Raw genomic sequence first — 57,072 nt, 5'->3', positions numbered from 1 at the left:
CTACCGCCGTGCCCTTCAGAACATGCCGACGGAGTTGCGGGTAACGACGAAGAGGATCACGACGCCGATCAGCAGGATCACGAGGACGCTGACGATCGCCATGAACAGCACTCGGATCACGCTGGTTCCGGCTCCCGTGGGACTGCCCACGGCCCTGATTGTGGCGCCGGTGGTGAGATTGAGCAGCCCGGCCACCTCGATCCGGCCGTTTCGATCCAGCCGATCCGGGACCTGGATCTGATCACCTTCCCGCACGGTTCCGTCGATGGACAGGCCACGCACCACGACCTCGACCCAGGACTCGTCGGGCCGACGGATCCGGAAGGTGAGTGTCGTCGTCCCCGGCCACTCGGTCGAGCCGCCGGCCCCGGCCTGACCCGGCAGACTCACGACAGTGACCGCCTCCGCGCGTCCGATCAGGACGCCGGCGGGCACGGCCGGGCCGGGCGCCGGCAGCTTGTCCCGATAGGGCGGAAACTCGTTCGGCTCGGTCATGTCGTCCTCCTTGCCGTCGGACTCTAACGCCGATTCGGGCCCGAAGTCCGGCGACGAGGCCGTCCCAGCGCCCCCCAGACCCCGAGTTGTCAGACTCTCACCACGTCATAGCGTGGTGAGAGTCTGACAAGTCGGGGTTGGGGGCTCGGCTGGGTTCACGGTTGGAGGCGTTGCACCTGATAGCCGGCCGCGGTCCGGCGGTAATGGAGGCGGCGGTGGAACCGGTTGACGCTGCCGTGCCAGAACTCCACCTCATCCAGCGACAGGATCCAGGCGGCCCAGTCGGCCGGCCGTGGGATCGGCTGCGTCGAGTTCGCGAGTTGATCAACATTGTGGTGCAGGGTGGCCGGGTCGGGCATCGGTTGCGACTGCAGCGAGGTGGCGGCAACGGCCTGGGCGTCGCGGGTTCGGTCGGCGAACAGCCGGTCCGACACCTCATCGGCGGCCCGGCTGATCTTGCCGGCGATCGTGATCTGCTGCAGTCGCTCCCGCCAGTAGAGGTTGACGGCGCCGTGCGGATTCTGGGCGAGGTCACGGCCCTTGCGGCTGGTCGCGACGAATCCCATCAGCACACCGGCTGGACCGATGTCCTTGATCAACAGGGTTCGAGCCGAAACCCGCCCCTCGGCATCCGCGGTCGCCAGTGTCGCCGCGCGCGGCTCGCGTACCCCCGCGGCTTCAGCCGCCGCGACCCATGCCTGCAGCAACCCGACGGGCTCGGCCGGCGGTTGATCGAACTCCGGCAACGCGAGCGAGGAATCCCCGGACAAGGTGACTGCCATGGCAACGATTCTCTCAGGGCGGGCCAGTCTGCGGCTGGCGGCTGTAGGTTGACCGGATGGACGCGGTTGATCATGTGCTCTATGCGGTCCGGGATCTGGAGGCCGCCGGCGAGGACTTCCGCCAACGGTACGGGTTCGGGGTGCTGCCCGGCGGGGTGCCCGCGCCGGGAGTGCTGAATGCAGTGATCCCGCTGGAACCGCCGCGCTACCTGGAGTTGATCACGGTCACCGACCCCGCCGCAGGTCCGCAGGCTCGACGACTGGCGGACCGGCTCGACCTGTACGAGGGGCCGTACACCTTCGTGATCGATCCCGATGATCTTGACGCGGCAGCGGCCAGAGTCGGCGTTGAGCCGTGGAGTACGCCGGGAGCGCCCTGGCGCCTGCTCGGCGAGGTCGAGCCCGAGCGTCCGTTCTTCATCGAGTACGACCATGATCGCGAGCGGCGCGCCGAAGGCTGGCGCGGCAGCTTCGACCGGGCCGGGCACGATCACCGGGTCGGCGGGTTCACGTTCCTCGAGCTGGCCGGCGATCGGGAGGCGCTGACCCGCTGGATCGGGGAGGTCGACGTGCCGATCCGCTGGTGCGCTGGAGAGCCCGGCCTGCACCGATTCGGCATCTCGCACGGCGACGGGGAACTGATCATCTCCCGCCCGGCATGATCAGCGATCCGGACGAGCGGCTGCCCGGTTCCGACCTCCTCGCCGCCGAGGTGGCCCGAGCCTTCGGGCTGCCGGCGTCGTCGGCGTGGAGTGATCTTGGTGGCAGTTGGACTTCCAACCTCCGCTTGGACTTCCCGGGCCGGGACTCGCTGGTCGTCCGGATCCATCGCGGCTCCACCACCGCCGCCAGGCTCGCCGCGGTCCAGGCGGCCCGCGACGTCGTCGCCGCGGCCGGTGTGCCGACCGTGCGTCCCCTGACCACACCGGACGGAGAGCCGTTCGTCGCGCTGCGCAGCGGACGACTGATCGAGGTGGAGCCCTGGGTTCGCTGGAACGAGCGGATGAACACCCCGATCCTGCTCGAGCGAGGGTTCGCCGTCCTGGGCCGGGTCCACGATGCGCTGCGGACCGCTTCGATGCCGGCCGCCGCTGCGACCGTGGACCACGCGAACCACCTCCACTCGGAGGAGGCCGCCGCCGCAACCCGCCGCGGTGCCGAGCGCCTGCGAGATTGGCACGATGTCATCCTGACCCCGTTGGCCGATCGGGTCGTCCGCCACGTCGACGCCGTCACCGCGGCTGAGGAACCACTGCGTGATCAACAGGTCCGGCAACTCGTGCACGGCGACTTCTGGGACAACAACGTGCTGTTCAGGGACGGGGAGCTTGCCGCGGTGATCGACTTCGACTTCATGGCGAACCGGCCGCGGATCGACGATCTGGCCCTCACCCTCTACTTCTACCTGCTGGAGCCGGGTCGTGATCTCCCGACGGCTGCCGATCGTCGCCAGATCCGGCGATTCGTCGATGCCTACGACGCCGGGACGAGCCTGCCGCTGTCCCCGGGCGAACGCGCGGCGTTGCCGCTGGCCATCGCCCGGCAGCCGGCCTGGTCGATCGGGCGGTGGGTCAACCAGCTTGACGAGGCCGATGCCCGGGAGCACGCCGCCCACGTCGTCGCGGAGCTTCCGGTGGCCCAGGCCATGCTGGCCGAATTGCCCCAATGGCAGGACGCCCTCTGCTGAGGCCGAGTTCGATCACCGGCGCATCCGGTAGTCGTGCTCCGTGTCGCCCACCCGCCGGAAGCCGAGGCGACGGTAGAGCCGTTCGGCATTGGGGTTGACCTTGCTGACCTCCAGCTCGACGGGTCGGCCGGCCTCGCGCACGATCGTGGTGATGACCTCGGTGCCGATGCCACGGTTCTGCCAGGTCGGATGGATCTGGATGCCGGCGATCTCCACCAGTTCCGGGGTACGGACCACGCGAAGCCGTCCGACCGCTGTGCCGTCGGCCCGGATCACCGAGGTGATGCTGTTCGCCACCTCGCCCCGCACCTGCTCCAGCGCGTCTTGTCGATAGCCGTCGGCGTACTGCTGTTCGCCGGTCCCGCAGCACACCCAGACGAGATGATCGACATCCTCGACGGTCGCCGGTTGAATCGTGATCTCCATCAGGCCATCAGAGCACCGGTGGCCGAGCCGAGCAACGGAAATTCGTTGTACGAGGCGGCACTTGATCAACTACCGTGAGCGGCGATGACACCATTGTCGGTTGATCAATTGCGCCAGCTGCTCGGCCAATACGGCCTGCCCGCGGGGACCACCACCCGGGTGCTGAGCGACGGTAACAACCTGGTCTATGCCGTCGGGCGCGACCCGGCGCGGGTGCTGCGGGTCCACCGGCCCGGATTCAGGAGCATGGCCCATACGCGGTCCGAGTTGATCTTCCTACGACACCTGGCCGATCAGCTCCCCGACATCGGGTTCCCCCGTCCGATTCCGGCCCGCTCGGGAGCGTTGGTGGTGACGAGCGAAGACGGCCGCTGGCACGCCGATCTTCAGACCTGGGTGGACGGGCAGCGCGCCTCCGCCGACGGTCTCGACGAGGGCGCGGCCGGCCTCCTGGGCCAGACGCTGGCCCGGTTGCACGAGGCGGCGACCCGGTTCCGGCCGCCGGCCGACTTCGACCTGCCGCACTGGGACGCGGACGGCCTGTTTCGCGCCGAGTCCTCGCCCTTTCGGCCGCTGCTGGGTCGGGCGGAGATCCTTTCCGAACCTGATCTTCGCGACTTCGCCGAGATCGAGCGGCGTGCCCGTGCCGCCTTCGCCGAACTCGGACGGCAGCCGAGCACGTACGGAATCATCCACGCGGACTACATTCTGGGCAATGTGCAGCTGACCCGCCGCGGCGTCGGCTGGCACAGCACGGTGATCGACTTCGATGATTGCGGTCACGGCTACTACCTGTACGACCTCGGCCCGGTGCTCGGGAATCTGATCGATCATCCCGCCGCTCGGCGTGCGTTGATCAACGGCTACCACCGGATCCGCCCGCTCCCGCCGGACTGGGAACGCCACCTTCCCCTGATGATGGCCGTCCGTCACGCGTCGGTGTGCTACTGGACCGCGGGCCTCGGCGTCTCACCGACGCCGCGGGAGGACGCCGCCTGGCGGATGGACCTCGCCCGCGCCGCGCTCGCCGCCGGGGACCCCGATCGGTGATCTTGAAGACCGACTGGGCAGGATGGCCGCGATGACTACCACCGATGACTGGACCTACGTGGTCACCGATATCGAGACCGACGGACCGTGGCCCGGCCCGAACTCGATGCGCTCCTTCGCCTCCGTCGCGGTCACCGCGGCCGGTGATCAACTGGGAGTCTTCGAAGCCGTGCTGGAGCCGTTGCCCGGTGCCGCGCCCAATCCGGACACGCTCGCCTGGTTCCAGGCCCAGCCGGAGGCCTGGACCGCCGCAACCACCGATCCGCGACCGGTCCCGGAGGTGCTGACCGGCTTCGCCGCCTGGGTCTCCGACCTCCCCGGCCGCCGGATGTTCGCCGCCTGCCCGATCGCCTTCGACGGCACCTGGATCGACTACTACCTGCGTCGCTACACCCCGTACGGCCTGGTCCAGGGCCCGTACGAGACGAACCGGATCTTCCACGGTCCCGGCCTGTGCCTGCGCAGCTACGCCGCCGCGGTCACGGGCCTCCCGGTCGCCGACGCCGGCCCCGAGACCCTGCCGCCGGAATGGTTCGGCAACGTCCCGCACACCCACCGTGCCATCGACGACGCCCTCGGCTACGCCAATCTGCTCGCCGAACTGTTCCGCCGATCCGGCACCGTCGGACTCTGATGATCTTCAGCGACGGTGAGCATCCGACCGCGGTGCTAGTGATCGATTGACCAGTGATCACCGCGGGTCGATGTGACCCGACTGTCGATCACGCAGGGTGAAGGGCATGCCTCTTGCCCATCGAGTTCGGTTGTCGATCATGGCGCTGTCGGCCTGTTTCGCGGTGCTGGTGCCCGCGGGAGCGGCGGTGGCCGCCCCGGATCCGGAGGAGTTGCGCTGGCGGGACTGCGCGGTCGGCGCGGAAGCCGGGATCCGGTGCGCCGACCTTCCGGTGCCGGCCGACTGGCGCGACCCCGATGGTGAGCAGATCACCATCGGCACGGCCAAGCTCCCGGCCAAGGATCCGGCGCAGCGCCAGGGAAGTCTGCTGGTCAACCTCGGCGGACCCGGGCCGTCGATCGGTCGGCTGCCGGGAGTCGCGAAGCAGTTGGACGAACTGACCGCCTGGTACGACGTCATCCTGGTCGACCCACGCGGGATCGGCGCCAGCAGCGAAGTGACGTGCCAGCCGGCGCCGAGCTTCGCCAACCTGTTGTATTCGGTGGATCGGAAGACCTGGCGCGACTTCAGCGCCGCGCACCGGGACTGGGCCGAGCAATGTCTGAAGGCCGCCGGATCGCTGGCCGGCCGCCTGGACGCGTGGCAGGTCGCGCACGATCTTGAAGCGATCCGGGCGGCGCTGGGGACGGATGGGCTGAACTACTACGGCAATTCCTACGGGACCGTGTACGGCCAGCGCTATGCCGATCTGTTCCCGACCAGGGTCCGGCGGATGTTCCTGGACAGCGTCGCCGACCACACCGATCCCTCGGTGCTGCGGCGAACGATCCCGATGGCGGAGATCGCCGAGCGGAGGTTCGACCGGTTCGGTGAGTGGTGCGCCGCTGCCGCCGAGTGCGCGGTGCGGCCGCGGGATCCTCGGCAGGTCTTCGACGCGTTGATGATCAAGGCCGACCAGGAGCCGCTGCCGGCACCGTCCGCCGGCCAGGACCGGGTCGTCACGACGGACATGCTGCGGCTGAAGGCGCTCGATGCGGTCGATTCCGAAGCCGGTTGGCCCGATTTCGCGGCGGCCCTGGCGGCGGCCGATCAGGGTGATGCCGGCGGGTTGTGGGTGCCGTCACCGGGCCAGTCACCCGGCTGGGTGGCGAGCCTGGCCTTCTGCTCCGACTTCCCGTTCGGTCAGGGCTGGCCGGCGATGAACAAGATCGAAAAGGCCTTGCGCGAGATCGCACCCCGGACGGGCTGGCTGACGGCCCGCGCCTGGTACGGCCGCTGTGCCGGTCTGCCCCGCCAGGCCAGCAACCCGCCCCGGCCGATCACAGCGGAGGGGGTGCCGCCGATCCTGCTGTCGAACGGCGCCGAGGACGACACCACGCCGCCACCCGGCGGTCGCAACGTCGCCCGCCAGCTGCCGGGCTCGGTCTGGTTCACCGCCGACGCCGGCCATCGCGCCTACCTGGCGGGCAACCGTTGCGTCCGCGACGTCGCCCACCGCTACCTGGTCTCCGGGAAGCTCCCACCGGCCGGCTACTCCTGCCCTGCGGGTCAGTGAGGACATCCCCGCTCACAGACCCGACCCCTACGGACCGAGCGTCGGCAGCCCGAAGACCGGGGCCACGAACTGGCTGTAGACGTAGTAGCCGACGAGCAGCAGGCCGATCACAGCCCACACGCCCCAGCCGCCCTTGCGCAGCCGGCGGCCGGTCGTGCCGACCGTGTTGGTCGCGGTCCGCGGCGGCCCGTCGCCGCTCCGGTCGAAGACCGGCCCCCGATCGGCGACGTCGATGGCGGCCGGATCGTGTTCCAGCAGGGCGCGGTCGTCGCTGTAGCGCTCGGTCCGCCGCACCGTCCGGGCGACGACAGTCGTGACGAGTTCCTGCAGCCAGTCGTAGGTCCGCGGATCGAGCAGATCGAAGCGGCTGCCGTAGACGAACATCGTGTCGTCGATGATCTCCACGTCGAAGGCGCCAAGCCGATCGATGAACAGGGCCATCAGGTCGGGCGCGAAGATGTAGAAGGCGTCGCGACCGTAGCCACTCGGCGCATACAGCGTGAACTTGCCGTCGAACTCGCCGCCCAGCGACAACTTCTGATCTCGGGCCAGATCGAGCGGCAGGTTCGACGTCCGGATGCCGAAGGTGCTGCGGTTGTTGTTGTCCAACGCATCGAGCAGTAGATGCGGCAGCCGCCGGTCGAGCGTGATCGCCACATAGCCCCAGCCGAACACCGAGGTGCTCTGCTCATGGCGGATCGTGTAGCGGTAGTTGCCGATCTCCAGCCCGCGGCCGGTCGTCGTGGTCAGCCGCTGTTCGGCGATCCGGTCGCCGCCGGCGGTGAAGATGATGCCCGGATGGGTGACCGCTTCGTCGTGGCCGTAGCGCAGTCCGTTGGCCTCGGCGAACCGAATGATCCGGTACGTCGACTCCCACCACCACCGGGGCGTGATCATGGAACGGATCATCCGCACCAGGCCCCACAGGGCCACCAGCACTCCGAGCAAGATCAACGCGACGACCCCGATGATCACGAGGTTCAGCGGGAACGGCGCGTCCCGGGTGAACTCCCAGACGGCCTCGACCAGGCCGGGCCCGCCGGTGAACAGGACGAAGGTCAGGCCGGCCAGCGGAATGACGATGGGGATCAGTTGCCCGACCAGCTGGTTCCACTCGACTCGGGGCAGGCCGGTCGTCATCCGGCGCCACGGCTTGTCGGTCGCCTTCGAGTCGGCGATGAACGCGTCGAGCGCCGGCCGGGCGACCGGCTCGGTCAGCGCTGCGGCGTCGAGTCGGCTGTTCGGCAGCGACAGGGGGCTCGGAGCACTCACGTCGACCTCCAGGCGGGCGCGGCACTGCGGGGCAGTGGCGATGATCGCAGCGTACCGGCGGCGGGACCGGGCCGGGTCCGATCCACCTCGATCGCCCGGGCTACCGAGCTCGGACCGCGACCAGGCGCAAGATCAGCGGGACCCGATCAGGACGGTCGCCGGGTGGCCGTTGATCAGGATCTCCAGGCTGCGGTCGGCGGCCAGGGGGCCCAGCGCGGCGGCCCACTGGTCGGCCCGGCGGCGCGAGCTGAGCAGCACCAGCCGGCCGTGCCGGGCCTGCAGCACCCGGTCGAACTCGGCGGCCACCTCGGCCACGAAGGTCTCGTACGGACCGTCGACGTCGGCGTGCTCACCCCAGGGCGGATCGGTGACGATCACATCCACGTCATGATCGTCGATCATGGTCAGCCGGCGCGCGTCACCGGCACTCAACCGGACGTTGTCCCGCTTGCGGAGCAACGAATCCGGCAGGTTGGGCCGCAGCTCGGCCAGCTGCTCGTCGACGTAGTCGAGCCGGCGGAAGGGCTGAGCGAGCCGGGCCGCCAGCAGCGCCCCGGAGCCGGCGAAGGGGTCGAGGAAGCGATCCCGGCGGTCGGGTCGGGAGGCGGCGATCAGCATCGATGAAAGCTCCGGCGCCAGGGCGCCGGCGGCCACCTTGCGGCTGCGCTGTTTGGGCAGCCGATGACCGAGCAGGAACTCGTTCAGATCGGTCCGGCCGATCAGCCAGTATTCGGCGCCGCCGCCGCGGCTGGTCACCCGCGCGCGCACCTTCGCCGCCAGGGCCTGCTCCAGGGTCGCCCGGGCCGACCGGTCGATCGAGGTGAGTTGACCGTCGATCTGCGCCATCACCCGGAAGCCCTGCCGCCCGGCCGGAGCAAGATCAGCACCGGGCAGCTGCGCCACCAACCGGCGGATCGCGGCCGGCACCTTGCTCCGTGGTGCCCGCGCGATCACCCGGAACGCGTTGTTGGCGAACGGCAGCGGATCGGCCGACGTCAGCTCCCGTCGGCTCGTCACCAGCATCGCGCTGTCGTCGGCGAACAGCTCCCGCCCGTCCGGCAGCGCCTGCCGCAACGCCTCGGCGGCCAGCGGGCCGGTGCCGGCCGCGTATTGAATCAGATAGTCCGCGATCGCAACCATTCCTCGTCCTCGGTGATCACGCGACCCTACTATCAGCGAGCCGAGGAGGTGAGGTGGTCCTCAATCCGGCAGCGGGATCCGGCGCAGGTCGGTGAACGTGCTGTGCTGGTCCGGACGCACCACGGCCCAGAGGTCGCGGCCGACCACGGCGACGTGATGGCCGCCCTCGGTCAGCAGCTCCTTGGTGCGCCGCTCCGGGTCGGCCAGCCAGGTGGCGCCGTCGATGTCGATCACCAGCGACGATCCGTACCGGTGGATAGCGGCGCGCGCGGATGCACCGGTGCCGAGGTCGAGGACGTGGTCGGCCGCCAGGGTGGCCGGGTCGAGTCGCCACAGTCCGTGGTCGGCGATCAACCACAATCCGTCCCCGTCGCCGGCGATCGCCGCGGCGGTACGAGCTCCGCCCGGCACCGGGCTCTCGGCGAGCACGGCCAGGGTGTCCGGGTCGACGCGCAGCAACCGGCCGGATCCGAGCCGGCGCGGCGCGCCGGTGCCCGACTCGGGACTGGTGCCGACGATCAACGCCGATCCGTCCCACCAGATCGCGTGTACGGTCTCGTCGGTCATCGCCGCGACCCGGAACTCGCCGGAGTCGAGATCGACCCGGGTCAGCGCGCCGTCCCGCAACCCGTACCCCGGTGTCGTGCCGAGATAGGCGACCCGCCCGACCGACGTGATCGCGATCGGTCGCGACTGATGGTGTGATTCGTGCAGCCGGACCAGGACCCGCGGCCGGGTCACGTCGGCCGGCTCGACCTCGACCAGCGCCGCCTGCGGATAGGTGCCGGCGATCAGGGTGCCGTCGGCCGTCCAGGCCCACGACTCGACCTGCCCGATCTGGCTGGTCGGACCAAGCTCACCACCGGCCGGCGACCAGCGCGCGATGTCGCCCTGCTGCCCCGCCGACAGGAACAGGTCGCCGCTGTCCGGCACCCCGATCAGGTGACCCATGTGCGACGGGGTCGCGGCCAGGTCGGCCGGGACCGCCGTGATCTCGCCACCGGATCCCACCCGGACCAGGGAGGCCCGCTGCTGGCCGACCAGGATGATCAAGCCGTCCCGATCGATCTCCGCGGCGATCATCGGCTCCGACACCGGCAGCTGTCCGATCTTGTCCAACCGGCGCTCGGCCAGGTCGAGGCGGAGCAACGCCCCGCCGGCGCCGGTGAGATAGGCGAAGCCGTCGTGCTCGGGCGACAGGTAGCCACAGGCCCCGAGTGCCGCGGCCTCGGCGACCGGCTCGGCCGTGAGTCCGTCCGGGTCGATGCTCCACAGCTCGCTCTCGGAGACGAACCAGATCCGGCCACCGAGCATGATCAACTGGCGCGGCACGAGCTGGGTCGGGATGCCGGTGACGACCGTCAGCTCGGCCTCCGGATCGTCCAGCGGGAAGCCGACCAGCTGGCACGGGCTCACCCCGAGGCCGCACCAGACCATCCGCCGATCATGATCGAAAGCCAGCGCGCGGGCGTACAGCTGGCCCTCGTTGCCGAGCCGGCGCACGGTGCGAAATCCCTGCTCCGGGTCGTAGCGCACCACGGCGGCGTCGGGATAGGTCGCGACCAGCACCCCGCCGTCCGGCAGGGCGACGGCGTCCCACAGATAGGTCGCCTCCGGCGTCGGGCGGCCCACCGTCGTCACCGCACTGCCGTCCCAGTGGAACAGCAGACCTTGGTAATAGCTGCCGAGCCAGCAGCCGCCGTCGGCCGCGCTGGTGACGGCCCAGGCTCCGCTGGCGCCCGGCAGCGGCACCTCGGCGATCCGGGTCCCGGTGGCGTCGAGCACGCTGAGCGGCGCGTTCGTGCCCTGGCTCACGGTGTGGATCACCAGGTCGCCGGCCGGGGTCCGTCCCATCGCGGCTCGATGCGCCAGCACGGTCCGCATCGGAGTTGTCTGTTGCAAGATCACCCGGACTCCAGCCGACTTGTCAGAACTGAGGCTTGCTCTAGCCAGCGTCAATTCTGACAAGCCGGCCTCCGGGAGAGGGGTTGGGGTCAGCCCTTGACGGCTCCGAGGACGATGCCCTTGACGAAGTAGCGCTGCAGGAACGGGTAGGCGAGCAAGATCGGGATGGTGGAGAAGATGATCGTCGCCGCCCGGATGTTGTCGGCCGACACCACGATCTTCTGCAGGTCGTTGTTGGGGGTGTTGGAGCTGCCCATGCCGAGCATGCTCTGATCGATGATGATCGACCGCAGCACGACCTGCAGCGGGAAGTTCGCGCTGTCGGTGAGGAAGAACAGCCCGGTGAAGAAGTCGTTCCAGTGGGCGACGCCGTAGAACAGCCCGATCGTCGCCAGCACCGGCTTGGACAGCGGCAGCACGATGTGCCAGAGCACCCGCAGATCGCCGGCGCCGTCGATCCGGGCCGACTCCTCCAGCTCCCGCGGCAGACTCCAGAAGAAGTTGCGCATCAAGATCAGATTGAACGGCGAGACCAGGCCGGAGATGACCAGCACCCAGATGTTGTCGATCAGGCCCAGGCTGCGCAGCAGCAGATAGGTCGGGATCAGCCCGGCCCCGAACAACATCGGCACGATCACGATCCACATCAGCAGCCGATAGCCGGGCAGCGTGACCTTGGACAGGCCGTACGCGGCGGTGGTGGTGAGCAGCAGGTTGCAGAACGTGCCGACCACGGTCGCGAAGACGGTGACGCCGAGGGAACGCATCAGCACCGGGGTGTCGAAGATATACGCATACGCCTCGACGGTCGGGTCCTGCGGCAGCAGCATCAACGGATTCGCCGCGATCGCGGCACTGCCGCTGAGCGACTTGGCCAGGATGTTGATCATCGGCAGCAGGGTGAGCAACCCGAGCAGCACGAGCACCGCGTAGATGATCACGTTGGCCCAGGCCGGATTCCGATCCAGCGACGGCGGCCGGCGACGGGCCCGGTCGGCCGCGACCCCGGCGCCGGGCGGCAGGTTCTGGGCGGGATCGGCCTGCGGTCCGACGGTGGTCACCATATCGATCGTTGTCCCATCTTCTTCAGCACCTGGTTCGCCGCGACGATCATGATCAAGCCGATCACTCCCTTGAACAGCCCGACCGCGGTGGCCAGCTCGAACTGCGCGTCCAGCAGCCCGACCCGGTAGACGTAGGTGTCGATGATGTCGCCGACCTCGAGCACGGCCCCGTTGTAGAGCTGGAACACCTGGTCGAAGCCGGCGTCGAGCAGATTGCCGAGCGAGAGCACGAGCAGCACCGCCATCACCGGCCGCAGCCCGGGCAGCGTGACGTGCCAGATCTGCCGCAGCTTCCGGGCCCCGTCGACCCGGGCGGCCTCGTACAGCTGCGGATCGATGCCGGACAGCGCCGCCAGATAGATGATCGCGCCCCAGCCGAACTCCTTCAGGATCCCGGTCGCCACCAGCACCGAGACGAAGGTGTCGGGATTGGTGAGGAAGTTGACCCGCTCGCCGCCGGACTGCACCACCAGGGTGTTGAGGATCCCGGTCGGCCCCATCAGGTTGACCACGATGCCGGCGAAGACCACCCAGGACAGGAAATGCGGGAAGTACGTGATCGTCTGCACGCCGCGCTTGAACCAGACCCGGCGCACCTCGTTCAACAGCAGGGCGAAGATGATCGGCACCGGGAAGCCGAAGACGATCCGGTACAGGCTGATCACCAACGTGTTCCGGATCAGCTGCGGAAACTTCTCCGAGCTGAACAAGGTCTCGAAGTGCTCGAAGCCGGCCCACGGGCTGGCCCACATGCCGGCGAAGACCTTGAAGTCCTTGAACGCGATCTGCAGACCGACCATCGGCAGGTAGGCGAAGATCACGAAGTAGGCGATCGTCGGCAAGATCAACAGATAGATCCAGCGGTGCTGCCAGATCCGCTGGCCCAGCCCGCGGCCGGTCGACCCGCTGGTCGCGACCGTCATGAGTTGGTGTAGTTCGGCCGGGACTTGTCGGTCTGCAGTTGATTCACCTCGTCGATGATCTTGGCCCCGCCGGCCGCCTTCCACTTCTCCACCGCCGCGGCCCAGTCGGCCCGGGTGAGATCGTGATTGATGATGCAGCTCTCGGTGACCTTCTGCAGATAGTCCTGGGTGAGCCGGGTGCCGTCGGCGGCCTCGGTGGGGGAGAGCACGGTCGGGTTGCGGAAGTCCGGATACTCGGTGCGCATGTAGCTGTCGAACTTGCCGCGGATGAAGTCGAACTTGTCGCTCAGCTTGGCCGCCGCGTAGCTGAGCTGGAGCTGATCCCAATCCAGCTTCTCCGAGAACGGGCCGATGAAGCTGAGCGGTTCGAGCTGCGGCTGCTGGTAGGCCTTGTCCCGTTCGGTGTCCGGGATCGGCGCCTTCTTTCCGTCGGTGATCGTGAACGTCTTGCCCTCGATCCCGTACCGGCGGAAGTCCGAACCCTCGGTCAGCGACCACTCCAGGAAGTCGAAGAATCCGTCCGGGTTCGCCATCTTGGACGAGACGTAGAAACCGCGGTCGACCGGAAAGACCGGCCGGCTGCCGCCGCGCTGCTCCAGCGGATCGAGCACGCCGACCTCGCCCTTGGCGGCCGACTTCTTCAGGTTGGCCACAAGATCAGGGAAGACAGCCCAGTTCTCCACCGCGAACACGGCCTTGTCCGACTTGAACTTGTTGGTGGAGAGGTTGGGCTCCTTGTTCACGCCGTAGTCGGGATCGAGCAGTCCCTGCCGGTGCAGGTCCTGCAGCCAGAAGTAGAGCTCGATCTCCTGATCTTTGACGAACCACGGATCGAGCACGTTGGGATCGTTCGGGCTCGGCTCCCAACCACTCTTGGACACCCCGAACGACGTGGCCAGCTCCTTCGTGTGCCACTCGTAGCCGATGGTGAACGGGATGTGATCGGGATAGGCGCGCTTGACCTCGGCCAGGGTGGAGGTGAACTGCTCCAGGGTGGTCGGCGCGTCGATGCCGGCCGACTCGAGCAGGTCGGAGCGATAGAACATGAAGAACGGAACCTGGGGCCAGATCAGGGCCGGAACGAAGTAGCTGGCGCCCTCGGTGTCCTTCAGTCCCTCCCAGATCGATGCCGGCACGGCGTCGCGGACCGCCGGATGCTTCTCCAGCTGTTCGTCGATCGGCAGGAAGGCGCCCTCGTTCTGCGCCTCGGCCCAGACCCCGGAGCTCGGGCCGGGAGCCCACATCACGTCGGGCAGATCACCCGAGGCGAGAATGGTGTTGATCTTGGTGTTGTAGTCGATCACCGGGATGATCTGGACCTCGACCGACACATTGGCCAGTCGTTCCAGCTCGGTCTCGTACGGTCCGTCCTTGGTGTACGTCGCCGGCCCCCAGGTCGGCCGCAGATAGGTGAACTCGAGCGGTCCGGACGGGCCGGGCTGCTCGCCGCCGTCGGTGCTGCAACCGCCCACCGCCACCGTGGCCAGGACGGCACCCGTGGCACCGGCCAGAAGTCGTCGCCGGGGAAATGTTCGCATGTGCCCTCCTAGGCTTCGGGCACACGGGCAGCATGGGATCGGGCCACTCCGTCGTGCCTCCGGGACTCGCTGAACTGACCTCGAATCTAGGAATTAACGTGTTAATGTGTCAAGACTTCGCTCGAATCGTGGCCAACCTGAAAGGGTTAATGCGATGAATGCATCGCGGGGTAGGACCGGATCCGGCGATGAACGGGCCCTTCCGGCGTACGAGCGGGTCAAGATCGCCCTGCGGGAGGCCATCGCGAAGGGCGACCACTCACCGGACACCCCGTTCGTCACCGAGCGTGAGGTACGGGAGCGGTTCGGCGTCAGTGCCACCACCGCCGTCCGCGCGCTGAACGATCTGGTCGCCGAGGGCATCGTCGTCCGCAAGCAGGGCAAGGGGACGTTCGTCGCCGAATCCCGGCCCGAGCAGAGCCGGACACCCGGCCGGCCCGGGGATCGCACCGTGTCCTGCATCCTGCAGCAGGGCGTCGGCCCGCACGCGGCGCAACTGCTGGACGGGATCGAAACCACCCTGTCCGCGCTCGGCTACCGGCTCTATCTGACCTACTGCAACGACGACCCCGACCGGGAACGCGCCGCACTGCTCGACGCGCTGTCCCTCCGGCCCAGCGGCATCGTGATCTATCCGGGCGACAGCGACGCCAATCTCTCGGTCTACGAGCAGGCCCGGGCCAGCGGCATCCCGCTGGTCCTGGTCGACCGCTACCACCCGTCCGTCGCCACCGACGCCGTGCTCGCCGACGACGTTGCGATCGGCTATCAGGTGACCACCGCCCTGATCGAGCGCGGCCACAAGCGGATCGCCACCCTGTGGTCGGAAACCGGCTGCACCAGCGTCCGGGAGCGGCTCAGCGGACACCTGCAAGCCCTACGTGAGCACGGGATCCCGGTCCGACCGGAGCTGACCGTGCTGCGCCGCTACACCGGTACGGACGCGCTGGAGCGACTCCTCGGTGGAGCCGAGCCGCCGACCGTGCTGATGTGTGGCAACGGCTACGTCCTCGCCAGGGTGGTGGAGGATCTGGTCACCCTCGGCATCGACGCCCCGGACCGCGTCGACCTCGCCGGCATGGACTCCTCCGGCCCCTTCGACATCCTCCCGATCACCGCCGTCGCCGCCATCCTCCCGTCCCGACAGATCGGGGTCGACGCCGCCAACTTGTTGCATCGCCGGATCGATGAAGCCAAGCCTGATGCCGAGGTCGAGCACTGCATCATCCCTGTCACCATTCGGACTCGGGATGGGGCACCCGGGCACCTTCGGGTTGTTGCTCGAGGCTGAGCCCGCCAAGCTCACTCGCCCCGGAGCCCGGAGCCCGGAGCCCGGAGCCCGGATCGCGGTTCGTTCCCTGAGCCTGTCGAAGGGCAGACCGGGTGCCCCCTCTTCGGTTCGCCATTCGGCCGGGAAAGACGCACCAAGGAGCGGGCGGGTGACGGCGGGGAGGTGTCGCCGGCCGGGTGCCGGTCTCGGCCGGGTCCGGTTCAGGGATCGGGTGGGTCGGGTCGGTTCGTGATCGTGCCGTCAGGGTTGGCTGAGGTCGGCGCACTCGTCGAGTGGACTGCTTTGCCGCCGGTTTCTGCCGTGGGGGGTTGGCCCACCAGTCCACTCGGAGCCCGCCGGCGTCCCCACCAGCTCGACGGCGCTGCCGCCGGCTGACCTCGTGCAGCTCCCAGCGGCAGCGTCGGCCCCTCAGCAACCTCCGACGCCGACTTCGCGCCCTTTTGTGGGGCTTCGCCCCACCTGTAACGGTCGCGAGCACGAGTAAAGGGCGCGGAGCCGTACTCGCGTCGGCGGATCCCGGAAACGGCCGATAGGCAGCAATCCAGGGAGGGGCATTTCCTGGCTTGCCCCCTCGACAGGCTCAGGACGGCGCTTCGACAGGCTCAGGGAACGAAGACGGGCTAGGAAGGCCGAAGCACCTTGGCCACCTCGGGCAGGACCTCCTCGACCGGTCCGCTGAGCCGGCATTCCATGGCCAGCCACGCGTCATAGCCGATGTCGGCCAACGCGCCCAGGGTGTCGGGCCAGTCGTAGTGGCCGGCGCCCGGTTCGAGTCGATTGCTGTCGCCGAGCTGTACGTGCTTGATCAAGGATCCGGCGGCTCGGATGGAGGCGCCGACATCGGCCTCCTCGATCGACATGTGATACGTGTCGGCGATCACGGCCACGCCGGGGGAGTCGACCTCCTCCACCACGGACACGGCGTCGGCCAAAGTGTTGATCATGAAATCCTCGTACCGGTTCAGCGGTTCGAGATACAAGGTCGCGCCGACGCCGGCGGCATGATCACCGAGTTCGGTCAGGGCCTCGATCAGCAGCTTCCTCGATTCCTCGTCCGAGCGCGGCGGGGTGAAGGGCGGGAGGCGGCGGGAGAAGAGGCCGTAGGCGTGGGGGGAGACGATGCCGGAGCCGCCGGCGATCACGATGGTGGACAGGAGCTGTTTCACCTGGTCGATCGCGTCCCGGCGCCGGTCATGATCGAAGTCGCCGATGAAGTGGTCCATGTGCACGACCGCGGTGGGCATGATCACGCCGGCGTCGCGGGCCCGGGCGAGCTCGTCGGCCCGGCCGGCGAAGATCCCGTCGCCCTGGCCGGACAGCTCGATCCCGTCGAAGCCGACCGAGCGGACGAAGGCGTACTTCTCTTCCAGGGTGTCGCCGGGCAGGGTGCCTTCGGCGGCGGCGAGCTTGATGCTCATCAGTGCTCCTTCGCGTCGTCGACTTCGAGGATGACCTGCAGTGCTTGCTCGGGATGTTCGTCCAGCAGCCGGAAGGCCTCGCCGGCCCGGTCGAAGGCCCAGGTGTGGGTGATCAACTCGGTCAGTCTCAGCCGGCCGGAGACGCCGAGCTCGATCGCGGTCCGGGACAGCCGGTCGAAGTCCCAGCGTCCCTGCAGCGACGGGGCGACGCCGGAGATCTGGGAGCAGATCAGGGACACTCGGTTGTGGTGGAACTCCTCACCCAGCCGCAGCCCGGCCCCCTCGCCCTGCATGAAGCCGGCGACGCAGACCCGCGCGTTGTAGGCCACGGTCCGGATCGCCTCGTGCAGCGCGGCGTAGTGACCGCTCACCTCGAGGCACACGTCGGCGCCGCGGCCGTCGGTGAGCTCCCGCACCCGCTCGGCCACCGGGCCGACCTCGGGGTCCAGCGCGATCTCCGCGCCCAGCTCCAGAGCCCGGGCCCGCCGATCCGCGATCTTGTCGACGATGATCACCCGGCCACCGTTCAGCCGGGCCAGCTGGGCGGCGATCTGACCGGGCACGCCGGCGCCGAAGATCACCACGGTCTCGCCGATGTGGATGTCGGCGTCGAGCACCAGGTTGAGGCCGATCGCGCCGATCTGGGAGAAGATCCCCAGCCGCGGATCGGCTCCGGCCGGGAGAAGCTTGCGGCGCACCTTGTCGGCCGGCTGCACGGTGTGGGTCCGGTGACCCCAGGTGCCGTAGCTGATGTCACCCACCGCGACCCCATCGGTCCCGTCACCGGTCTCGACGACGACGCCGACCTCCTCGTACCCCCAGCCGTTGACCGGGAACGAGAGGCTGGTGTTGCCGTTGCGGAACAACCTGCTCTCGGAATCCCAATAGCGGTTGAGATACGGGTTGGTGCCGCGATAGGCGGTGAGCTCGGTGCCGGCGGAGATGCCGGTGTAGAGGGTACGCAGCCGGACCTCGCCGGGGCCGACCGGACGTTGCTCCTCGTCGACCACCTCGGCGACGCGAGGCTCGACGAAACTGACCATGGATGCCACAGGGATTGCTCCTTCAGGGGGTTGCAGAAGTACGAGTGATCAACCCTTGATCGCTCCGGACAGGAAGCCCTGGGTCACCTGGCGTTGCAGGGCCAGGAAGACGATCAAGACGGGCAGAATGGTGATCAAGGTCCCGGCCGCGAGCGGGCCGATGTCCAGCGACCGGCCGCCGGTGAACAGATACAGGCCGGTGGTCAGCGGGCGATAGCGGCCGCTGGGCAGATAGAGCAAGGGCACCAGGAAGTTGTTCCAGTTGGCCAGAAAGGTGAACACGGTCAGCGCCCCGAGCCCCGGCCGGACCAGCGGCAGCAGCACCCGGACGAAGATCTGCAACTCGGAGCAGCCGTCCACCCGGGCCGACTGTTCCAGCTCGTCGGGCAGGTCGGTGAAGAACGCGCGCATGAAGAAGGTGCCGAAGGCGATCCCGGTCATCGTCAGCACCAGGATCGCGCCGATCAAGGTGTCCAGCAACCCCATCGAGCGGAGCTGGAAATACAACGGGATCATGTACGTGAAGAACGGCACCAACAACCCGAGCACCACGGCATAGAACATGATCGTCCGGCCCGGGAAGGGCAGCCGGGCGAAGGCATAGCCGGCCATAGTCGAGATGATCACCACCAGGGCGGTGCTCGGCACGGTGAGCAGGATGCTGTCCACCAGATAGCGGCTGAACTCGCCCTGGGTCCAGGCCGTGATCAGGTTCTCCGGCGAGAACGAGGTGAAGAGCTCGAACGGCCGGCTCCGGACGTCCGCCTCGGTCTTGAACGTGGTGGAGACGACCATGATCACCGGAAACAACGTGAACAGCGCCAGCACCACCAGGATCAGGTGCCGGACGGCGAATCCGGCCGTGGTCCGGGCACTCCGCCGGCGCAAGCTGCGGGGCTGCTCGGTGGTCGGCGGAGCGGTGTCGGTGAGGACCGTCTGAGTCATCATGCCCCCGTCCCTTGCAGCGAGAGTCGTCGTTGCAGCCGGTTCAGCCCGACCGCGAACGGGATCGACAGCACGGTGATCAACAAGGCCAGGGCGGTGCCGTAGCCGATCCGGTTGAGCTGGAACGCGCTGCGGTACGAATAGGTCCCGAGCACGTTGGTGGCATCGGCGGGCCCGCCGCCGGTCATGATGAAGATGATGTCGAAGACGCTGAAGCCGCCGACCAGGATCAGGGTCAGCACCATCAGCAGCACCGGCATGATCTGCGGCAGGATCACGTGCAGCAACCGAGCGAACGGCCCGGCGCCGTCGATCCGGGACGCGTCGACGAGCTCGGTGTCGACGTTGCGCAACGCGGACAGCACGATCATGATCACGAAACCACAGGTGGCCCAGATCGCGGTCGCCAGCACCGCATAGAGGGCCGTGTTCGGATCGCCCAGCCAGCCGCGCTGCAGCCCGCCGAGCCCGACCAGCTCCAGCGCCCGGTTGAGCCAGCCGCTGACCGGGTCGTAGATCCAGCCCCAGACGATCCCGATCGCCACCCCCGGCAGCACGTACGGCAGGAAGAAGATCAACTTGTACGCCACGCTGGCCGACCGGACCGACCAGACCAGCAGTGCGACCACCAGCCCGATCACCATCGGTGCGACGGTGCCGATCACGATCCAGATGGCGTTCCGGCCGAGGGCGCGCCAGACTTCCGGATCGCCGAACATCTCGGTGAAGTTGGCCGCGCCGACGAAGGGCGGCGTCGGGTCCAGCCCGTCGAAGTCGACCACCGAGAAGTAGCCGGCGCTGATCATGGGGAACAGGAAGAAGATGATCACCAGCGCCATCACCGGCAGCACCAGCAGCAGGCCGAGCCGGGCCTGGGCCCGACGGGTGACCCGGGGGAGGTGGCTGAGGACGGCCATCGGCTCAGTTCCCGTCCTTGGCGGCCGCGGCCTGCATCCGCCCGGCCACCTCGGCCGCGGTCGACTGTCCGCTCAGGATCCCCTGGATCCCTTTCCACATGGCGTTGTTGAACTGATCACCGGTCAGCACGTCGATGTTGTAGCCGAAGTCGCCCGAGCCCTCGGCGATCTTGGCCGCATCGTCGAGGATCTGCGTGAACAGCGGGCTGGCCTTGATGCCGGCGGTGTCCACCGGATAGGCCGGAATGTCCTGCAGATTCTCCACCGCCCAGCGGCCATGCTCCGGGGTCTGCAGGTAGTCGAGCAGCGCGATCGCCGCGTCCGCCTTGGTGGTGCCGGCCGAGATGAAGGTGCCGGAGCCGAGGCCGCCACTGAAGATCCCCGGCCCGCTCGGCGCCGGGAACGGGATGAAGCCGACCTCGAACTTGGAGTTGCGTTCGATGTCGAGGGCGAGCCAGCTGCCGGTCGGGTTGATCGCGGCCTTGCCGGAGTAGAACAGTGCGTTGGCGTTGTCGTAGGTCACCGCGGCCGGCGACGGCGTCAGCAGTCCGTCCTGGCCGAAACGCTCCCAGACCGCGAGGGACTCGACCACCTCGGGCGAATCCCACGGCCGCTCGCCGGCGAGCAGCGCGTCCATGCCGGCCGAGCCGACCTGGCTGGACAGGGTGATGCTCAGCAGGTGCCCGCCCTGCCAGCCTTCCTTGTCGCTGACCGCGAGCGGAATGATCTTGTTGTCGGCCAGCGTGTGGGCGGCCGCCTCGAGCTCGGCCAGGCTCCCCGGCGCGGCGAGACCGTACTTCGTGAACAAGTCCTTGTTGTAGAACAGGCCGACCTGCTCGATCTGGCTCGGCACGCCCACGACCTTGCCCTCGAAGGTGACCCGCTGCTTGGCGAACTCGTAGATCGGCCATTTCCGGTCCGCGAACGCGGCGGTCAGGTCGTAGAGCAGTCCGGCCTCGGCCAGCGCGCCGGCGAACCCGGGCCCGGTGTCGTAGCCGAACACGTCCGGGCCCTGGCCGGACCGGAGCTGCGTCTGGAGCACCGTGCGCACCGTGTCGGACGGGATGACGTCCAGCTTCACCGTGATCCCGGGATTGGCGGCCTCGAACTTCTTCAGGTCCTGCCTCGTCAGCTCGAGGTCGGCCGGGTCCTCCGGTTGGCCGACCATGTAGCGGAGCTCCTGCTGTGCCGAGGTGTTCTGCGGCGCCGGACCGCCGGTGCCCGGCGCCGGGCCGGTGCAACCCGCGGCGACCGCGAGCGTGGTCAGTCCGGCCGCAGAAAGCAGGGTCCGGCGGCGCAGCGCGCCGGCCGGTGCCGGGATCGGGAACTTCGGCTTCATCGTGACTCCTGTGTCCTGGTGCCGAAACTTCTAGCGTTAGAATCTAACGTTAGAATCAGGCCGAGACCCTAGGATGTCAAGACCCGAACCGCCGATTCTCCCGAGGAGGCGCATGTCAGCCATCGATCGGCCCGCCATCGATCGCGATCCGGACCGGATCAAGCCGGCCCGGATCAAGGACGTCGCCGCCCGGGCCGGGGTGTCCCTGAAGACCGTGACCAACGTGGTCCATCAGCGGTCCAATGTCCGCGACAGCACCCGGGCCCGGGTGCTGGCCGCGATCGAGGAACTGGACTACCGGCCGTCACTGGCCGGCCGGCAACTGCAGAGCGGCCGCAGCACCATGATCACGTTGGCCCTGCCGCGGATCGACGAGCCCTACCTGGGCGCGCTGGCCCACGCCATGATCGCGGCGGCCTCACCGCGCGGCTACACCGTGGTGATGGACGAGACCGGCGGCGTGCCGGAGCGGGAGGAGCAGGCCGCGGCGGGCTATCCCGGGCACGGGATCGACGGAGTGATCTTCAGCCCGTTCGCGCTCGATCCGGAGGCGATGGCCGCGATGAGCCGGCGCACGCCGATGGTGTTGCTGGCCGCGCCGCTGCCGGACAGCCACGCCGACTACGTCGCGATCGACAATCCGCGCTCGGCCGGTGAGGTCGTCGATCATCTGTACGCGACCGGGCGGCGCCGCTTCGGCTTCATCGGGCGCAATCCGCACCAGCCCAACGGGGTGGGGGAGATCCGCCTGGCCGGAGTCAGGGACCGGTTGGCCGGGCATGGTCTGGCCCTGGCCGAGCGGCAGTCGATCCCGACCGGCCGCTACACCCGGGAGGCCGGCGAGCGGGCGATCGCCGAGGCGGACGAGCTGCACGGCTGCGACGCCATCGTCTGCTGCAGCGATCTGCTGGCGATCGGGGCGATCCGCGGGCTGAAGCGGGCCGGGCTCCGGGTGCCGGAGGACATCGCCGTGGTCGGCTGGGACAACATCGTCGACACCGAGTACGTGACGCCGACGCTGACCTCGGTCGCCCCCGACCTGGAAGCACTCGCCGAGCAGACGATCGAGGCGCTGCTGGACCGGATCGACGGCAACCGCGAACCGGCCCGGACCTTCGTGGTGCCGCACACGCTGATGACCCGGGAATCGACCGGTTCCGGCACTCGATGAGAAGAGTCTCATCGCCGCGATAGGCCTGGATTCGCGCGGGTTTGCCAAGATGGGCGGGTGGATTCCGCAGCGACCGACCGGCCGGCCCGGCGGCCGCGTACCTGGTCGGTCCGGTTCCGGATCCTGACCGCGGTGCTGATGACCACTGCCTTGGGCATGACCGCCGCCGGTTTGACCTCGTACGCGATCAGTCGGCAGGACGTGTACAAAGGAGTGCGGGACGCGCTCCATCAGGAGGTGAACGAGTTCCGGGTGGCCAGCGAGGAGGCGATGAAGGGGCCCAACCGGGCCAACATCGTCACCGTCGCCGACCTGCTCCGAGCCACGATCAAGGCCACCTACCCCGACGACAACGAGGCCGTCATAGGGCTGGTCAACGGCCAGCTCGAATTACATCCCAACCGGCAGTCGGAACTGCAGACGGCGGTGCAGGGCGACCAGGAGGTGATCGCCGAAGCAGCCAAGGTGAGGCCCGGCGGAGACATCCTGATCAAGACGATCAGCAACGAACGCAACCGCAACCTTGCCTTCGTCTCGGTCACGGCCCAGATCGAGGGCCAACCGGACCTCGGCCACTATGTCGCCGCGGTCGACATCGACACCGCCTTCGTCCCGCTGAACAACACCTACCGCACGTATGCGCTGGTCTGCGTCGCCGCGCTGATCTTGGTCGGCCTGGTCGGGTTCGTCGTCTCCGGCCGGCTGCTCGCCCCGCTGCGGACGCTGCGCGAGACGGCCCACGAGATCGGCGAGGGCAACCTGTCCGGCCGGATCCCGGAAGATCAACTGACCAGCGGCGACGAGATCGCCGACCTCGGTCACACCATGAACGCCATGCTGGATCGCCTGTCCAGCTCGTTCGACGAACAGCGCAACCTGCTCGACGACGCCGGGCACGAGCTGCGGACGCCGATCACCATCCTGCAGGGTCACCTGGAGCTGCTCGACCAGCGCAACCCGACCGAGGTGGCCGAGACGGTCGAGCTGTCGCTGGACGAGCTGGCCCGGATGCGCCGGATCGTCGAGGACCTGATGATCCTGGCCAAGTCCCGGCGGCCCGACTTCGTCCGGCCGACGCCGGTCGACGTGGACGACCTGCTGACCTCGGTGCTGGACAAGGTGCGGCCGCTGGCCGACCGGCAGTGGCGGATCGAGCGGACCGTGCACGCGGTGATCGAACTCGATCCGCAGCGGATCACCCAGGCCCTGGTCCAGCTGGTCTCCAACGCCGTCCGGCATTCCCCCGAGGGCTCGGTGATCGCGCTGAGTGCCTCGGTGATCTCGGTCGTCGCCGCGGATCCGGCGCTGCCGCCGGCCGGCGAACGGCTGCGGCTCAGCGTCCGGGACGAGGGCAGTGGCATCCCTCCGGATGATCACCAGCGGATCTTCGAACGGTTCGCCCGGTCCGGGCCGGCGCAGCCCGGCCATGATCATCCCGAGCCGATGGTCCGTGATCATGCTCCGGGCCAGGTGGACGGCTCCGGCCTTGGTCTGGCCATCGTCGACGCGATCGCCAAGGCGCATCGAGGCCAGGTGTTGCTGGACAGCGCCCTCGGCCACGGCTCGACCTTCACCCTGGAGATCCCGATCGTGACCGAGCGCGACCACAATCTCACCGAGGACGAGCTCTTCGGCGGCCCGGCCGACGAAGATCATCACCAGCACCGCACCGAACAGGAGAGTCGATGGCTGCGATCTTGATCGCCGAGGACGAGTCCCGGATCGCTTCCTTCGTGGAGAAGGGATTGCGGGCCGCCGGCCACACCACGGCCGTGGCGGCGACCGGCAACGACGCCCTGGAGATGGCGCTCAGCGACGACTTCGAGCTGCTGGTGCTCGACATCGGCCTGCCCGGCCTGAACGGCTTCGAGGTGCTGGAGCAGTTGCGCGGCCAGGGCTTCACCCTGCCGGTGATCATCTTGACCGCGCGCGACTCGGTGACCGACACGGTGGCCGGCCTGGACAGCGGCGCCGACGACTACATGGCGAAGCCGTTCCGGATCGAGGAGTTGCTGGCCCGGATCCGGATCAGGCTGCGGCAGATCGGATCGGCCGAGCCCGCGGCGCTCAGCCACGGCGACCTCAGCCTCGACCTGCACACCCGCCTGGCCACCGTCGGCGGCCGGTCCATCGAGCTCTCGGCCCGGGAGTTCTCGCTGCTGGAGACCCTGCTCCGCAACCCCGGCCAGGTGATGACCCGAGAGCAACTGCTCTCCCGCGTCTGGGGCTACGACTTCGACCCCGGCTCGAACGTCGTCGACGTCTACATCCGCTATCTCCGCAACAAGATCGGCGCAGACCGCATCCTCACCGTCCGCGGCGCCGGCTACCGCCTAGTCACCTAACCCCCGCCGACTTGTCAGAACTGAGTTGTGCCATAGGGCTCCTCAGTTCTGACAACTCGGCGAATGGCTGTGGATAAGGGAGGTCGGGCTTCGGGTCCCGAGTCGAGACCAGAGGGTGCCCGGACCCGAGCTGCGGAGCTTGAGCGAGGGCCGAGGGTGAGTCTGGACCCGCGTTCGCGCGCCGCGCGAACCCCTCCCGCCAACTTGTCAGAACTGAGTAGCCCTATGGCACAACTCAGTTCTGACAAGTCGGCGGAAGGGGTGGGGCTGCTGGTTCGCCCCTGTTGCTCGTGCTTCGCTCCGGCTGTAGGTGGGGCGAAGCTGCCGTAGGTGGGGCGAACGCGACGGGGCGGGCCGGGGTGGGGACGCGAAGACGCGCCCTGAGCCGGCGCGGGGGGCGCTGGGGGTGGAGCTGGGCTCAGGGCGCGTCGGCGTACCGCTGGGTCAGTCGGCGGAGGCCGGGGACTTCGGGGACTTCGGCGAGGCGGCGGTCCTGGCCGACACCGGGGTCTTCGGCGACACGGCCGACTTCGGGGTGACCGCCGACTTCGGTGAGATCGGCGAGTTCGCGGTCGGCGGGGTGTTGCTGGTGTTGGCGCTCTGCGCGCTCGGGCTGCTGACCGCGCTGCCCGGGGTCTGGGTGGTGATCGGCGTGGCGGCCGGCTTCTTGCTCGGCGACTCGGTCGGATCCGCGGCAGGCCGGGTGTCGGCGGCGTGCGCCACGTACCCGGTCCCGCCGAGCGGGTTGTCCGACAGTGCCGGCACGGTGAAGGCGGCGACGGGCGCGAGTACGAAGGCTGCTGCACCGCCGGTGATGATCCACTTGGTCCTGTTCTGCATGGTTCTACCAAACTAGCTACCCATGAGAGGGCGAGGAAGCGATGATGAGAGGTCTTTCATCAAGGCGTCGGCGGCCGTGACGCCGGTCACGATCGTGCCGGGCGCGGCCTCGTCGCCGGTGGTGATCCACGTCCCACACGCCGCGACGGAGATCCCGGAGGCGGTCCGGCGTGATCTGCTGCTGGATGACGAGGAGCTGGCCGCGGAGCTGGCGGCGATGACCGACGAAGGGACGGAGCAGATCGGCCGGCTCGCGGCCGGGCTGGCCGGGACCCGGCCGTGGCTGGCGATCAACCGGTTCTCCCGGCTGGTCGTCGACCCGGAACGGTTCCCGGACGAGCGGGAGGAGATGGCCCGCGTCGGCATGGCAGCGGTCTACACCCGCACGTCCGCCCGCCGACCGCTCCGCGACGAGCGCGGCCAGGACTTCACCGAGCTGCTGGAGACCTACTACCGGCCGTACGGCGACGCGCTCGCCGACCTGGTCGATGCCCGGCTGATCGCCGCCGGCCGGGCGATCGTGATCGATCTGCACTCCTACCCGCGGCTGCCGCTGCGGTACGAGCTCCATCCGGACCGGCGCCGGCCGATGACCTGCATCGGCACCGACTCCTTCCACACGCCGGAGCAGCTGCGTGAGACCCTCCGGGACGCGTTCGCCCCGCTCGGCTCGGTGGCGTACGACGAGCCGTTCGCCGGCTGCTACATCCCGCTCCGGCAGTATCGCAAGACGCTCCGGGTCACCGGGGTGATGATCGAGCTGCGGCGCGACGGCTGCGGCACGGCGGCCGCGGTCCGGCGCCGAGCCGAAACCCTGGCCGCCGTTGTCGACACCCTCACGCCGGCGATGCGGCGTTGAGCAGGGTGATCGCGGCCGCCTTGGCCTGCCCGGCGGGGTCGGCGGTGCCGAGGATCGCGGCCGCGGTCTGGGCGCCCTCGGCCAGCAGCACCAGCTGCGGCGCCAGCTCCGCCGGGAGTCCGGCGGTGCCGACCAGCTCGGCGACGTAGTCGGCGAAGGCCTGCTTCTGCTGCCGGACCGCGGCAGCGGCGTTGGGTGAACTGGGGCCCAGCTCGCCGTACACGTTGATGAAGGCGCAGCCACGGAAGTCGGGTTCGCGGAACCAGCCGTCGAGGAAATCGAAGATCGCCAGGATCCGGCCGCGCGGGTCGGCCGCCCCGGCCGCGGTCGCGGCGATGCCGGCGTTCCAGACCTCCGTCCGGTGCCGCAGCACGGCCGTGATCAGGTCGTCCTTCGACGGAAACAGGGCGTAGATCCGCTTCAGCGACACCCCGGCCTCGGATCGGACGGTGTCCATCCCCACGGCCTGCACGCCGCTCGCGTAGAACAGCCGATCGGCCGCCCCGATCAGCTGCTGCCGAGCCGTCGTGTCGTCGATCACGACCATCACCCCTTGCGTTGAGAACGATCGTTCTCTACTCTAGCAAACAGGACGGAGAACGAGCGTTCTCCAGGACTCGGAAGGGACACTCTCATGGCCACCATCACCGTCGGGACGCAGAACAGCACTCCGGTCGAGCTCTACTACGAGGATCAGGGCGCCGGGCAGCCGATCGTGCTGATCCACGGCTATCCGCTCGACGGCCACAGCTGGGAGCGGCAGACCCGCGAACTGCTCGCGGCCGGCTACCGGGTGATCACCTATGACCGGCGCGGCTTCGGTCAGTCGAGCAAGGTCAACGACGGGTACGACTACGACACCTTCGCGGCCGACCTGAACACGCTGCTGGAGACCTTGGAGCTGACCGACGTGATCTTGGTCGGCTTCTCGATGGGCACCGGCGAGTTGGCCCGCTACGTCAAGAACCATGGGCATGGCCGGGTGGCCAAGCTCGCGTTCCTGGCGTCGCTGGAGCCGTTCCTGGTGGCTCGCGACGACAACCCCGAAGGCGTGCCGCAGTCGGTCTTCGACGACATCGTCGCCACCGCCAAGGCCGACCGTTACGCCTGGTTCACGGCGTTCTACCAGAACCTCTACAACCTGGCCGACACCCTCGGCAGCCGGATCAGCCAGGAGGTCGTGACGGCCAACTGGAACACGGCGACCCGGTCCGCTCCGGTCGCGGCCTACGCCGTGGTGCCGAGCTGGATCGAGGACTTCCGCGACGACGTGACCGCGGTCCGGGAGAGCGGCAAGCCGGTGTTGATCTTGCACGGCACCGCCGATCAGATCCTGCCGATCGACGCCACCGGTCGCCGCTTCCACCAGGCCGTCCCGGACGCGACCTACGTCGAGGTCGAGGGCGCGCCGCACGGCCTGCTCTGGACCCATGCGGACGAGGTGAACGAGGCGCTGCTGTCCTTCGTCGGGGCCTGACGTCGACTAAGCGGTCGGGCGATACTGCGAGTCGCAGAGCACGGTATCGCCCGGTTGCCAGGTGCACAGCCGGACCGCGTTGCCGTCGGGATCGGCCAGCAGCCAGGTGGCGGGCGCGCTCTCGTCGCTGATCATGGTGCCGCCGGCCGCGAGGGCGGCGTCGATCCGCGGTTGCACCTGGGCCGGGTCGACCCAGAGGTCCGGATGCCAACGCTGCTTGGGCTCCTGGGCCCTGGAGCGTTGGAAGTAGATCATCGGCAGGCCTTGGTTCGGGTCGCCGACGTCGCCCCATTCCTCGTCACCGACGACATGTTCGGAGCTCAGGACGGCCGTCCAGAACGGCGCGATCTTGTCGTAGTCGGGGGTGTCAAGCCCGAGCTCGATCCGCGCCACTCCGGCCGCGTCGAAGCTGAGTCCTTCGGCGGCGGCCAGGTCGGAGACCCGGCGGGCGAGCCGCACATCCAGCTCGGTCACTCCGCCGCCGTCCCGGCTGGTCAACCGGACGTCGACCCGGGACGGCCGGAGGTCGAGCTCGGCGAGATGATCAAGTTCCGTGGCCGCCTCGCCGATCATGGTGGCGATCCGCAGCCCGGTGGCAAAGGTCTCGGTGTGGATCCGGGTCTGCAGCCCGCCTTGGCCGTAGTGGAGGAGGAGGGCCCAGCCCTCGAGTCCGGCGTCGGCGATCTGTCGCCCGGTCAGTGCTTGTGTGGTCATGAAGTCACTCTTGCGGTCCAATACGACACCTGATGACATATTGGCCATGCGCGCAGAACGACTGCTGCGGATCGTCATGGTCCTGCAGTCCCGGGGACGGGTGACGGCGGCCGAGTTCGCCCGGGAGCTCGAGGTGTCGCCGCGCACCATCCAGCGGGACATGGATTCGCTGAGTGCGATGGGCATCCCGGTGTACGCCACCCGCGGCACCGACGGCGGCTGGCGGCTGATCGAGCACTACCGGACCAGCCTGACCGCGCTCACCACCAGCGACGCGCTGGCCATGGTGATCGCCCAGTCCCGCGGCATCCTCGATGACCTCGGTCTCGAGGACCCCGGGCAGGCTCCGATCCTGAAGCTGCTGGCGGCCATCGCGCCGGGGGCGCGGGATCGGGTCGAGCACGCCCGGCAGCGGATCCACATCGCCCAGGGGAGCTGGGGGCCGGAGCCGCCACGGTCGACGCTGCACGTCCTCCAGGCGGCGATCTGGGCGGACCGGCTGATCAACCTCCGCTACCGGACGTCGTCGGCGGAGGAACTCGAGCTGGCCCCGCTCGGGCTGGTCCGCGACAACATGACCTGGTATCTGGTCGCCCGCCGCGAGGACCGGCTGCGCACCTTCCGGGTCGATCGGATCCGCGCCGTGGCCCTGCTGGCGGAACCCTTCGAGCGGCCACCGGGCTTCGACCTCGCGACACACTGGCAGGCCGCGTCCGCCGATTTCGTCCAGAGTCTCGGCAGTTACGTCATCCGGCTACGGCTGCGCGGTGACGCGATCCAACGGGCCGACTGGGTGTACGTACGGTCGCGGACCCTGTCCGATCCCGATGCCGACGGTTGGGTCGAGGCCACCTTCGAGGTCGGCGACGAGGACAACGCCCATATCATCCTGCACGACCTGGGGATGGGTGGTGAGGTGATCGTCGTCGAGCCCGAGGCACTGCGCCGCTCGGCGGTCACCGCCGCACACGCCTTCGTCATGATCAACGACCCTTGATCAATCCGGCCTGCCCCTCGACGGGCTCAGCCCGAATCCACTGATGCTCTTGGAGCCGTGGCGGTGTCCGGCCGGCCGCCGGTTACCCACCGGGCTTCGATTGCACTCCTCGAGTGGACGCTTTGGCCGCGGATCTCCGCCTGGAAGCTGGCCAACCAGTCCACTCGGCGCCCGCCGGCGGGTGATCTCGGTGATTCGATCCCTGAACGCTGCCAAACTCCCGGGAGAGGCGCACCCGCCTGGCCTGCCCTTCGGCAGGCTCAGGGAACGAACGTCGGTGTCAGCCGGCGAGGACGGCGAGGCGCTGCCGCCGGGCACCGCCGCAGCGGCAGTCGTCCTCGGGGCAGAGCAGGGCGGCCGGATCGCCCATGATCAGCTCGGTGGCTGCGGCCAGCACCGCGCGGGCCGGGATCCGGCGGGCCCGGCAGTTCCCGATCATGGTCTCGATGGTGGCCGGGGCCAGGGCCGGCTCGATCCCGTCGAACCGGTGGCTCTCGCCGGACACGTTCGGCACCTCGACCCACAGACCGGGCTCCAGCACCGCGTAGCGGTAGAACAGTGATCGACCCAATCGTTGCTCGGCCAGGTGGATCGTGGTGTTCGAGTAGTGCCCGACGCCGAGCAGCAGGACATCGCCGCCGAGCCGCTCCAGCTCCTCCACCGGCCCCAGCATCCGGTCCGGCCGCTGGGCCGCCATCAGCTCCTCGGCCCGGGCACCGACGGCCTGGAACGAGTGCAGCGGATGATCACCGCGGACCACGTCCGGCTGCCGGGCGAACTCGGCGGCCACCGCGCCGAGCCAGCTGTCGATCGGCAGTTTCGCCGAGGGCGGGGTCGCGGCCCGGACGGCGGCGTCGAAGTCGGCCCAGGAGTCCGCGTGGAAGTAGCTGTTGTTCGGCCGGACGAGGCCCGGCGGCGCCGGGATCCCGCTCAGCTCGGAGCAACTGCCGAACATCATCACGGTGCCGCAGACCCGGCGCAGCGCGGTGATCACGGTCCCGGCGCCGCCCTCGACCCGGCCGAACGACCGCAGCGAGGCATGCAGGAACACCACCGAGTCACGGTTCAGGCCGAGCCGGTCCAGGCCGGCGGCGACGTCGTCGAGGCCGAGGTCTCGTTCGGTCATCTTCAGTTGATCTCAGCTCAGGATGTCGGCGTCAGTTGATCATGGTCAGTTGATCGTGACCAGGGTGCCGCTGCCGTCCACGTACTCAACGAAGCCGAGGTACGGCGTGTTCGAGTCGAGCCGGCGCCAGCGGACCGTGACCTCGATCGGTTCCTGGATCTTGGCGGTCGGCTTGGTCGGGTTGACCGTGAACGGGCCGTCGTCGGATTCCGGTGTGACCAGCGCCGACCGGAAGGTGTACGGGGTCGTCTCGGTCTCCGGGGCGTTGGCGAAGCCCTCCACGATCGCGACGTACTCACCGGCCTCCGGGGCCAGCAACTGTACGGTCTCGTCGGCGGTCGGCCCGGCGGACTGAGCGACCAGGACCGGGCCGGTGGCGCCGACCTTGTACAGGTACAGATCGAGGTCGGCTTGATCATTCTCCGACCGCACCGTGAGCTGCGAGGCCTTCGTCCCGTCGGTGATCGTCACCGGATACTGCTTCTGCTCCTCCGGCTTGAGCGAGCCGTCCTCGCCCGTGCCGGACGCCAGGCCGAACTTCTTGATCGGGAAGGCTCCGTCGATGCCGGGCACGACCTCGTAGTCGAGCGACCCGGACCGGCCGCTGCCGGACACCTGCTCCGGCGCGCTGAGCTGCACCGGGGTGACCGCGACCGGCAGCCGCACGGTCGTCTTGGCCCCGGTCCAGGTGAGGAAGCCGGCGGCAGTCTGGTCGAACGGCGCGGAGCCCTTCTTGAACTTGATCTTGAAGGTCTTGGTCTCGCCGGCCTCGTCGAAGTTGAGGATCGACGGCGTGACCTTGGCCTCGATGCCGGGAATGTTGATCTTGGCCCGGTAGAGACCCGGCTTCAGCGCGGTCACCTTCCGGGTCACGGTCTGGTGATCCAGCAGCTCGCCGATGCCGATCGACGGGTTGTTGTAGTCGCTCGCGTCGATCGCCTCGGCTCCCGTGCCGGTGTCCACTCCGAGACCCTCGAGGTAGGACAGCCAGTCGTCGTCGGCGGCGTCGAAGACCAGCGCCGGATCGAACATCTTGGCCGGCTGCACCACCCCGGCGCCCTGGGCGTACGGATCGGTGAAGGCCTTGCCGGCGGCGTCCTTGAGGTTGCCGGCGGTGGTCATCAGCGCCGACTTGATCCGCATCGGCGCCCACTTCGGATGCTCGGTCAGATAGAGCGCGGCCAGCCCGGCGACGTGCGGGGCCGCCATCGAGGTGCCGGAGAGGAAGTCGAAGTCGCGACCCTCGTTGCTCGGCGGGGCCACGGCGGCCAGGATGCCGACGCCCGGGGCGGACAGGTCGGGCTTGACCAGGTCGCCGCCGCTCGCCGGCGACGGGCCGCGGGAGGAGAAGTCGGCGATCTGCGGGTACGCCGGCTTGTCCTCGGTCTGGTTGCCGTCCAGCAGGGTGGCGGTCGCGCCCGCCGTCTCGGCGTACGCCTTCACGTCCGGGCCGCCGGGCGGATCGAGATGCACGGTCGGCACCGTGTGCCGGTCGGCGTCGAGGGAGCCGGCGGCGAGGTTGGCCAGCACCATGCCCACCCCTCCGGCGCGCTTCACCTCGGCCGACTTCGCGACCCGGTCGTAGACGCCGCGGTCGCAGACGATGATCTTGCCCGACACCAAGGCCGGGTCGAGGCTGTCAGGCCCGCACAACGCGGCGTCCTCGGGCGTCGCCGAGCCGGTCTTCACGGCCGCGCCGGTGACCAGCGGCGCCGGCCCGACCGGCTCCCTGACGGTGGTGCTGGCACCGGCGAACTTCCGTCCGTCACCGAGCTCGACCGTGCCCTCGTACGGCTGGATCGTGTTCGCGGCGACCGTGGTCACCCACGGCGCGGTGTTGTCCATCGTGGCCGCGGCCGGGCCGGAGTTGCCGGCGGAGGCGGCGACGAAGACGCCGGCCGAGGCGGCCGAGAGGAAGGCCAGCGGGATCGGGTCGGTGTGCGGCGAATCGGAGCCGCCGCCGACCGAGTAGTTGATCACGTCGACCCCGTCCTCGACGGCGGCGTCGATGGCCGCGACGATGTCGGAGGTGTAGCCGTTGGCCTGGGCCGAGGTCGAGTTCCGCCACAGCACCTTGTAGGCGGCGATCTTGGCCGCCGGGGCGACGCCGGAGATCTTGCCGAAGGGGATGCCGTCGACGCTGGCCGAGACGTCGTGGTTGCCGGCCGCGGTCGAGGCGGTGTGCGACCCGTGGCCGTCGCCGTCCCGGGCCGAGACGAAGTCGCGCCGGTTGGCCGGCGGCACCGCTGCCGTCCAGCCGTCGGCGAAGTAGCGGGCGCCGATCAGCTTGCTGTTGCACTCGTCGGCGGTCCATTCCTCGCCGGTCTCGCAACTGCCGCGGAAGGTGCTGCCGTCGGACTTCTCCATCACGATCTCATCGCCGTCGAGGTACGGCTGGTACTGCGCATCACCCTCCGGCTCGCCCTCCTCGAGCGGCTTGCCGGCGAAGGACGGGCTCTCCGGCCAGATCCCGGTGTCCAGCACGCCGATCACGGTGCCCTCGCCGGACTTCTTCACTCCGCCGAGGGACTCCCAGACGCCCGACTCACCGCTCAGCCGGAGGTAGTCGGTCGACCGGCGGTCGTCGGTCGCGGTGTGCAGCGAGTCCTTGACCACCGAGACGACGCCCTTGGTCCGCTGCAGCCGCTGCGCCTGGAGTGGCGTGAGCTCGGCGGCGAACCCGTTCAGGGTGACCGAGTAGCGCTGCCGCACCTTCGCACCGACCAGGCCGGCGACCTGGTCCTGCAGCCGGGTCAGGAAGCCGCGGTACGTCTTCGCCGCGTCGGTGTCGGTGCGGACCTTGCGGCCGTCCTTCGGCCGGGTCGCCGCCATACCGTTGGTCGACCCGTCGTAGCTGGCGATCGGCTGATCGGTCAGGGTCACGATGTAGGTGCCGGGAGCCGGCTGGGGCAGTGCCGCCGGCGGCAGCGGGTCGGCACCGGCGGATTGGAGCGCGGCGGCAACCAGCGCGACCGTGACCACCATCGCCGTGAGCGCGGCAGCCAGCCGTGACCGTTTCCTGACGTTCATCGCCGATCCTCTCCACACGAGACCTCAGACACGCCGAGGTCGCTGGCGGTGGATAGCGAAGAATCCCGCCACATGGACCCCCCGGTAGGGTTGACGCTAGCAGTCGGGGACAGGCGCGTCGAGGAGCTACGTGAGGGATGGCCATCCGGGCGAGAAGCCGCAGGATCGGAGTCTGCTGGGCGCTGGTCGGCCTGGGCCTGATGGCGCTGTGCTCCGGATGCGTACCGCAGCCGCCCGGCACCTCCGCCTCACCCGCTCCATCGAGCCAGGGACCGACCATGACCGATCCGACTCCGCAACCGTCGAACAGCAGCCCACCGAGCGCCGTGCCGTCGCCCGGTGACCAACTGACCATCCGGTACGACAACGGCCGCGGCTCGGTCGAGACCTGGACGCTGACCTGCGATCCGGTCGGCGGTGATCACCCCGATCCGAAGGCGGCCTGCCAGGCCCTGATCGCCCACGACGCGGCCCTGCAACCCGTGCCGCCGGACCGGGCCTGCACCGAGCAGTACGGCGGCCCGGACACGGCCGCGATCACCGGCACCTGGCGCGGCCGCCCGGTGAACGCGCTGCTCAGCCGGACCAACGGCTGCGAGATGTCCCGCTGGGACGAGTTGGCCGGCCTGCTGCCCCGCGCCGGAGCCTGACGCCCGAACCGTACGGGTCCGGGCTCAGCCCCGACGCAGGGTGAGGACGGCGGAGTCGACCGGTGGCGGCGGCGTGAACGCGTGCCGCGGCATGGTCATCCCGCGCGCGGCCAGATAGCGCCGCGGCGGCCGGGTCAGATACCGGTTGACGACGCCGCGCCGGAGCAGCAGGTCGGCCCGGATCAGCCGGCTGGACCGCTGGGTGATCAGGGACACCAGTGACGCCGTGATCCCGTACGGGGGATTGCTCACCACCCGGAAGGGACGCCCCGGCAACCACAGCTCCCGGGCGTCGAGCTCCAGCACCCGCAATCGATCGGTGCCGAATCGCCGGCGGAGCCGCTCGGCGCGACCCGGGTGGAGCTCCACGGCGATCACCTCGGCGCCGGCATCCAGCAGCGGCGCCGTCAGCGCGCCGGTCCCCGCACCCAGATCGACGACCAGCTGACCCGGCCGTACCTCGGCTCGATCGACCAGTCGACCGGCCCAATCAGGCGCAAGTCGATGCCAACCCCAGAGCGGCCGCGCAGCGGCTCGCGTCCCCGGCCCGGACCTGGATGCCCGGTCGAACCGCCCTGCCCCGGCCACGGAGCACCATCACGCACATACCCATGGCCCAGACGGTAGGGAAGGGCCTCGGTGGCGGCAACCGAATAACTCACCCTTGACCGCTGACCGGATCGGAGAACATGCTGGTCAGAGCGGTTTTGGGGGCGGTCGAGGCGGACCTGGTGACGGCACCGGAGGAGTCCTCTTTAGGACATTTCCAGTACCGGACACCCGAAAATGATGACTTCGCTTCCCAGGTCGAATAAGTTTCTTATCAACGTCAGGGGTGACTGCCGAAGCAACTGGGATGTCTCGGCCGGCACCAACAGGAAGGAATAGTTGAATGTCTCACAAGGGAGTTAGTGCAGGTCGGACGCGTTCGACCAAGCGCATCGTGGTTCGAGTAGTAGCCGCGGCCGTGCTGGCAATCGGCACGCTTGCTGCGGCAGCCACAGCCGCAAGTGCAGTGAACAGTTTGAAGGCCGAGAACGGATGGGGATCCGAAGTCAACAGCCTTCAGTTCGAGAGTGGTGTCAACAGCCTCTAGGGGCTGGACGCAAGGAGTCGCCGAGTCTCCTACCTCACCGTCAGGGTGAGGGCTCGGCGATGACAACAAAAGAGACTTCCGCAAGGAAGCCGGGATTACCTGACGTTCCCGGAATGGCAGACCGGTGATGTGAGCACCGAATCTGTCGCTGATGTCCTCAACAGCCATCCCCCGAGGCTGATGAGGATCTCCTCCCCCTGGGCGACGCCCGCGGTCCTTTCCCAGAGGACCGCGGGCGTGGCTTTCTTTCTGGGGAGATCGTAACGGTCCCGGGGACGGTTGGGAAGGACCCCGACCCGAGGGTCTCAGCCGCGTTGCCGGTCGGGGATCTGATTGAGAGTGTCGGCTCGGACCAGAGCCGCGCCCAACTGCAGCCGGGTGGTCACCCCGAGCTCATCCATCAAGTCGGAGATCCAGCGCCGGACCGAGCGCACCGTGACTCCCAACTGACCGGCGATCGCGTTGTCCGTCGAACCGGTCATCAGCAGCGAGATCAACATCTGTCGCCGCGGATCCGTGCGGCCGTAGTGGGTGATGATCGGCACCGACGATTCCCACACCGCCTCGAACAACCACTGCAGCATCTCGATGATCGCCGGATGCCGGGTGACCGACACCCGCAGTTCATGGCCCGGCCCGTACGAACGCATCGACGGGATCAGCGCCACCTGGCCATCGACCAGGACCAGCTTCATCGGCACCGGCGCGGTCCGGGACTGCTCGCCCTTCTTGGCGAACAGCGACAGCTCGGACAGTCGTTCGGAGTCGAAGCCGGGATGGTAGACCGCGCGGATGCCGACGCCGCGATCCAGGGCCCGCCACTCCGGCGCCTCGCGGAGCAGGCTCTCCGGCGTCGCGCCGGGTCGGGCCTTGACGTAGGGCGGCTTGTCGAAGGCGCAGGCCTCGCGCTTCGCGGAGTCGAAGATCTCCCGGTGGGCCGCGACGATCGCGTCGGTGCCGACCAGCACCTTGATCGCGTCCGTGGTCGACTCCGAGGCGGCCAACAGGTGGCTGGCCAGGGATTCCGCGGCGATGATCGCCGTCTCGACCTCCGACAGCCGCTGAGCCCGCAGCCCGCCGACCACGTCGAGCAGCGGCAGGGCCTTCCACAGTCCCGGCGTCACCTCGGCGGCGAGCCCGAGGGCACGCAACTCGGACAGCGACTGCTCGGTGCTCTCCTTGGCAGCGCCGGCCCGGTCGGCCAGTTCCTCGACCGCGGCGGCTTCGGAGGTCGCCAGGACGACATAGACCGCCTCGGCGTCGGCGGTGATCCCAAGCGGCTGAAGCATGGCTGCTCCCCTCGAGCATGATCGGGGCTTCTCGACACAGTATCCGATGGGCGATCCGCGTTCTCGGCCTGCGGGCAGGTCGTCCACCTGTCGGGCCCACGGCTACGCTGACCTCCGGCAGAGGATGCCCGGACGCAACCGTAGATGAGGAGTTCCATCGATGGCCGACCTTGCTCAGATCGGTGTCACCGGCCTGGCGGTGATGGGCCGCAACCTGGCCCGCAACTTCGCCCGGCACGGTTACCGGGTCGCGGTGCACAACCGCAGCCACGCCAAGACCCAGTCCTTGATCGATGATCATGGTGCCGAGGGGGCATTCGTACCCTCGGAGTCGATGCGCAATTTCGTTGCCTCGTTGGAAAGGCCGCGCCGGGTCGTGATCATGGTCAAGGCCGGCGCCGCGACCGACGCGGTGATCGACGAGCTGGTCGGCCTGCTCGACGAGGGCGACATCGTGATCGACGCCGGCAATGCCCACTTCCCCGACACCCGGCGGCGCGAGGCCGCGTTGAAGGAGAAGGGGCTGCACTTCGTCGGTACCGGCGTGTCCGGCGGCGAGGAGGGGGCGCTGAACGGCCCGTCGATCATGCCGGGTGGCTCGAAGGAGTCGTACCGGACACTCGGGCCGATGCTGGAAGACATCTCGGCCAAGGTCAACGGCGATCCGTGCTGCGTCCATGTCGGGGCGGACGGTGCCGGGCACTTCGTCAAGATGGTGCACAACGGCATCGAGTATGCCGACATGCAGCTGATCGCGGAGGCGTACGACCTGATCCGGCAGGGGACCGGCAAGTCCGCGGCCGAGATCGCCGAGATCTTCAAAACCTGGAACTCGGGCGACCTGGAGTCGTTCCTGATCGAGATCACCGCCGAGGTGCTGGGCCACGTCGACGCCAAGACCGGCTCGGCGTTCGTCGACATCGTGCTGGACCAGGCCGAGCAGAAGGGCACCGGCCGCTGGACCGTGCAGAACGCACTCGACCTGGGCGTCCCGATCACCGGGATCGCCGAGGCCACCTTCGCCCGGGCGCTGTCCGGGTCGGTGCCGCAGCGCGAGGCGGCCCGGCCGGTGCTGCCGGCGCATGCCGCCGAGTGGAACGTCGAGGATCCCGACGCCTTCATCGAGGACGTCCGGCTCGCGCTGTACGCGTCCAAGGTGGTCGCGTACTCGCAGGGCTTCGACCAGATCGCGGCCGCCAGCGAGGAGTTCGACTGGGACATCGACCGTGGTGCGATGGCGCGGATCTGGCGCGGCGGTTGCATCATCCGGGCCCGGTTCCTGGACCGGATCACCGAGGCGTACGAGCGCCACCCGGAGCTGGCGCTGCTGCTGGCCGACGAGTATTTCGCCGGCGCGGTGTCGAACAGCCTGGCCGCCTGGCGCCGGGTGGTGGTCAGCGCCGCCCAGCACGGGGTGCCGACGCCGGCCTTCTCCTCCTCGCTCGCCTACTACGACGGTGTCCGCGCGGAGCGGCTGCCGGCGGCCCTGATCCAGGGGCAGCGCGATTTCTTCGGCGCGCACACGTACCGGCGGGTCGACGGCGAGGGCACCTTCCACACCGAGTGGAGCCTGGACCGGTCCGAGAGCCCCGCGTGAGCCGTACGTCCCTGGTCGTGATGGGGGTCGCGGGGTCGGGCAAGACGACCGTCGCCGCGATCCTGGCCGAGCGGCTCGGCTGGCCGCTGGCCGAGGCGGACGAGTTCCACTCGGCCGAGAACGTGGCCAAGATGTCGGCCGGCACTCCGCTGACCGACGAGGACCGCGGCCCGTGGCTGGCCGCGATCCGGGACTGGATCTCCGCCGCCGCCGGTAGTTCGGTGGTCACCTGCTCGGCCCTGCGCCGGACCTATCGCGATGTGCTCCGGCAGGCCGACGCCCGGGTCCGCTTCGTCCACCTCGACGGCGGCCGGGACGAGATCGCCGAGCGGATGTCCGCCCGGACCGACCACTTCATGCCCCTCGGCCTGCTCGACTCCCAGCTGGCCACCCTGGAGCCCTTGGAGCCGGACGAGGACGCGGTGGTCGTACCCATCGAAGGCACCCCGGCCGAGATCGCCGAGACCGCCCTGACCGCCCTCGACCTCGGTAGCGGGTAGGCGTCAAAGGCCGCGGAGGAAGTCGACGTCGTCGTCGGGGGCCATCGGGCGGTTCTCGGCGCGGCGGCGCGACTCGCGGTTGGGCCGGCCGAAGAACAGCCAACAGACCGCGCCGGCCAGGGGCAGGCAGATGATGATCGTCGCCCACAGCCACCGGGGCATTCCGCGCACCTCGAGCGGGCGTGCCTGGGCCACCTCGACGACGCAATAGATCGTGAGGAGTGCCACGACGATGATCGGCAGGTACCTGATCATGTGCAAAGAGTAGCTCCGTCACGGCGTCCGCGGTGCCGGCGGGAGCCAGTAGTGTTTGGGCCGACCGGCACGACCACTTCCGGGAGGCATCCCATGTCCATTCGGCTGGCTCGATCGCGCGCTCTCGGCGCCCTGGCCGCGCTCACTGTCGCCGCGGGTTGCGCCCTGGCCGCCGGCTGCGCGCCGCAGGAAGTGGCAACCCAACCGCCGCCCACCGGTCCCGATGCGTGCGCCAAGGACTCGCTCTCCCTGGTCACGCCGGGCACCTTCACGGCGGCCACCGACAAGCCCGCCTACGAGCCGTGGTTCGTCGACGACGATCCGAGCAACGGCAAGGGGTACGAGTCGGCGGTCACCTACGCGGTCGCCGAGAAGCTCGGCTTCTCCGCCGATCAGGTGACCTGGACGGTCGTCCCGTTCACCAGTGCGTACGCGCCGGGCGAGAAGAAGTTCGACGTCGACGTCAATCAGGTGTCGATCACCGAGGAGCGGCGGAAGGCGGTCGACTTCTCCTCCGGCTACTACGACGTCGCGCAGACGGTGATCACGGCCAACGGTTCACCGATCGCCGAGGCGACGACGATCGCCGAGCTGGCCAGTGCCAAGCTCGGGGCGCAGGTGGGTACGACCTCGTACACGGCGATCATCGAGCAGATCAAGCCGACCCAGCAGCCGGCCGTCTACGACACCAATGATCTTGCCGTCCAGGCGCTGCAGAACGGGCAGGTCGACGGCATCGTGGTCGACCTGCCGACCGCCTTCTACATGACCGCGGCCCAGCTGGACGACGGCATGATCGTCGGTCAGCTGCCGCCCGGAACCGGCACCCCGGACCAGTTCGGATTCGTTCTGGGGCAGGGAAGTGCGCTGACCGGCTGTGTCACGGCCGCCGTCGACGCGCTGCGGGCCGACGGCACCCTGAAGCGGCTGGAACAGGAGTGGCTGTCGGGCTCCGGCGGCGCGCCCGTCTTGTCGTGACCGACTCCGCCCCACCCGCCGAGCCGGTCGAGGAGTTCTCCCGCGGCCCGGCCTGGCGCCCGTCGGCGGTGCAGCTGGAGCGGATGCGCTACCGGCGGCAACGATCGACCCGGTCCATGATCATCGCGATCGTCAGCACCGTGGTGGTGATCGCCGGGGTGATCATCGGTGTCACCTCCACGCCGGGATGGCCGCGGGTGCAGCAGACGTTCTTCGACCCGGTGAAGGCGCTCGACGCCCTGCCGGTCGTGGCCGCCGGGCTCTGGCTGAACATCCGCGTGATGATCTTCTCCGGGATACTGATCCTGATCTTCGGCTTGATCATCGCCGTGCTGCGCACCCTGCGTGGTCCGGTGTTCTTCCCGTTGCGGGCGTTCGCGGCCGGCTACACCGACGTCTTCCGCGGGCTGCCGCTGCTCTTGGTGATCTTCCTGCTCGGCTTCGGGGTGCCGGCACTGCGGCTGCAGGGACTGCCGAGCGACGCGGTGATCTGGGGCGGCGCGGCCCTGGTGCTGACGTACTCGGCCTATGTCGCGGAGGTCTTCCGGGCCGGGATCGAGTCGATCCATCCGTCGCAGCGGGCCGCGGCCCGATCGCTCGGTCTCGGCTACGGCCAGACGATGCGCTTCGTGGTGCTGCCGCAGGCCGTCCGGCGGGTGGTGCCGCCGCTGCTGAACGACCTGGTCAGCCTGCAGAAGGACTCCGGCCTGATCGCCGTGCTCGGCGTGATCGACGCGATCCGGGCAGCACAGATCGAGACCGCGACGGACTTCAACTTCACGCCGTACGTGGTCGCCGGGGCGCTCTTCGTGGCGCTGACCATCCCGTTGGCCCGGATCACCGATTGGGTGTCGCGGCGACAGGGTTGGTACGGACCGGGCGGGAGCCACCTGTGACCGACGCGAACGACACCGGGCTGCAGGCGGCGGGGCTGCTGCGGGCGACGGGGCTGCGCAAAGCCTTCGGGTCGCAGGTCGTCCTGGACGGGCTCGACCTGGACGTGGCCGAGGGCGAGTGCGTCGTGCTGATCGGCGGCTCTGGCTCGGGCAAGTCGACTCTGCTGCGCTGCCTCAACCTGCTCGAGGAACTCGACGACGGCCGGATCCTGCTGGCCGGCGAGGACATCTCCGATCCGCGGGTCGACGCCGACCGGATCCGGGCCCGGGTCGGCATCGTGTTCCAGGCGTTCAACCTGTTTCCGCATCTGTCGGTGCTGGACAACGTCACCCTGGCGCCGATCCGGGTGCACAAGATCCCGCCGGCCCAGGCCCGTACCGCGGCGATGGCGATGCTGGACCGGGTCGGGCTCGCCGACCGGGCCCGGGCGTGGCCGGATCAGCTGTCCGGTGGGCAGCAGCAGCGGGCCGCGATCGCTCGGGCGCTGGTCAATCAGCCGATGTTGATCTTGCTCGACGAGGTCACCTCGGCCCTGGACCCGGAGCTGGTCGGGGAGGTGCTGACCCTGCTGCGCAGCCTGCGGGATGAGGGCACGACCATGGTGATCGCCACCCACGAGATGGGTTTCGCCCGGCAGGTCGCGGACAAGGTCTGCTTCCTGCACGCCGGCGCGATCCTGGAGCAGGGCCCGCCGGAGCAGCTGTTCACCGAGCCGCGCCACCAACGGACCCGCGAATTCCTCTCCCGCCTCGACGGCTGACTCCGCCGACGCGACCATCGTCGGCCGCCGCGACCGTTGCCGAGGTCGCGCGGCCGCGTGATGGTCGCGTCCGCAACGCAGACCGAGGTGGCTGGGTCAGGGGGCGGGGAAACGGGTCTCGTTGATGGCCATCTTCTCCTTCAGCGCAGCTTCGAGATCGACTTCGAGGATGGTGGCGAGGCGGAGCAGATAGATGAGCACATCGGCCATCTCGTGCCGGACGGAGCGGGCCTTGTCCGGATCGTCCATCACCCGCTCGGTCTCCGCCTCGGTCAGCCACTGGAACTCGGCGGCCAGTTCGCCGACCTCGCCGGTCAGCGCCAGCACCAGGTTGCGCGGCGTGTGGAACGGACCCCAGTCGCGGCGTACGGCGAAGTCGGACAGCTGATCTTGCAACGCGGGAAGACTCACCCGCCTTTCCTACACCCCCTCGCGCCGACTTGTCAGAACTGAGTTGTGCCATAGGGCTTCTCAGTTCTGACAAGTCGGCGTGAGGGGAGGGGTGGCGGGTCACGGTGGGCCGGCGTCGGTGCCGCTAGGGTTGCGCAGATGCCCGACTCCGACCTCCCCGCCGACCGGCCGACCGTCGCGGTCTGGCGGGATGTCTGGCTGCCGCCGTCGGAGACGTTCATCCGGGATCAGATGGCCGCGATGGCCCGCTGGCAGGGCGTCCGGGTCGGGATGCAGGAGCTTCCGGATCCCTTGGTGCCGGCGGATTTCGCACCGTTCACCGGCGCCTCCCGGCTGCGCAAGCTGCGCGGCGAGCTGCTCGGCACGGTGGGTTGGGAGCGGCAGTACGTCAACTTCCTGATGGAGGCCGAGGCACAGGTCCTGCACGCGCACTTCGGGCCGTCCGCGATCCGGGCGCTGCCGGTGGCCAAGCGGGCCGGGTTGCCGATGGTGGCGACCTTCCACGGCTACGACGTGACCCGGGTGCCGCGGCTGCCGATGGGGCGGGGCCGGGAGTATCGGCGCCGGCTGCGGCGGCTGTTCGACTACGCCGACCGGCTGGTCGCGGTGTCGGACTTCATCGCCGACCGACTGATCGCGCTCGGCGCTCCGGAGAGCCGGGTCACCGTGCACTACACGGGCATCGATGTGCGGGGCATCGACGCGGCCAGCCCGCTGCTGCCGCGGTCGGACCGGAACGGGATCGTCTTCGTCGGCCGGCTGGTGCCGAAGAAGGGCGTGCTGGACCTGCTCGACGCCGTCGCGCAACTGCCGGAAGACCTGCGCAAGACTCCGATCACGATGCTCGGCGACGGCCCGTTGGCCGGGGAGGCGCGGCGCCGAGCCGATGCCGCCGGCCTGGACCTGACCCTGGCCGGCTTCCGTACCTCCGACGAGGTCGCCGCGATGCTCGACCGGGCCGCCGTCTTCTGCGTCCCGTCGCGGACCGGGCCCGACGGCGACGCCGAGGGCTTCGGCATGGTGTTCCTCGAGGCCGGGCTGCACGGCGCGCCGGTGGTGTCGTACGCCCACGGACCGCTCCGCGAAGCCGTCGCTCACGGCACGACCGGCCTGCTGGCCCAGGAGAAGGACGTCGCCGGCCTGGCCGCGCACCTGGAACACGTCCTCACCGATGATCAACTGGCCGACCGGCTCGGCCGCCAGGGCCGCCAACGAGTGCTGGAGCAGTTCGACATCCGCCACTGCACCGCCGCCCTCGAAACCATCTACGACGAGGTCACCACCCCCTGAACCCCGACTTGTCAGACTCTAGGCACGCTATAGCGTGCCCAGAGTCTGACAACTCGGGGTGTTCAGGGGGTTAGGCCGAGGTCGGTGTGGTGGAGGTGGAGGGCCAGGGTGCGGAGGTCGGTGATCAGTTGGTCGGTACGGCCGCCCGGGGGCACGGTGATCATGGCCAGGCGGCGGCGGAGCCGGAGCTGGCCGTCCTCGGCGAAGCACTTGCCGTCCGCTACCGCGGAGAAGAAGTCCGAGACGGTGTGCTCGGTGATGATCAACTCGTCGGCGACGTCGCCGAGCAGCGGCAGGTTCAGGCCGCGGCCATCGGTGTAACTGGCCAGATCTGGCACGTACAGGCCGATCGATCGGCCGGTGTCCAGATAGTCGACCCAGACGCTGGAGTAGTCCGACAGCATCCCGTCGGCCAGGCCGATCAACTGATACAGGGTCAGGCTGGCCGCACCAAGATCATCATCGGTGATCACCCGCAGTCCGAGCTGGTCCAGCCGGGCCGCGTCCAGCCGGTGTGGCTTGGTGATCAACTGCACGCCGGCCAGGTCGGCCGCGGCGGCGAAGGCCCGGGCGGCCTCGGCGGTCAGCGGTTCGCCCTCGGCCAGCCCGACCAGACCGGCGGCCGACGAGCTGCGAAACGTCGGTAGCCAGAGCACGAACGGCCGGGTCGGGTCGATCCCGACCGCGGACACCACCGACCGATCGGTGGCGGCGCTGATCACGTCCTGTCGCGGGTTGCCGGCGACCAGCGTGGTCTCCGGCCGCATCGACAGGGCCCGGACCGCTTCGACTCCCCAGAGCGGGCTGGAGGCGGAGTGCGCCTGGGCGCCGATCCGCTGGGCGAAGTTGGCGTTGGCGTTCCACTTCGGCCCGGTGCCGTGCCAGAGGTTGACGTGGATCCGGCGCCGGCCGGGCCGGGGCGAGTCGTACAGGCCGTGGGTGTAGCAGACCAGTTCCGCGGTGACGAAGGTCCAGTACGTGCTCCAGCCCGCCTTCGGGATCACCGTGATCCGGCCGACGGCACCCGGCGCGTCCAGCAGGGTGGCGACCCGACTCAGCTGCAGCCGGGTGCGATCGACGTCGTTGGCCAGCAGCAACACCCGGCCGGAGTAGCGCCGGGTCAGGCCGACGGCGGTGGCCAGCGAGTTCTCCTCGGTGTCGGGCAGCCCACCGACCAGCGCCTGCCGCCGCGGCGGCGTGATCGCCATCAGCAGCCGGGTGGTCGGCACCGAGAGGCCGCGCCGGATGACCGACTTCGCCAGCCGGAGCCGGGCCGGGCCGTTCAGCGGCGCCCGCTCGGCGTACTCCCGGCCCGGCGGCCGCAGCGAGGCGACGGCGGACCCGATGCTCTCCGGCACGACCACCAGGGCGAGCCAGATCGTGCCGACCCCGAGCACCCAGGTGAAACCGACGGGTCCGGTCAGCGCCCCGGCGAGCAGCACCGGGATCCGGATCGGCCAGCCGCCGCCGAGCGCCGAGATGACGTACGGCAGCGGTTGCCGGCCGGTGCGATGACGGTAGAAGAGGTCGTACCGGCGACAGGCGACGACCGCCAGCCAGCCGTACGCAAGCCAGTGCGCCGACGGGGCGATCGCGGTGGTCAGGCCGATCAGCACGGCCGCCTCGATCGCGGTCAGCAGCGGCGGCAGCAACCAGGAGAGGGGTCGCCGCGGCCGGCCGGCCAGGACGCGGGTCAGGACGCCGTCGTCACGGAGCCGGGCCAGCAGGCCGGCCGTCGCCTCCGGCAGCGGAGCCCGGTCGGCGCGGGTCACGGTCCGCAACACCCACCCGGTCAGCGTCCACAACTCGGCGATCACGACCAAGATCAGATAGGCGACCAGTGCCACCAGCGGGCCGCCGATGATCACGCCGGCGCAGAGCACCAGCCAGCGTTCGCCGATCTGAGCGTGCAGGGCCTGCTTGATCCAGTGCGCCGGCCCGGTCGGCGTCCCGATCAACCGGGTGACCGCGTCGCTCGGACCGGCGGGCGGGACCTGTGCCGCGGTGTCGGTCAACGGCCGCACGTCCGGCCGCGGCGCGCGCCACCAGACCAGCACGGTGTCCGCGAACGAGTAGTCCTGCAGATGGCGTACGGTCTGCAATCCCATGCCGGCCAGGGCGAGCAGCCAGGCGACGTCGTTGCCCTGAGTGGTGGCGTTGACCGCGAGCGCGGCCAGGGCGAGATATTCCTTCAACCGGTCCGAGGTCAGATCGGCCCAGGCACCGAACGGGGTGAACGAGCGGGTGGACCGGGCCACCTCGCCGTCGGAACAGTCGATGATCAAGGAGAACTGCAGCAGCACCGCGCCGATGATCACCGCCGGCAGCGGACCGAACGCGATCATGGCCGCCGCGCCGAACGCGATCACCAGACTGATCAAGGTCAGGGCGTTCGGGGTCAGGCCGATCCGGACCGAGAGCCGGCTGAGTCGCCGGGAGATCCGGCGCAGCACGAACGTCGACCAGACCCCGTCGCCGGACCGGGAGGCCTGACGCCAGGCCAGATCGGGCTCGTCCAGCGACTCGACCCGGCCGAGCAGCTCGGCATTGGCCGCCGGCCCGCGGGCACCGAGATACGGATCCGCCGGGACCGCGGTCAGCGTGACGCCGGAACGGACCAGCGCGAGCAGAGCGGTCTGCACCGGCTCGAGGTCGGACCAGCCCTGGTCCGTGATCACCGCGGCCGCATCCCGCCAGGTAGTGGCGGCGGCCGGCAGGTCGGCCGGGCGGAGCAGCAGCAGGCCGAGGAACGCGCCGGAGGGATCGGTCAGCCGATGCCGCCCGGAGCCGGCGGAGACCAGCCGGTTGCGCTCGATCCGTACCGCGGCCGGATCGGAGATGAGCCGGGCACCGACCAGCGCCCGGGAGGAGTCCCGCGGGTCGTCCAGCACCTGCAACAGCGGGGTGTCGGAGACGAGCAGATCGGCGGCGCAGACCGCCAACGGCTCACCGTTCGCGGCGGCCTCGGTGGCCAACTCGGCCAGCTCGATCAGCGCGCCGGCGGTATCGCCGTCCGGCACCGTGGTCGTCCGGGCGCGGGCCCGCGCCGGCAGCGCCGCGCACTGGTTGCGCAGCCGGGCTGAGATTGCGGGCGCGGGAGCGGGAGCGCCCGCTACCGCGATCAGCACTCCTGGCCCTCCCAGCGATACGGACGAAGTCGGTTGTGAGCCTAGCCGATTCGCACCTGCCGGTGCCGCCGCGTCCGGCGGTGTTGACCCGCCGGTGACCACGCCCCGGGGAGCCCCGAACACCGACTTGTCAGAACTGAGTAGCCCTCTGGCACAACCCAGTTCTGACAAGTCGGCAGGAGGGGGGTCAGGCGGTGAGGGTGGCTTCGGAGACCTGCCAGAGTCGGCGGGCGGCGTCGGGGTCGAGGGCGTACGGAGCCACGCCGGCACGGCTGCCCGGCTGGTTGGGGGCGGCCTCGTTGCAGTCCTCGAAGTAGCGACCGCCGATCCCGGCGAGCAACGGCGAGGCGGCGAGCAGGACGGTCGTCGCCGCACCCTGCTCCGGGGTCTTCCAGGTGGGGGCCTCGGTGCCGGCGGCCAACCGGAGTCGTTCCAGCTCTTCGTCGCTGACGTAGCGCTGCAGGTTGGTCCGGATGCCGCCCGGCATCAGGGCGTTGACCCGGATGCCGTCGGTCGCCCAGCGCCGGTCGGCCTCGACCGCGAACAGGACGTTGGCCGTCTTGGACTGGCCGTACGCCGCCCAGGGCTCGTACTCGCGGCGCTCGAAATGGACGTCGTCGAACACGACCGGCGAGCGCAGATGGGCCGAGGAACTGACCGAGACGACCCGGGCGCCGCCGGCCGCGGCCAGCGCGTCGTGCAGGCCGGTGGCCAGGGCGAAGTGGCCCAGGTGATTGGTGGCGAACTGCAGCTCCCAGCCCTCTGCGGTGCGGCCGAGCGGGGACGCCATCACCCCGGCGTTGTTGATCAACAGGTGCAGCGGGCCCTGCCAGGCGGCGGTGAAGGCGGCCACCGAAGCCTGGTCGGCCAGGTCGAGCCGGGCGACTCGCAGCTGCTCGTTGCCGGTGGCCGCGGCGAGATCCCGGGCGATGCGCTCGCCGGCCTCGGTGTCGCGTACGGCGAGGGTCACCTCGGCCCCCGCGCCGGCCAGGGCCCGGGCGGTCTCGATGCCGATGCCGGAGGCGCCGCCGGTGACGATCGCGCGCCGGCCGGCCAGGTCGACGCCGGCGATCACGTCGGCCGCGGTGGACTGGGCGCCGAACGGGGTGCTGAGCAGGGAGGTGGTGTCGGTCATGGGTTCCATCCATTCCACGTACGATGAAACCGGAGGATCCTCCGGTACTTCTTCGAGATTAACCGGAGGTGCCTCCGATTATCAAACGATCGTGGGACGAGAAAGGATGGGGCCGTGCCCGAGGACCGACCACTCCGCGCCGACGCACGGCGTAACCGCGACCGGCTGCTCGATGCCGCCGGCCACGCGTTCGCCCGGGACGGGCAGGACGTGACGCTGGAGGCGGTGGCCAAGGACGCCGGGGTTGGCATCGGCACCCTGTATCGCCACTTCCCGACCCGTGAGGCGCTGGTCGAAGCGACCTATCGGCACGAGCTCGACCGGCTCTGCGACGCCGCCGACGAGTTGTTGGCGGAGCAGCCGGCGGATGTCGCACTGCGGGCCTGGATGGACCGCTTCGTCGACTACATGACGGCCAAGCGCGGCATGTCCGACACCCTGCGCGCGATCATCGCCTCGGGCGGGAATCCGTACGCGCACAGCCGGGACCGGCTGCTCACGGCGATCGGCACCCTGCTCCGGGCCAGCGTCGAGGCCGGGATCGTGCGGGCCGACGTTTCGGCGGAGGACGTGCTGACCGGCATCGGCGGAGTCTCGCTGGTCGCGTCCGAACCCGAGCAGCGGGAGCAGGCGGCGCGGCTGCTCGACCTCCTGATGGACGGGCTGCGATATCGATCCGGCGGCTGACCCGACCGGACCAAGATCATCCGACTGCGGTCAGGCGCCGATGATCATTCCGATCGCCAGGCCGAGGGCGGCCAGCACCTCGAACCGGCCGGTCGCCTTCAGCACGGAGATCAGGTCCCGGCCGACGGCGCCGCGGAGCACCGAGCGCACCGACGGGATGATCAAGAGCGGGCCGACCAGGGCCAGCAATCCCCACCAGGTGGTCAATGCCGAGACGGCGACCAGGGCCGCGACGGCGACCGCGACCAAGATCAGATAGAGCCAGCGGGTCGCCCGGTCGCCGATCCGGACCGCCAGCGTCACCTTGCCGGCGGTGGTGTCGCCGTTGATGTCGCGCAGGTTGTTGGCGACGAGGATCGCGGTCGTCCAGCAACCGACGCCGACCGCGCCGATCACCGACAGCAGGCTGATCCGGCCGAGCTGGACCAGCGTCGTCCCGCAGACCGCGACCAGGCCGAAGAAGACGAACACGAACACCTCGCCCAGGCCGAGATAGCCGTACGGTTTCTTGCCGCCCGTGTAGAACCAGGCGGCCAGGATCGACGCGACGCCCACCGCGATCAGCCACCACTGCTGGGAGATGATCACCAGCACGAGGCCGGCGACGGCGGCCAGGGCGAAGCTGACGAACGCCGCGGCCCGGACGTCCTTCGGGCGGGCCAGCCCCGAGCCGACCAGCCGCAGCGGCCCGACCCGATCCTTGTCCGTGCCGCGGATCCCGTCCGAATAGTCGTTCGCGTAGTTGACCCCGACCTGCAGGGCGAGGGCCACCACCAGGGCCAGCACTGCCGGCACCAGGGCGAACCCGCCGTCCGCGTGGGCCAGCGCCGATCCGACGATGACCGGAGTGATCGCCGCGGGTAGGGTCTGCGGCCGCGCTCCGGCCAGCCACTGTCGCGGAGTCGCCGTGCTCACGTCCTCGGTCACGCCACGATCGTGCCATCGTTCGCGGCCGGGCCGGCTCCGGGGTCTTCGACGTCGGTCTGCGGGTGATCAGGATCCGGGTGCGCTCGACGTACCTCGGGACCTTCTGCTGCCTGGGCGCGGCGACCTTCCGGTGTTGGGGCGCAGGAAGGCCCGTGGTCAGGTCCCAGGAAAGTGAGGCAGGGAGGAGGACGGCTGGGGCGGCCCCTTGGCGCGTCGGGGTCGGAGGGTTCCGTCGTCGGGCCGTCAACGGGGTCGGAGCGAAGTACGGCGCGGGCCGGAAGTCGACCCTGGTCGAGAAACGTTCGGGCAGGGCTGGCTTTGGGGGCGCGGAAGTCGACCCTGGTGGAGAAACGTTCGGGCGGGGGGCTGGCTTGGGGGTGCGGAAGTCGACCCTGGTGGAGAAACGTTCGGGCGGGGGCTGGCTTGGGGGCGCGGAATCCAGACCCCGGTCGACAAACGTCCGGGCGGGGGTGGTTTGGGGTGCGGAAGTCGACCCTGGTGGAGAAACGTTCGGGCGGGGGTGGTTTGGGGTGCGGAAGTCGACCCTGGTGGAGAAACGTCCGGGCGGGGGGCTGGCTTGGGGGTGCGGAAGTCGACCCCGGTGGAGAAACGTCCGGGATCGGACGGGTGGGATCTCGGGGCTGTGGGGCTAGGGGCGGCCGGCCGGGCGGGTGGTGCGGGCGTCATGGTCTTGACGGCTCGGTGCCGGGCCGGCTCGCGGAAGGGGCGTGCTCGGAGCGTCCGGGCACGGAACCGCTGGGTCAGGGCAGTTGCGATCTCGCTGGCCGCAGTGGCCAGTTGATGAGGGGTTCTTGCGTGATCGGGTCAGGGCTGGTCGTTGCCGGCCGCTTCGATGAGCCGTTGGCGGTTGACCTTGCCGCTGCTGGTGCGGGGGAGCTCCGGCAGGTGGATGAGGCGGCGGGGGAGTCCTTGCTCGGGCAGGGTTCCGGCCAGATCGGCGCGGAGCTGGTCCAGGCCGATCGGGCGGTCGGCGACGGCGACGATCACGGTGCCCCAGGTCGAGTCCGGGATGCCAATGATCACCAGCTCGGCGTCGGCCGCGGTGGGGGTCGCGCGGGCCAGGCGTTCCAGCTCGGCCAGATCGACGTTGATCCCGCCGGTGATCACGACGTCGTCCACCCGGCCCAGCACGGTCAGTCGGTGATCGGCCCAGGCACCGCGGTCGGCGGTGATCATGGTCAGGTCCGGGCCGTCGATCCGTAGGGTCTCGGCGGTCAGCTCCGGTCGCAGCCGGTAGCCGGAAAAGATCATCGGTCCGGTGATCGAGATCCGGTGATCATCCGGTCGCAGCTTGATCGAGACCCCGGGCAGCGGTTCGCCGTCGTAGACGCAGCCGCCGCAGGTCTCGCTCATCCCGTAGGTGCGGACGACCCGCACGCCGGCGGTCGCCGCGGAGTTCAGCAGAGCCGGCGCGGCCGGTGCTCCGCCGAGCAGGACCGTGTCGTAGCCGGCCAGGGCCCGGGCCCGGTCGGGGGCGTGCAGGGCCCGGGCCAGCTGGGCCGGGACCAGGGCCAGGTAGTGCGGGCCGGGTCCGGTCGGTCGGCTGAGGTCGGCGAGATCGCCCCGCACCTCGCGTACCGGAAGATCGGCGACCAAGCCGCGGACGATCACCATCAGGCCGGCGACATAGTGACCGGGCAGCGCGAGAGTCCACCGGCCCGGGCCGCCGAGCCGGGCGTGAGTCGCCTCGGCCGAGGCCACCAGGGCGGCGGCCGACAGCAGCACGCCCTTCGGCCGGCCGGTGGAGCCGGAGGTGGAGATGACCACGGCGGTGTCGTCGGCCTCGAGCGGCTCGGCCGGTCGGAGCATCTCCATCGCCGCCCGACGCTCGGCAGGATCCAACGGCAGCGGCGCGACCGGCTCGCCGCCGGCCAGGGCCGCGGCGAGCGCCGGCGTGAGCGTCGCAACCGTCGGCTCCGTCATCTGCACGGCGCTCAGTCTGGCAAACCGGGATCCGGCGCTGAACCGGTCGGGTCAACCGGGCGTCGATTCCGCGGGATATCGGTCAGTTCGGCCGGGTAGTCGCGGCACGATTGACCGGCTTGATGGGTGCGGATTTGACCGGGCTCTCCCTTCGACAGGCTCAGCCTGGATCCACCGCTGGCGCGGTCGCCGGTGTCGCCAAGGGGTGCGCCACCGCTTCGGCAGCGTTGATCCTATGGAGGGAAAGACGCGCCAAGGACGGGCGGGCTGAGCAGAACGCAGCAGATCGGCAAGCGAGCCTGGCTGTTCTGTCGGGGTCGGTGCCGGTCACCATCTGGCGGCCGGCAGGGGAGGCTTGAACCCTGCTCAACCCCGCCGTCCTCAGCGCGTCTTTCGTCTTTCGCTGGGCTGTGATCGTTGGGACCGGCCAGCTCTGGGTGTTCGTTCCCTGAGCCTGTCGAAGGGCCGGATGATCTTGCTCCGGGCGGGTGATCAGAGTGAGCCGTCCTGCCAGGGGCCGGTGATCGCGAAGGTGATGCCGGGGCTCTGGATGTTGGCGAACAGCCAGTCGCCCTTTCGCGGATCGAACGTCGAGCCGCACCACTCCGAGCCGCGGTAGTCGCCGGGCTCGACCGACTTGCCGGGCACTCCGGACTCGGGAATCACCACGTCGTTCAGGGCGAACGGGAAGATCTCGCCGTCGGTGGTGAGACCGTGCAGAAACTCGACGCCGCTGCCGTCCTCGCAGAGCACGATGCCGCCGCGCGGACTGACGCAGATGTTGTCGGGATTGTTGAGCACGGCGGCGTCCGGGGAGGCGAACAGCACCCGCATCCGTTCCGCGGCCGGGTCGTATTCGAAGACCTGGCCCTGGCCGACCGTGCCGCCGCTGGTGGAGACGACGTAGATCCGGTCGTTGCCCCACCAGGCACCCTCCAGCCGGGTGAAGACGGCGGCGCCGAGCGCCTGGCCCTGCAACGCCGGCCGTTGCTCGCCGGGGGCGAAGTCGGGGTTGGGGATGTCGACCCAGGAGGTCCGGTACTCGGTGCCGGTCGGATCCTCGTACGTGCTGTAGGAGGAGCCGTCCTCGGTCTCGATCACCATCATCTGCAGCCGGCCGCCGGCAGCAAGATCATGACGCCGCTTGGGCAGATAGCGGTAGAGGCCGGACGGGGTGTCGTCCTCGGTCAGATAGACGACGCCGGTCCGCGGATGCACCGCGACGGCCTCGTGACTGAAGCGCCCCATGCCCTTGATCGGCGTCGGGTCGCCGGGCTTGTGGTGCGGCACCTCGAAGACGTACCCGTGCCGGGTGCCGTCCGGGCCGACCACCGTGGTCTCCTCGCAGGTCAGCCAGCTGCCGGCCGGGGTGGGACCGCCGGCGCAGTTGCGGATCGTGCCGGACAGGCTGCCCCACGCCTCGGTGAACTCGCCGGTCTTCGGGTTGAAGACGAGGTTGGTGGTGCCGCCGCCGGCCTGCGGGTTGTAGTTCGGCTCGGTGAAGGCGCCGCTGAACGACCCGACCTCGTGGTTGCGGACGATGGTGATCTTGTCGTCGCGCCGGTGGAAGGCCGCCATCCCGTCGTGCGCGGCGGGTGTCGACCGGCCGTCGGTCAGTTCGTCGCCGGTCCAGCCGTACGTCAGGTACTCGAATCCCTTCGGCAGCCGGAGCAGCGCCAGCCCGGTCGTGTGGTCCTTGACCGGCTGCAGCGGACCGTAGTCGGGCCCGACCCGGTGCTTCTTCAGCGGCGCCGCACCGGCGGTCCGGGCGCCCAGCGCCTCGAGCGGACCGAGCGCGGCCAATCCGGCGGCGGCCGCCAGACCGCCGGTCAGGAATTGTCGCCGGCCGGTGCCGGACTTCGCCTCGTCGGTGCTGTCGGTGATCATTTCGGCGTCACTCATGGCGCGCTCCCCGTCTGCTTGGTCCGGTCGACTCCGGTGGCTCCGACCAACGCTAGAAATGATCTTGGTGCCGGACCAGGAACGTCGGCCGAAGCCTGATCGAACACTGGTGAACGGATCCCTGCCGACCGAGGGAAGCCTTGGGTGGGTGAGACTGGGCCGGTGCAGCCGATCACCTACCGGATCCCGATGCGGACGCGGTTCCGCGGCATCACCACGCGGTACGGGATGGTCTGGCGCGGGCCGGCAGGGTGGGGCGAGTGGAGCCCGTTTCTCGATTACGACGGCGCCGAGCTGGTGCCCTGGCTGCGAGCCGCGGACGAAGCCGCCGAGCAGGGCTGGCCCGAGCCGGTCCGGGACCGGGTCGAGGTCAACGCCACCGTGCCGGCGGTCGGGCCGGAGCAGGCGGCCGAGCTCGCGGCCGGCTCGGGCTGTCGGACCGCCAAGATCAAGGTGGCCGAGCCCGGCCAGACCCTGGCCGACGACCTGGCCCGGGTCGCCGCGGTCCGGGCGACCCTGGGCCCGGCCGGGCGGATCCGGGTCGATGCCAACGGTGGCTGGTCGGTCGAGGCCGCCGAAACCGCGCTGCGGCAGTTGGACGAGCACGAACTGGAGTACGCCGAGCAGCCGTGCCGGACGGTCGAAGAGCTGGCCGAGCTGCGCCGGCGGCTGCGCGGGTCGGGGATCCTGATCGCGGCGGACGAGTCGATCCGGCGGGCCGAGGATCCGTACCGGGTGGCCGAGTTGGCGGCGGCGGACATCGCGGTGCTCAAGGTGCAGCCGCTCGGCGGGGTCCGGGCCGCACTGCAGATCGCGGACCGGATCGGGCTGCCGGTGGTGGTGTCCAGCGCGCTGGAGACCTCGGTCGGGATCCGGGCCGGGCTGGCCCTGGCCGCGGCGCTGCCCGAGCTGCCGTACGCCTGCGGGCTGAACACGGTGCCGCTGCTGCACGACGACCTGGTCGACCGGCCGCTGATCGCCGCCGGCGGTTGGCTCGACGTGTCCGGTCTCGAACCGGCACCGGATCGGCTGGAACGGCTCGCCGCCGGGGCCGACGAGCAGCGGTTCTGGCAGGCTCGGCTCATGCAGACCCGCGCGTTGATCGGAACCTGATGCCGGACGCCAGCCAGTGCGCCCGGACCGTGATCGAGGAGTTGATCTCCCGCGGGGTGCGCGAGGTCGTCGTCGCCCCCGGCTCCCGGAGCGCTCCGCTGGCGTACGAGATCTTCGAGGCGGACCGGATCGACCTGCTCCGGCTGCACATCCGGACCGACGAACGCAGTGCCGGGTTCACCGCGCTCGGTCTGGCCAAGGCCAGCGGCGAACCGGTCGCGGTGATCACCACGTCGGGCACCGCGGTGGCCAACCTGCATCCGGCGGTGCTCGAGGCGTCGCACAGTCGGCTGCCGTTGATCATGGTCACCGCCGACCGACCGGCCTATCTGATCGGCACCGGGGCCAACCAGACCACCGAGCAGCGCGGTGTGTTCGGTGATCACGTCCGAGCCACGGCCCAGTTCGATGATCATCGCGGAGACGTACGACACTGGCAGTATCACACCGCCCGACTGGTGATCGCCGCCGTCGGCGAACGGACGGCCGACCCCGGTCCGGTGCAACTGAACATTGCGTTCAGTGAGCCGCTGACGCCGACTCCGGTGGCGATCAACACCCGCCCGCCGGTGGTGATCGAACCGCTCCGTCGGCCGACCGATCCGGTGTCGCTGCCGGCCGGACCGCAGACGGTGATCATGGTCGGCGACACCGATCCGGCTTCGGGACTGGCGGCCGCCGCCCTGGCCGAGCAGGCCCACCTGCCGCTGCTGGGCGAGCCGTCCAGTAACGCCCGCCGCGGCCCGAACGCGATCGGGCTCTACCGGCTGTTGCTGGCCACCGAGCTGTCCGACGAGATCGAGCGGGTGATCGTGGTCGGACACCCCACGCTGTCCCGGCCGGTGAGCCGGCTGCTGGCCCGCGACGACGTGGAACTGATCGCGGTGACGCCGCACGCACGTTGGGACGATGCCGGGATCGGTGCCGCCGTCGTGGCCCCGGCCGTGGCTCCGGAGCCCGGCGATCCGGACTGGCTGCAGCGCTGGCGTGATCATGATCGGCGGCTCCGGGAGTTGATCGACCGGCGACTGATCGAGGACGCCGACTTCACCGGCCCGCGACTGGCCGGGGCGGTCTGGACCGGCCTCGGTGGATCGGACACCCTGTTTGCCGGATCGTCCAACCCGGTCCGGGATCTCGACCTGGCTCCGATCACCACCGATCCGCCGACGGTGTACGCGAACCGCGGCCTGGCCGGCATCGACGGCTCGAACTCGACCGTGGCCGGCATCGCGCTGGCCACCGGCCGGCCGACCCACGCGCTGGTCGGAGATCTCACCTTCCTGCATGATCTCGGCGGGTTGCTGATCGGGCCGGACGAGCCGCGACCCGACCTGCGGGTGATCGTCGCCAACGACAACGGCGGCAGCATCTTCGCCACCCTCGAATACGGGGCACCGTCCCACCTGCGGGCGTTCGAGCGGATCTTCGGGACCTCACAGCAGATCGACCTGGAGCAACTGGCCGGCGGCGTCGGCGCCGGCTTCCGCCGGGTGATCGACGCGGCCGAGATGACCGAGGTGCTGGCCGAGCCGCCGATCGGCGTCGAGGTGGTCGAGGCCGTGATCGACCGCCGCCACCGCCGCACCCTGGACCGCCAGCTCACCGAACTCGCCACCAGTCTCTGAATTTTCTGCTCGATCCTGTGAATGGAAGCGAGGAGATGGCCCTCTCTGTTCGTTCCCTGAGCCTGTCGAAGGGGGCAAGCCAGGAGACTCCGCGCCCTTTACTCGTGCTTCGCGACCGTTAAAGGTGGGGCGAAGCCGTACAAAAAGGGCGCGAAGCCGGCGTCGGAAGCGGCTGAATGGCCAACCCCGGGCCGAAACCGGCGGCCAAGCAGTCCACTCGACGTGTGCGCCGACCTCAGTGAACCCTGGCGGCACGATCACGACGCCACCATCGACCCCTGACCCGGCCGAGACCGGCACCCGGCGGGCAACACCTACCCACCGCCGTCCCCCGCCCGCCCCTTTGGTGCGTCTTTTGGTCGATAGGCCGAACCGAGGAAGCGGCACCAGGTGTGCCCCCTTCGACAGGCTCAGGACATGCTTCGACAGGCTCAGGGAACGAAGACTTGCTACCCGACCGATCCAAGATCATTGGTCGGACTCACGACTGGGTGCGGAGCCAGGTGCGGACGGCGGCGGTGGCGCGGACGTCGTCCTCGTTGTAGTCGAGGACCCGCTGGCGGGCGGCGTCGCGTTGGGCGGGGGACTCGCCGGAGATCGCTTCGGCGAACCAGAGCTGGGAGTTGAGGCCGCCGGGATCGTCGTCGCGCCAGGCGAAGCCGGCGCCGGCCCGGGCGACCACCTTGAGGCCGAGGCCATCGGCGCCGAAATAGTGCTCCTTCACGGTCTCGAGCAGGTCGACGAAGCCGACCCGGTCATCGCGGACCTGCTCCGGAGCGGTCCGGGCCAGGTCACGGGCCCACTCCAATGCCGGATCCGGGTGGGCCTTGGCCAGCCGCTCGATGGCGGCCAGCTCGAAGCCGCTGTAGTGATAGATCAACACCGAGCCCGCCGACTCGACG

The 57,072-nt window shown here is 69.6% G+C and carries 51 protein-coding genes (1 of these 51 only partly in view); 23 read left to right on the top strand and 28 right to left on the bottom strand.

The window, feature by feature from the left end:
- Nucleotides 1-15: 15 nt before the first annotated feature.
- Together FNH24_RS10975 and FNH24_RS10970 are read right to left on the bottom strand one after the other, a co-directional pair.
- Nucleotides 16-495 (bottom strand): hypothetical protein, encoded by a 480-nt coding sequence (locus FNH24_RS10975; protein ID WP_152362209.1) that lies wholly within the window; start codon nt 493-495, stop codon nt 16-18.
- 155 nt (nt 496-650) lie between these two features.
- Entirely contained in the window at nt 651-1,277 is a 627-nt protein-coding gene (locus FNH24_RS10970) for a pyridoxal 5'-phosphate synthase (RefSeq protein ID WP_152362208.1), read from the bottom strand.
- 56 nt (nt 1,278-1,333) lie between these two features.
- On the opposite strand from FNH24_RS10970, the gene FNH24_RS10965 reads away from it, so the two are divergent.
- Together FNH24_RS10965 and FNH24_RS10960 are read left to right on the top strand one after the other, a co-directional pair.
- Complete coding sequence (locus FNH24_RS10965; protein ID WP_152362207.1) at nt 1,334-1,939, top strand: VOC family protein; 606 nt, start codon at nt 1,334-1,336, stop codon at nt 1,937-1,939.
- Complete coding sequence (locus tag FNH24_RS10960) at nt 1,936-2,964, top strand: phosphotransferase enzyme family protein (RefSeq protein ID WP_152362206.1); 1,029 nt, start codon at nt 1,936-1,938, stop codon at nt 2,962-2,964. The genes FNH24_RS10965 and FNH24_RS10960 overlap by 4 nt, the downstream gene beginning before the upstream one ends.
- A 12-nt stretch (nt 2,965-2,976) precedes the next feature.
- Here the strand turns inward: FNH24_RS10960 and FNH24_RS10955 are convergent, their stop codons facing one another.
- The gene (locus tag FNH24_RS10955; RefSeq protein ID WP_152362205.1) at nt 2,977-3,390 is read right to left on the bottom strand and encodes a GNAT family N-acetyltransferase; all 414 of its coding nucleotides are present in this window, start codon (nt 3,388-3,390) and stop codon (nt 2,977-2,979) included.
- 84 nt (nt 3,391-3,474) lie between these two features.
- Here FNH24_RS10955 and FNH24_RS10950 point away from each other — a divergent pair, with 84 nt between their 5' ends.
- From FNH24_RS10950 to FNH24_RS10940, 3 genes are all read left to right on the top strand, one after another.
- A complete protein-coding gene (locus FNH24_RS10950) occupies nt 3,475-4,440 on the top strand; it encodes a phosphotransferase enzyme family protein (RefSeq protein WP_152362204.1) in 966 nt (321 codons plus the stop codon).
- Between the two features lie 31 nt (nt 4,441-4,471).
- A complete protein-coding gene (locus tag FNH24_RS10945; protein WP_217428149.1) occupies nt 4,472-5,074 on the top strand; it encodes a 3'-5' exoribonuclease in 603 nt (200 codons plus the stop codon).
- A 106-nt stretch (nt 5,075-5,180) separates the two neighbouring features.
- Nucleotides 5,181-6,629, top strand: coding sequence for an alpha/beta hydrolase (locus FNH24_RS10940; protein ID WP_152362202.1), 1,449 nt, complete (start codon nt 5,181-5,183; stop codon nt 6,627-6,629).
- 27 nt (nt 6,630-6,656) lie between these two features.
- On the opposite strand, the gene FNH24_RS10935 is transcribed toward FNH24_RS10940, so the two are convergent.
- The 6 genes from FNH24_RS10935 to FNH24_RS10910 form a co-directional block, all read right to left on the bottom strand.
- Nucleotides 6,657-7,901: a hypothetical protein gene (locus FNH24_RS10935; protein ID WP_152362201.1), complete on the bottom strand. Its 1,245-nt coding sequence runs from the start codon at nt 7,899-7,901 to the stop codon at nt 6,657-6,659.
- A 132-nt stretch (nt 7,902-8,033) separates the two neighbouring features.
- Nucleotides 8,034-9,041, bottom strand: coding sequence for a TRM11 family SAM-dependent methyltransferase (locus FNH24_RS10930; protein ID WP_152362200.1), 1,008 nt, complete (start codon nt 9,039-9,041; stop codon nt 8,034-8,036).
- Between the two features lie 60 nt (nt 9,042-9,101).
- Nucleotides 9,102-10,925 carry a hypothetical protein gene (locus FNH24_RS10925; protein ID WP_152362199.1) on the bottom strand — a complete coding sequence of 608 codons (1,824 nt, stop codon included), beginning with the start codon at nt 10,923-10,925 and terminating at the stop codon, nt 9,102-9,104.
- Between the two features lie 110 nt (nt 10,926-11,035).
- Nucleotides 11,036-12,010, bottom strand: a complete 975-nt coding sequence (locus tag FNH24_RS10920; protein ID WP_152362198.1) for a carbohydrate ABC transporter permease — start codon at nt 12,008-12,010, stop codon at nt 11,036-11,038.
- Nucleotides 12,004-12,933: an ABC transporter permease gene (locus FNH24_RS10915; RefSeq protein WP_152362197.1), complete on the bottom strand. Its 930-nt coding sequence runs from the start codon at nt 12,931-12,933 to the stop codon at nt 12,004-12,006. Before FNH24_RS10915 ends, FNH24_RS10920 begins: the two co-directional genes overlap by 7 nt.
- The gene (locus FNH24_RS10910; RefSeq protein ID WP_152362196.1) at nt 12,930-14,471 is read right to left on the bottom strand and encodes an extracellular solute-binding protein; all 1,542 of its coding nucleotides are present in this window, start codon (nt 14,469-14,471) and stop codon (nt 12,930-12,932) included. Before FNH24_RS10910 ends, FNH24_RS10915 begins: the two co-directional genes overlap by 4 nt.
- A 154-nt stretch (nt 14,472-14,625) precedes the next feature.
- Between FNH24_RS10910 and FNH24_RS10905 the strand changes: the two genes are divergently transcribed.
- Nucleotides 14,626-15,762: a GntR family transcriptional regulator gene (locus tag FNH24_RS10905; RefSeq protein WP_152362195.1), complete on the top strand. Its 1,137-nt coding sequence runs from the start codon at nt 14,626-14,628 to the stop codon at nt 15,760-15,762.
- Between the two features lie 620 nt (nt 15,763-16,382).
- Here the strand turns inward: FNH24_RS10905 and FNH24_RS10900 are convergent.
- The 5 genes from FNH24_RS10900 to FNH24_RS10880 are packed head-to-tail and all read right to left on the bottom strand — an operon-like array spanning nt 16,383 to nt 21,424.
- Nucleotides 16,383-17,180, bottom strand: coding sequence for a sugar phosphate isomerase/epimerase family protein (locus FNH24_RS10900; RefSeq protein WP_152362194.1), 798 nt, complete (start codon nt 17,178-17,180; stop codon nt 16,383-16,385).
- Nucleotides 17,180-18,223, bottom strand: coding sequence for a zinc-binding dehydrogenase (locus FNH24_RS10895; RefSeq protein WP_246186845.1), 1,044 nt, complete (start codon nt 18,221-18,223; stop codon nt 17,180-17,182). Before FNH24_RS10895 ends, FNH24_RS10900 begins: the two co-directional genes overlap by 1 nt.
- A gap of 48 nt (nt 18,224-18,271) precedes the next feature.
- Nucleotides 18,272-19,171 carry a carbohydrate ABC transporter permease gene (locus tag FNH24_RS10890; RefSeq protein ID WP_152362192.1) on the bottom strand — a complete coding sequence of 300 codons (900 nt, stop codon included), beginning with the start codon at nt 19,169-19,171 and terminating at the stop codon, nt 18,272-18,274.
- Nucleotides 19,168-20,085, bottom strand: coding sequence for a carbohydrate ABC transporter permease (locus tag FNH24_RS10885; RefSeq protein ID WP_152362191.1), 918 nt, complete (start codon nt 20,083-20,085; stop codon nt 19,168-19,170). Before FNH24_RS10885 ends, FNH24_RS10890 begins: the two co-directional genes overlap by 4 nt.
- A 4-nt stretch (nt 20,086-20,089) precedes the next feature.
- Nucleotides 20,090-21,424 (bottom strand): ABC transporter substrate-binding protein, encoded by a 1,335-nt coding sequence (locus FNH24_RS10880; RefSeq protein ID WP_152362190.1) that lies wholly within the window; start codon nt 21,422-21,424, stop codon nt 20,090-20,092.
- Nucleotides 21,425-21,536: 112 nt separating this feature from the next.
- Here FNH24_RS10880 and FNH24_RS10875 point away from each other — a divergent pair, with 112 nt between their 5' ends.
- The 5 genes from FNH24_RS10875 to FNH24_RS10855 all read left to right on the top strand — a co-directional run bounded on the left by FNH24_RS10875 (nt 21,537) and on the right by FNH24_RS10855 (nt 26,639).
- Nucleotides 21,537-22,595 carry a LacI family DNA-binding transcriptional regulator gene (locus FNH24_RS10875; protein WP_161606086.1) on the top strand — a complete coding sequence of 353 codons (1,059 nt, stop codon included), beginning with the start codon at nt 21,537-21,539 and terminating at the stop codon, nt 22,593-22,595.
- 57 nt (nt 22,596-22,652) lie between these two features.
- Nucleotides 22,653-24,296 (top strand): sensor histidine kinase, encoded by a 1,644-nt coding sequence (locus FNH24_RS10870; RefSeq protein ID WP_152362188.1) that lies wholly within the window; start codon nt 22,653-22,655, stop codon nt 24,294-24,296.
- Nucleotides 24,281-24,940 (top strand): response regulator transcription factor, encoded by a 660-nt coding sequence (locus FNH24_RS10865; RefSeq protein WP_152362187.1) that lies wholly within the window; start codon nt 24,281-24,283, stop codon nt 24,938-24,940. The genes FNH24_RS10870 and FNH24_RS10865 overlap by 16 nt, the downstream gene beginning before the upstream one ends.
- Before the next feature lie 406 nt (nt 24,941-25,346).
- Nucleotides 25,347-25,796, top strand: coding sequence for a hypothetical protein (locus FNH24_RS10860; RefSeq protein WP_152362186.1), 450 nt, complete (start codon nt 25,347-25,349; stop codon nt 25,794-25,796).
- A 60-nt stretch (nt 25,797-25,856) separates the two neighbouring features.
- On the top strand, nt 25,857-26,639 hold the full coding sequence (locus FNH24_RS10855) for an N-formylglutamate amidohydrolase (RefSeq protein ID WP_217428148.1): 783 nt from the start codon (nt 25,857-25,859) through the stop codon (nt 26,637-26,639).
- On the opposite strand, the gene FNH24_RS10850 is transcribed toward FNH24_RS10855, so the two are convergent.
- Nucleotides 26,617-27,186, bottom strand: a complete 570-nt coding sequence (locus tag FNH24_RS10850) for a TetR/AcrR family transcriptional regulator (RefSeq protein ID WP_152362184.1) — start codon at nt 27,184-27,186, stop codon at nt 26,617-26,619. The two genes, FNH24_RS10855 and FNH24_RS10850, sit on opposite strands and share 23 nt — an antisense overlap.
- 87 nt (nt 27,187-27,273) lie before the next feature.
- Here FNH24_RS10850 and FNH24_RS10845 point away from each other — a divergent pair, with 87 nt between their 5' ends.
- Nucleotides 27,274-28,116: an alpha/beta fold hydrolase gene (locus FNH24_RS10845; RefSeq protein ID WP_152362183.1), complete on the top strand. Its 843-nt coding sequence runs from the start codon at nt 27,274-27,276 to the stop codon at nt 28,114-28,116.
- Nucleotides 28,117-28,122: 6 nt separating this feature from the next.
- Here FNH24_RS10845 and FNH24_RS10840 read toward each other — a convergent pair whose 3' ends face one another.
- Nucleotides 28,123-28,830, bottom strand: a complete 708-nt coding sequence (locus FNH24_RS10840) for a VOC family protein (RefSeq protein WP_152362182.1) — start codon at nt 28,828-28,830, stop codon at nt 28,123-28,125.
- 46 nt (nt 28,831-28,876) lie between these two features.
- Between FNH24_RS10840 and FNH24_RS10835 the strand changes: the two genes are divergently transcribed.
- Entirely contained in the window at nt 28,877-29,827 is a 951-nt protein-coding gene (locus FNH24_RS10835; protein ID WP_161606085.1) for a helix-turn-helix transcriptional regulator, read from the top strand.
- 280 nt (nt 29,828-30,107) lie between these two features.
- On the opposite strand, the gene FNH24_RS10830 is transcribed toward FNH24_RS10835, so the two are convergent.
- Nucleotides 30,108-30,953, bottom strand: coding sequence for an AAC(3) family N-acetyltransferase (locus tag FNH24_RS10830; protein ID WP_152362180.1), 846 nt, complete (start codon nt 30,951-30,953; stop codon nt 30,108-30,110).
- Nucleotides 30,954-30,998: 45 nt separating this feature from the next.
- Complete coding sequence (locus FNH24_RS10825) at nt 30,999-33,983, bottom strand: S8 family peptidase (RefSeq protein WP_217428147.1); 2,985 nt, start codon at nt 33,981-33,983, stop codon at nt 30,999-31,001.
- Between the two features lie 278 nt (nt 33,984-34,261).
- Here FNH24_RS10825 and FNH24_RS10820 point away from each other — a divergent pair, with 278 nt between their 5' ends.
- Nucleotides 34,262-34,633: an SSI family serine proteinase inhibitor gene (locus FNH24_RS10820; RefSeq protein WP_152362179.1), complete on the top strand. Its 372-nt coding sequence runs from the start codon at nt 34,262-34,264 to the stop codon at nt 34,631-34,633.
- Nucleotides 34,634-34,657: 24 nt separating this feature from the next.
- On the opposite strand, the gene FNH24_RS10815 is transcribed toward FNH24_RS10820, so the two are convergent.
- Both FNH24_RS10815 and FNH24_RS10810 read right to left on the bottom strand, forming a co-directional pair.
- Entirely contained in the window at nt 34,658-35,221 is a 564-nt protein-coding gene (locus FNH24_RS10815; RefSeq protein WP_152362178.1) for an rRNA adenine N-6-methyltransferase family protein, read from the bottom strand.
- 813 nt (nt 35,222-36,034) lie between these two features.
- Nucleotides 36,035-37,018: a hypothetical protein gene (locus FNH24_RS10810; RefSeq protein WP_152362177.1), complete on the bottom strand. Its 984-nt coding sequence runs from the start codon at nt 37,016-37,018 to the stop codon at nt 36,035-36,037.
- A gap of 160 nt (nt 37,019-37,178) precedes the next feature.
- On the opposite strand from FNH24_RS10810, the gene gndA reads away from it, so the two are divergent.
- Both gndA and FNH24_RS10800 read left to right on the top strand, forming a co-directional pair.
- The gene (gndA, locus tag FNH24_RS10805) at nt 37,179-38,615 is read left to right on the top strand and encodes an NADP-dependent phosphogluconate dehydrogenase (protein ID WP_152362176.1); all 1,437 of its coding nucleotides are present in this window, start codon (nt 37,179-37,181) and stop codon (nt 38,613-38,615) included.
- Nucleotides 38,612-39,115, top strand: a complete 504-nt coding sequence (locus tag FNH24_RS10800) for a gluconokinase (RefSeq protein WP_170304491.1) — start codon at nt 38,612-38,614, stop codon at nt 39,113-39,115. The genes gndA and FNH24_RS10800 overlap by 4 nt, the downstream gene beginning before the upstream one ends.
- A gap of 3 nt (nt 39,116-39,118) precedes the next feature.
- On the opposite strand, the gene FNH24_RS10795 is transcribed toward FNH24_RS10800, so the two are convergent.
- Complete coding sequence (locus tag FNH24_RS10795) at nt 39,119-39,370, bottom strand: PLD nuclease N-terminal domain-containing protein (RefSeq protein ID WP_152362175.1); 252 nt, start codon at nt 39,368-39,370, stop codon at nt 39,119-39,121.
- A gap of 93 nt (nt 39,371-39,463) precedes the next feature.
- Here FNH24_RS10795 and FNH24_RS10790 point away from each other — a divergent pair, with 93 nt between their 5' ends.
- The 3 genes from FNH24_RS10790 to FNH24_RS10780 are packed head-to-tail and all read left to right on the top strand — an operon-like array spanning nt 39,464 to nt 42,005.
- Nucleotides 39,464-40,348, top strand: coding sequence for an ABC transporter substrate-binding protein (locus FNH24_RS10790; RefSeq protein ID WP_152362174.1), 885 nt, complete (start codon nt 39,464-39,466; stop codon nt 40,346-40,348).
- On the top strand, nt 40,345-41,244 hold the full coding sequence (locus FNH24_RS10785; RefSeq protein WP_343031753.1) for an amino acid ABC transporter permease: 900 nt from the start codon (nt 40,345-40,347) through the stop codon (nt 41,242-41,244). Before FNH24_RS10790 ends, FNH24_RS10785 begins: the two co-directional genes overlap by 4 nt.
- Entirely contained in the window at nt 41,241-42,005 is a 765-nt protein-coding gene (locus FNH24_RS10780; protein ID WP_281351026.1) for an amino acid ABC transporter ATP-binding protein, read from the top strand. The genes FNH24_RS10785 and FNH24_RS10780 overlap by 4 nt, the downstream gene beginning before the upstream one ends.
- A gap of 96 nt (nt 42,006-42,101) precedes the next feature.
- Here FNH24_RS10780 and FNH24_RS10775 read toward each other — a convergent pair whose 3' ends face one another.
- Entirely contained in the window at nt 42,102-42,416 is a 315-nt protein-coding gene (locus FNH24_RS10775; protein ID WP_152362173.1) for a nucleotide pyrophosphohydrolase, read from the bottom strand.
- Nucleotides 42,417-42,554: 138 nt separating this feature from the next.
- On the opposite strand from FNH24_RS10775, the gene FNH24_RS10770 reads away from it, so the two are divergent.
- The gene (locus FNH24_RS10770) at nt 42,555-43,706 is read left to right on the top strand and encodes a glycosyltransferase (protein ID WP_152362172.1); all 1,152 of its coding nucleotides are present in this window, start codon (nt 42,555-42,557) and stop codon (nt 43,704-43,706) included.
- Between the two features lie 62 nt (nt 43,707-43,768).
- Here FNH24_RS10770 and FNH24_RS10765 read toward each other — a convergent pair whose 3' ends face one another.
- On the bottom strand, nt 43,769-46,834 hold the full coding sequence (locus FNH24_RS10765) for a CDP-glycerol glycerophosphotransferase family protein (RefSeq protein WP_161606084.1): 3,066 nt from the start codon (nt 46,832-46,834) through the stop codon (nt 43,769-43,771).
- A gap of 187 nt (nt 46,835-47,021) precedes the next feature.
- Nucleotides 47,022-47,969 carry an SDR family NAD(P)-dependent oxidoreductase gene (locus FNH24_RS10760; RefSeq protein ID WP_152362170.1) on the bottom strand — a complete coding sequence of 316 codons (948 nt, stop codon included), beginning with the start codon at nt 47,967-47,969 and terminating at the stop codon, nt 47,022-47,024.
- Nucleotides 47,970-48,083: 114 nt separating this feature from the next.
- Here FNH24_RS10760 and FNH24_RS10755 point away from each other — a divergent pair, with 114 nt between their 5' ends.
- A complete protein-coding gene (locus FNH24_RS10755; protein WP_152362169.1) occupies nt 48,084-48,656 on the top strand; it encodes a TetR/AcrR family transcriptional regulator in 573 nt (190 codons plus the stop codon).
- A gap of 30 nt (nt 48,657-48,686) precedes the next feature.
- On the opposite strand, the gene FNH24_RS10750 is transcribed toward FNH24_RS10755, so the two are convergent.
- From FNH24_RS10750 to FNH24_RS10740, 3 genes are all read right to left on the bottom strand, one after another.
- Entirely contained in the window at nt 48,687-49,583 is an 897-nt protein-coding gene (locus FNH24_RS10750) for a 1,4-dihydroxy-2-naphthoate polyprenyltransferase (RefSeq protein WP_246186837.1), read from the bottom strand.
- 825 nt (nt 49,584-50,408) lie between these two features.
- Nucleotides 50,409-51,527, bottom strand: a complete 1,119-nt coding sequence (locus tag FNH24_RS10745; RefSeq protein ID WP_152362285.1) for an AMP-binding protein — start codon at nt 51,525-51,527, stop codon at nt 50,409-50,411.
- Between the two features lie 492 nt (nt 51,528-52,019).
- On the bottom strand, nt 52,020-53,429 hold the full coding sequence (locus FNH24_RS10740; protein ID WP_246186836.1) for an alkaline phosphatase PhoX: 1,410 nt from the start codon (nt 53,427-53,429) through the stop codon (nt 52,020-52,022).
- A 162-nt stretch (nt 53,430-53,591) separates the two neighbouring features.
- Between FNH24_RS10740 and FNH24_RS10735 the strand changes: the two genes are divergently transcribed.
- A complete protein-coding gene (locus tag FNH24_RS10735; protein WP_246186835.1) occupies nt 53,592-54,542 on the top strand; it encodes an o-succinylbenzoate synthase in 951 nt (316 codons plus the stop codon).
- A complete protein-coding gene (gene menD / locus FNH24_RS10730) occupies nt 54,542-56,170 on the top strand; it encodes a 2-succinyl-5-enolpyruvyl-6-hydroxy-3-cyclohexene-1-carboxylic-acid synthase (RefSeq protein WP_152362168.1) in 1,629 nt (542 codons plus the stop codon). Before FNH24_RS10735 ends, menD begins: the two co-directional genes overlap by 1 nt.
- 481 nt (nt 56,171-56,651) lie before the next feature.
- On the opposite strand, the gene FNH24_RS10725 is transcribed toward menD, so the two are convergent.
- Nucleotides 56,652-57,072, bottom strand: partial view of a TM0106 family RecB-like putative nuclease gene (locus tag FNH24_RS10725; protein WP_152362167.1) — the final stretch only. The gene runs 1,373 nt beyond the window's last position; the window shows 421 of its 1,794 coding nt (coding positions 1,374-1,794); its start codon lies off the right edge, out of view — the gene reads right to left on this strand; it ends in the stop codon at nt 56,652-56,654.

It is taken from the genome of Microlunatus speluncae (assembly GCF_009299835.1).
GTDB classification, from domain to species: domain Bacteria; phylum Actinomycetota; class Actinomycetes; order Propionibacteriales; family Propionibacteriaceae; genus Microlunatus; species Microlunatus speluncae.
The sequence above is the reverse complement of the archived record's forward strand: the minus strand, read 5'-3'. Positions and strand labels throughout refer to the sequence as shown.

Coding starts and splice junctions, on each gene's coding strand:
- FNH24_RS10975 (WP_152362209.1), bottom strand. CDS start 495: ATGACCGAGCCGAACGAGTTTCCGCCCTATCGGGACAAGCTGCCGGCG.
- FNH24_RS10970 (WP_152362208.1), bottom strand. CDS start 1,277: ATGGCAGTCACCTTGTCCGGGGATTCCTCGCTCGCGTTGCCGGAGTTC.
- FNH24_RS10965 (WP_152362207.1), top strand. CDS start 1,334: ATGGACGCGGTTGATCATGTGCTCTATGCGGTCCGGGATCTGGAGGCC.
- FNH24_RS10960 (WP_152362206.1), top strand. CDS start 1,936: ATGATCAGCGATCCGGACGAGCGGCTGCCCGGTTCCGACCTCCTCGCC.
- FNH24_RS10955 (WP_152362205.1), bottom strand. CDS start 3,390: ATGGAGATCACGATTCAACCGGCGACCGTCGAGGATGTCGATCATCTC.
- FNH24_RS10950 (WP_152362204.1), top strand. CDS start 3,475: ATGACACCATTGTCGGTTGATCAATTGCGCCAGCTGCTCGGCCAATAC.
- FNH24_RS10945 (WP_217428149.1), top strand. CDS start 4,472: ATGACTACCACCGATGACTGGACCTACGTGGTCACCGATATCGAGACC.
- FNH24_RS10940 (WP_152362202.1), top strand. CDS start 5,181: ATGCCTCTTGCCCATCGAGTTCGGTTGTCGATCATGGCGCTGTCGGCC.
- FNH24_RS10930 (WP_152362200.1), bottom strand. CDS start 9,041: ATGGTTGCGATCGCGGACTATCTGATTCAATACGCGGCCGGCACCGGC.
- FNH24_RS10925 (WP_152362199.1), bottom strand. CDS start 10,925: ATGCGGACCGTGCTGGCGCATCGAGCCGCGATGGGACGGACCCCGGCC.
- FNH24_RS10920 (WP_152362198.1), bottom strand. CDS start 12,010: ATGGTGACCACCGTCGGACCGCAGGCCGATCCCGCCCAGAACCTGCCG.
- FNH24_RS10915 (WP_152362197.1), bottom strand. CDS start 12,933: ATGACGGTCGCGACCAGCGGGTCGACCGGCCGCGGGCTGGGCCAGCGG.
- FNH24_RS10910 (WP_152362196.1), bottom strand. CDS start 14,471: ATGCGAACATTTCCCCGGCGACGACTTCTGGCCGGTGCCACGGGTGCC.
- FNH24_RS10905 (WP_152362195.1), top strand. CDS start 14,626: ATGAATGCATCGCGGGGTAGGACCGGATCCGGCGATGAACGGGCCCTT.
- FNH24_RS10900 (WP_152362194.1), bottom strand. CDS start 17,180: ATGAGCATCAAGCTCGCCGCCGCCGAAGGCACCCTGCCCGGCGACACC.
- FNH24_RS10895 (WP_246186845.1), bottom strand. CDS start 18,223: ATGGTCAGTTTCGTCGAGCCTCGCGTCGCCGAGGTGGTCGACGAGGAG.
- FNH24_RS10890 (WP_152362192.1), bottom strand. CDS start 19,171: ATGATGACTCAGACGGTCCTCACCGACACCGCTCCGCCGACCACCGAG.
- FNH24_RS10885 (WP_152362191.1), bottom strand. CDS start 20,085: ATGGCCGTCCTCAGCCACCTCCCCCGGGTCACCCGTCGGGCCCAGGCC.
- FNH24_RS10880 (WP_152362190.1), bottom strand. CDS start 21,424: ATGAAGCCGAAGTTCCCGATCCCGGCACCGGCCGGCGCGCTGCGCCGC.
- FNH24_RS10875 (WP_161606086.1), top strand. CDS start 21,537: ATGTCAGCCATCGATCGGCCCGCCATCGATCGCGATCCGGACCGGATC.
- FNH24_RS10865 (WP_152362187.1), top strand. CDS start 24,281: ATGGCTGCGATCTTGATCGCCGAGGACGAGTCCCGGATCGCTTCCTTC.
- FNH24_RS10850 (WP_152362184.1), bottom strand. CDS start 27,186: ATGGTCGTGATCGACGACACGACGGCTCGGCAGCAGCTGATCGGGGCG.
- FNH24_RS10845 (WP_152362183.1), top strand. CDS start 27,274: ATGGCCACCATCACCGTCGGGACGCAGAACAGCACTCCGGTCGAGCTC.
- FNH24_RS10840 (WP_152362182.1), bottom strand. CDS start 28,830: ATGACCACACAAGCACTGACCGGGCGACAGATCGCCGACGCCGGACTC.
- FNH24_RS10835 (WP_161606085.1), top strand. CDS start 28,877: ATGCGCGCAGAACGACTGCTGCGGATCGTCATGGTCCTGCAGTCCCGG.
- FNH24_RS10830 (WP_152362180.1), bottom strand. CDS start 30,953: ATGACCGAACGAGACCTCGGCCTCGACGACGTCGCCGCCGGCCTGGAC.
- FNH24_RS10825 (WP_217428147.1), bottom strand. CDS start 33,983: ATGAACGTCAGGAAACGGTCACGGCTGGCTGCCGCGCTCACGGCGATG.
- FNH24_RS10820 (WP_152362179.1), top strand. CDS start 34,262: ATGACCGATCCGACTCCGCAACCGTCGAACAGCAGCCCACCGAGCGCC.
- FNH24_RS10810 (WP_152362177.1), bottom strand. CDS start 37,018: ATGCTTCAGCCGCTTGGGATCACCGCCGACGCCGAGGCGGTCTATGTC.
- gndA (WP_152362176.1), top strand. CDS start 37,179: ATGGCCGACCTTGCTCAGATCGGTGTCACCGGCCTGGCGGTGATGGGC.
- FNH24_RS10795 (WP_152362175.1), bottom strand. CDS start 39,370: ATGATCAGGTACCTGCCGATCATCGTCGTGGCACTCCTCACGATCTAT.
- FNH24_RS10790 (WP_152362174.1), top strand. CDS start 39,464: ATGTCCATTCGGCTGGCTCGATCGCGCGCTCTCGGCGCCCTGGCCGCG.
- FNH24_RS10770 (WP_152362172.1), top strand. CDS start 42,555: ATGCCCGACTCCGACCTCCCCGCCGACCGGCCGACCGTCGCGGTCTGG.
- FNH24_RS10760 (WP_152362170.1), bottom strand. CDS start 47,969: ATGACCGACACCACCTCCCTGCTCAGCACCCCGTTCGGCGCCCAGTCC.
- FNH24_RS10745 (WP_152362285.1), bottom strand. CDS start 51,527: ATGACGGAGCCGACGGTTGCGACGCTCACGCCGGCGCTCGCCGCGGCC.
- FNH24_RS10740 (WP_246186836.1), bottom strand. CDS start 53,429: ATGAGTGACGCCGAAATGATCACCGACAGCACCGACGAGGCGAAGTCC.
- menD (WP_152362168.1), top strand. CDS start 54,542: ATGCCGGACGCCAGCCAGTGCGCCCGGACCGTGATCGAGGAGTTGATC.